The following is a 57,671-nucleotide window of genomic DNA, read 5'->3' as shown; positions in this document are numbered from 1 at the left end:
TCGCTGCGCAATTGCAGCACTTCCTGTTCCAGCTGGGCCACCCGGCTGCCCTGCTGCGGCGCGCTGACGGCACCAGCGTAACCTGCCGCCGTCTCGCTCTGCGCCAGCGCTTCCTCGCCGCCCAGCAAGTGGCCGTAACGCGGTTCCTTGGCGCCGGGCGCGACGGCCAGCTTGGCCACCAGCGGCGGATATTTGTCGATCAGAAATTGCAGGCCCGCTTCCACTTCCGCCACGGACTTGAAGTCATGCACCCTGCCGCTGCGGCTGCGGATTTCGCCCGCCGTCTGCAGGCCGCGCAGCATCAGGATCGTCAGGATGGCCAGCTTGTCCTGCTCGAGCGACCATTTGATGCGCATGCGGTGCTCGTACTTGGCGACCCGCGCGCCCGCCTGCGTGATGCCGTTGACGAACTTGCGCTGCATCAGTCGCTGCAGCACGTCGTACACGGTTTCCTCGGAGAGGGCCATGACGGGGTCGCGGCTGGAGAGCTGGTTGCAGCCGTTCGTCAGGGCGTTCAGGGAGAGCGGATAGCTGTCCGGCGTCAGCGCTTCCTTTTCGGCCAGCACGGCCAGCACGCGGATCTCGAAGGGGTCGAGCAGATTGGGATTGTCGCTGCTTTTATCAGCTGCCGTCACATCAGTATTCATGCATAAATCCTTAATCGACCAGTTTGTTCATTTGCTCGGAATCAAATTTATCACATTCAGGCACGGCCTGGCAGCAAATGCCCGCCGCCTTCAGGGTGGCGAGGATGGTTTCGATGCGCTGCTCCTGCGCCACGGCGTGCGTGATCAGGCCCTGCAGGGCCTTCGACAGGGGATCGTCGCCGTTCGGCGTGACGCCATACGCGGCGAACAGATGCGCGGTGCTGCCTTCGCGCAGGGCGTTGACATCCTTTTGCACGATGTGCGCGGGGTTGCCCACGGCCGTGCCGCCAGCCGGCACGGGTTTGAGCAGCACCGCGTTCGAGCCCACCTTGGCGTACTCGCCCACCGTGAAGTTGCCCAGCACCTGCGCGCCGGCGCCGACGATGACGCCGCGCTCCAGCGTGGGATGGCGTTTACTGCCGCTGTGCAGCGAGGTGCCGCCCAACGTGACCCCCTGGTAGATGGTGCAGTCGTCGCCGACGACGGCCGTCTCGCCGATCACCACGCCGAAGCCGTGGTCGATGAAGACGCGGCGGCCGATGGTGGCGCCCGGGTGGATCTCGATGCCCGTGATGATGCGGCCGATATATGAAATGAAGCGCCCTACCCACTTCATGCGCCGCGTCCAGCACCAGTGCGCCCAGCCGTGCATGACGATGGCGTGCAAGCCCGGATAACAGGTCAGCACCTCCCAGCCGTTGCGGGCGGCGGGGTCACGTTCGATGATGCTGTTGATGTCTTCGCGCAAGTGGTGGAACATAAGACGGATTTCTGAATAGGTAAGAGACAAGACGCAAATGGTAGCGTATTCGGTGGCATGCTGCCGGAGAGGCAGATAAACAAGCGCCGCCTCGAGGGCGGCGGCTGATCAAGGACACTCAACCCAACGGTGAAAGTGCCGGGGTCGTACCCTGAGGGTACGACCCCAGGATTTGCTTTTGGGGTAACACTAGATCAAGCAAACGGCACGCCAAGTACCTGCCCGCTTATTTTCAAAACGTTCAGGGCAAGGCGCATTGCCGAAGACAGTACGGATAGTACGGCGAGGCAATGCAACGCAGCCATGGACGTTTTTTAGGCTTCCAGCGCGATGCGCTGGCGGCGGGCTTCGTACAGGCACACGCCGGAGGCGACCGATACGTTCAGGCTCTCGACGGAGCCGAACATCGGGATGCTGACGAGCATGTCGCAGGTGTCGCGCGTCAAACGGCGCATGCCTTCGCCTTCGGAACCCATGACGAGGGCCGTCGGGCCCGTGAAATCGGCTTCGTACAAGCCTTTTTCGCCGTCGTCCGACGTGCCGATCAGCCAGATGCCGCGGTCCTTCAGTTCGCGCATGGTGCGCGCCAGGTTCGTCACGGTGATGTACGGGACGGTTTCGGCGGCGCCGCTGGCGACCTTGGCGGCCGTGGCGTTCAAGCCCACGGCGCGGTCCTTCGGCACGATGACGGCATGGGCGCCGACGCCGTCGGCCACGCGCAGGCAGGCACCCAGGTTGTGCGGGTCGGTGATGCCATCGAGAATCAACAGCAGCGGCGGGCCGTCGATGGCGTCCAGCAGCTCGTCAAGGTTGCGCGCCAGCGACAGTTGCGAGGCAAACGCGATCACGCCCTGGTGGCGGCGCGTGCCGACGATTTTATCGAGACGCGACGAATCGACGGGCATGACGCGCACGCCAGCCGACTTGGCGGCGGCGATCATGTCCTTCATGCGGCCGTCGACGCGGCTGGCATCGACGAAAATTTCTTCCACGGACGACGCTTCGTGACGCAGACGCGAGGTGACGGCGTGGAAGCCGAAAATCATTTTATTCTTCATTATTTATCGTTTCTTCTTGCTTGTTTTTGATGCAGATACAGTTTTTGCTGCTCGTGGTGCCGCCGCAGCGGGCGCCGCGGCTGGTTTCTTGCTGCGCTTCGGCGCGGCTGCCTTGGCAGCTGCCGCCTTCGGGGCTTCCTTCGGCGCTGCCTTGGCTTGCGCCTTGGCGGCAGGCTTGGCGGCAGGCTTGGCGCCGTTGGAACGGCCGCCGGAACCATTGGCGGGCTTGCCGCCGTTGTTGCCGCTGGCCTTGATTTCATGGCGCTGCTCGGTCGCGGGACCGGGCTTGACCATCGATTTCTTTTCGCCCTTGCGCTTGCCGCCGTGCGGCTTGGCCGGCGCTTCTTCGCCCGCCAGTTCCGCATCGGTCACCAGGCGCAGGTCGATCTTGCGCGTTTCCAGGTCGACTCTTGCCACTTGCACCGTCAGACGGTCCGTCAATTGATAGCGCTTGCCCGTGCGTTCGCCGCGCAATTCATGGCGCGCATCGTCGTACTGGAAGTAATCGGTGCCCAGCTCGGTGACGTGCACCAGGCCTTCGACAAACAGGGTGTCCAATTGCACGAAGACGCCGAAGGTGGTCACGCCCGTGATGGTGCCGGTGAATTCCTCGCCCAGCTTGTCCTGCATGAAGTAGCACTTCAGCCAGGCTTCGACGTCGCGCGACGCTTCGTCGGCGCGGCGCTCGTTGGCCGAGCAATGCACGCCCAGCGCATCCCAGATCGTCAGGTCCGTCTTCTTCGGCTTGCCGTCGGCCTTGTCCTTCGCCTGCTGCTTGCGCGTGGCGTTCGACACGTTCGTGTTCAGCACGACCTTGTCGGACAGCTTCGGCTCGTACTTCTTGCCTTGCAAGATGGCCTTGATGGCGCGGTGCGTGAGCAGGTCGGGATAGCGGCGGATCGGGCTGGTGAAGTGGGCATACGCCTCGTACGCCAGGCCGAAGTGGCCGATATTATCCGGGCTGTAGACGGCCTGCTGCATCGAGCGCAGCAGCATCGTTTGCAGCAGGGCCGCGTCGGGACGCTGCTTGATCTGCTGCATCAGGGTCTGGTAATCGGAGGCCGATGGCGTATCGCCGCCCGTCAGGTTCAGGCCCACCTGCTTCAGGAAGGTGCGCACTTGCGTGAGTTTTTCCTTGGTCGGGCTGGCGTGGATGCGGTAGGTGCCGGGGTGCTTGTTACGCAGCAGCAAATCGGCCGCGCAGACGTTGGCCGCCAGCATGCATTCTTCGATGATCTTGTGCGCTTCGTTGCGCGTGCGGGGGATGATCTTTTCGATCTTGCCCGCGCTATTGCAGACGATATACGTTTCCGTCGTCTCGAAGTCGATGGCGCCCCGCTCCATGCGCGCCTTCAGCAAGGCGCGGTAGACGGCTTCCAGGTTTTGCAGGTGCGGCAGGATATCGGCGCGGCGGGCCGCCTCGGGTCCCTTGGTGTTGCCCAGCACGGCGGCCACTTCGTCATACGTGAGGCGCGCGGCCGAATGGATCACGGCCGGGTAGAACTGGTAAGCCTTGAGCTCGCCCTTGTCGCTGACGACGGCGTCGCAGACGAGGGTCAGGCGGTCGACGGCCGGGTTCAGCGAACACAGGCCGTTCGACAGTTTTTCCGGCAGCATCGGGATCACGCGGCGCGGGAAGTACACGGAGGTGCTGCGTTCGAGCGCATCGGTATCGAGCGCGTCGTTCGGCTTCACATAGTGGCTGACGTCGGCAATGGCGACGATCAGGCGGAAGCAGTTGGCGCGGCCCACCTTGACGGGCTCGCAATACACGGCATCGTCGAAATCGCGCGCATCTTCGCCGTCGATGGTGACGAGCGGCACGTCGCGCAGGTCGACGCGGTCTTTCAGGTCGGCGGCGCGCACTTCAAACGGCAGTTTTTCCGCCTGTTTCAGGGCGGCGGCGGAAAAGATGTGCGGCACGTTGAATTTACGTACGGCAATCTCGATTTCCATGCCGGGGTCATCGAGGGCACCGAGCACTTCGACGATCTTGCCGACGGGCTGCTTGAAGCGCATCGGTTGCTCGGTCAGCTCGACGCTGACGATCTGGCCGGCCTTCGCCTTGCCCACCGAACCGGTGACGAGGATATCCTGGCCGATGCGCTGGTCTTCGGGCGCCACCACCCAGTTGCCGTTTTCCTGGATCAGGCGGCCGATGACGTGGGTATTGGCGCGCTGCGTGACTTCGACGATCGTGCCTTCCGGGCGGCCGCGGCGGTCCGTGCCGACGATGCGGGCCATGACCTTGTCGCCATGCAGCACTTTCTGCATTTCTTTCTCAGGCAGGAACAGGTCGGCGCTGGCGTCGTCGGGGATGACGAAGCCGAATCCATCGCGGTGGCTGGTGACGCGACCGGCGACGAGCGCGCTCTGGTCGGCCAGCGAGAATACGCCGCTGGCATCAGACTTGAGCTGGCCGTCGCGCTCCATCGCCTTCAGGCGACGGACCAGGACATCCATGGAGTCGGCATGCACTTGCAGCGTTTTCCCGAGAGACTGCGGATCGAGAGGCGCGTTGACGCTGCGGAATATGCCGAGAATGTCCTCCCGGCTGGGGATGGTGTGGGTATTTTGGCTCAAAAGTATTTCTATAGTTGTTATTGACAGTGATCAAACGGAGAACAAAGACCGATGACATCACCGTCAATATTGACGCGGTGATGTCCGGTAGTGTACCGGACGACGCCTAGGTTTGCCTAACGGACAGCGTAGCGGAAACAGTACAAGCACCCCGCCGATGAAAAAAAGGAGAAAAGCTGCGCAATGCATTTGACTTCGGCAAATATTGCTCTATAATCTCGGTCTCTTGCAGCGACAAACCTTCACGGGAATGCAGTTGCAGGAAAGCGGTACAGGGTTGATGTGCAGTATGGAGCGAAAGCTCATCTGGCGCAAAACTCTTCAAGTCGCTATAATAGCAGAATTGTTGCAGTAAGTTGTTTTGCAACAAATACTCGAGCAGTAAAATGTAGTAAGTCACAGCAGCATCAGTGCCCACGTGGCGGAATTGGTAGACGCGCATGGTTCAGGTCCATGTGCCTTCGGGTGTAGGGGTTCGAGTCCCTTCGTGGGCACCATTACCTAATTCGCAAAAGAGCCGCAAACTTTCACGAGTTTGCGGCTTTTTTCATTTCCGGCGCAAATCGATGCTGTCGGCATTCTTGACAGTTGCCAGCCGCGCAAGCGCCAAGTCCCTGATTTTAAGACCGAGCACGCTTCTTGCCTGCAGGATGGCATCGCCATTTCCGGAGCGCTGCCATGAAACGCCTCGTCGCCGTCCTCGCCTTGACCCTGCCTGTCGGCACCATCGCCTCACCCCTGTTCCATCTGCAGTACGTGCCCGGCACCTCGCTGCAGGCGCAGCAGGGATTCCAGGCGGCGGCCGCGCGCTGGTCGCGCGTACTGAAAGACAATGTCACCATCGACCTGACGGTGGGTTTCAATTCGCTGGGCGGCAACATCCTGGGGCAAACGGGTTCGTCGGAAGCGTTTTACCGCTACAGCGACTTTCGCAGCGCCCTCGTCGCCGACGCCAGCTCCGCCATCGACCAGCGGGCGCTGGCGCACCTGCCCACGGGCGACAGCTTCGGCATGCTGATCAACCGCACGGCCAACAATCCCAACGGCCCCGGCAGCGCCCTGCCCTATATCGACAACAATGGCGACGCCAACAACCAATATTTGTCGCTAAGCAATGCGCAAGCCAGGGCCGTCGGCCTGGCGCCGCCGCCGCAATCGCTGGACGGGTGCATCGGCAATTGCGATGGCTTCATCCAGTTCAACAGCGATTTCAACTTCGATTTCGATCCCGGCAATGGCATCGGCGCCGACAGCATCGACTTCATCGGTGTGGCCATGCATGAAATCGGCCACGCGCTGGGCTTTCTCAGCGGCGTAGACATCCTCGACTTCAACTCGCCGCCGCTGGGCGGGCCTTACGACGATTCGGAATTTACCTACGTCTCGGGACTGGACCTGTTCCGCTACTCCGCCGAGAGCGCCGCGGCCGGGGTGATCGACTGGACGGCCGACAAGCGCGACAAGTATTTTTCGCTCGACGGCGGCGCCACGCGCGGACCGTTGTTCGCCAACGGCGCTTACCACGGCGACGGCGACCAGGCCAGCCACTGGCGCGACAGCCTGCACCTGGGCATCATGGACCCGACGGTGGCGTATGGCGAATTGCTGCGCCTGCGCTGGAACGACCTGATCGCCCTGGACGCCATCGGCTGGGATATCACCCCGAACGCCATCCCGACGCCGGGTACCGTCCCGCTGCTATGCCTGGCGCTGATGCTGCTGGCAGTGCAACAACGACGCCAAATACGCTGAAAAAACAGGCAGTTTTACTCTTTTTTCATAGGGAAAGGCGATTTTCGGAAGAAAAACCATGTTTCTTGAAGAAAAGTGTGAAATGTTGATTGACCGAATGCGCGCCAGCCCTTATGATTTTGTCCTCGCTGCAGAACATGCAGCGACAAGCAGCAAGCAGTAACAATGCCCACGTGGCGGAATTGGTAGACGCGCATGGTTCAGGTCCATGTGCCTTCGGGTGTAGGGGTTCGAGTCCCTTCGTGGGCACCACCAGCAACAAGTTGTTGATTGTTGTGATCCGCAGTAAAGTAGCAAGCAGTCAGTAGTTGAAATGAGCAGCACAATGCCCACGTGGCGGAATTGGTAGACGCGCATGGTTCAGGTCCATGTGCCTTCGGGTGTAGGGGTTCGAGTCCCTTCGTGGGCACCATTACCTAATTCGCAAAAAAGCCGCAAACTTTCACGAGTTTGCGGCTTTTTTCATTTCCGGATGCAAACATTGAAAATGCCGCGCGGCGTCCGCCTGCGGCATCCCCTTCCCTTACTTGGCCAGCGCCGCTTTCACGGCCTCGGCCATGGTCGTCGTCGGACGGCCAATCAGCGCGCTCAATTGCTTGCCGTTGTCTTCCAGGCCGCCCTTGGCCGCGCCCACGTCGGAATCGGCCAGCAGCGCGGCAAAGCCTTCCGGCACGCCCGCACCCACCAGCGCCGCCTTGAATTCGGCCTCCGGCAAATCCTTGTAGACGATCGCCTTGCCCGACTGGCGCGCCACTTCCGCCGCGTATTGCGTCAGGGTAAAGCTTTGGTCGCCGGCCAGCTCATACACGGCTTGCGGCTGGTCGGCCGTCAGCACGGCGGCGGCGGCCGCCGCATAATCGGCGCGCGTGGCCGACGAGAAACGCCCGTCCTGCGCCGCGCCCAGCACGGCGCCATGCTCCAGCACGGGCGCCAGGTTTTCCGTATGGTTTTCCAGGTACCAGCTGTTGCGCAGGAAACTGTAGGGCAGCCCCGAGTCGCGGATGGCCGCTTCCGTGACCACGTGCTCGGCGGCCAGGCCCAGCGGCGAGGTATCGGCGCGCAAGATGCTGGTGTAGGCCAGCAGGGCCACGCCGGCACGCTTGGCCGCATCGATGACATTCTGGTGCTGCCGCGCGCGCTGGCCCACTTCGCTCGACGAGATCAGCAGGATCTTCGTCGCCCCCTTGAAGGCACTGTCGAGGCTGGCGCCATCGTTGTAATCGGCCTGGCGCACTTGCACGCCCTTGGCGGCCAGGTCGGCGGCCTTGGCGGGATTGCGCACGGCGGCGATGATGTTGGCTGCGGGAACGGATTGGAGCAGGCTGGCAATGACGTGATGCCCCAGGTTGCCTGCGGCGCCGGTGATAACGATCATGATTTCTCCTTGGAGGGTGAGTGGTAAAAACCTATAATAAGAGTATTACTTACTTATTGTAAGTACGTACCTTTTGGTAAGTATAAGATTTCTTTCGCCACGAACTAGCCGCGCCTGACGGCGTCAACCAGACGGACACCCTATCATGGACATAGATACTCCTGGCGCCACCGTGCGCAACGCCCTCGCCCGGCAAATCCAGGCGGGCCACCTGCTGACGGCCGCCTGCCCGTCGCGCGTCGTGCTCAGCCACCTGACCAGCCGCTGGGCCGTGCTCGTGCTGGTACTATTGCTGAGCGGCACGCGCCGCTTCAGTGAACTGCGCCGTGAAGTGGGCGGCGTCAGCGAAAAAATGCTGGCGCAAACCCTGGAAGCGCTGGCGGGCGACGGATTCGTGCTGCGCCAGGCCTACATGGTGATTCCGCCCAAGGTGGAATACAGCCTGACGCCGCTGGGACGCGAAGCGGCCGAACGCCTGGCCGTGCTGGTCGACTGGATCGAAGATAACTACCCGCGCATCGAACAGGCGCGCGCCGACCTGGCCACGGCGCCGGCGGCGAAAAATGCGGCCTGAACGGGGCACGGATCACTGCGCAAAGGGATTGCTTTTAGTCATCAAGAATTATCGTTTACTCCTACTTGCCTTGATGTAATACTAGTCCCATGAACCGCGTAAGGGCGCGACACCATGAATCAGCTGATTTCCTCCATCGCCGACCGGGCCAATGTGCTGCTGGTCAGCAATTCGCCAAACGATGTGCGCGAACTGCTGTATGTGCTGGACCGGCACAACCTGGGCACGGGGCTGGCGGGCGACGTTGACGAAGGCGTGGAACTGGCCGCCGGCGGCACGGATCTGATCCTGCTCGATGCGGCCCTGGCCGGCACGAATATCGGCGCCGCCTGCATGCGCCTGCGCAATGCGGGCGGGCGCCATGGCGTGCCGCTGCTGCTGATGTCGGCCACGCCCAGCGCCGAGGAACAGGGCCGCAGCGTGGGCGCCGGCGCTTCCGATTACATCAAGATGCCCTTCAATGCGCGCGACGTGGCGGAAAAAATCCTCATGGAACTGGCGCTGCACAAGGCCGATGCGCCGGCACCGCATGCCGTCGCGCCACCGCGCCCCTTGCATCCGCAAACGCTGGAAGTCAATTACCACTCGATCCTGGCCGGCTCGCCCGATGCCGTCCTGCTGTTCGACATCGACAACAAACTGCTGATCGACGCCAACCACCTGGCCGAAGACCTGTTCGGCATGCCGCTGGCCGACTTGCTGCAGGGCGGCATGGAGCGGCTGTTCCCGAAAACACAGGCCGACGGGCGCGCCTCGCCGCAGCTGCTGGAGGAAAAGATACGCGCCACCTTGCAAGGCAAGATCGTCGTCTTCCGCGCCACTTGCTGCCACCGCGACAGCCACCCGATCGCCTGCGAAATCCGGCTGATGCGCCTGTCCGTGCCGGGCCGCCAGCTGGTGCATGCGCGCATCATCGATTTGACGGAACGCAACCTGGCCGAAGCGATGCGCGCTGGCCAGAGCGCCCTGCTGGAAATGGTCGCCAAGGGCGCGCCGCTGATTCCCACGCTGAACCAGCTGCTGCTGCTGATCGAAGGCCAGTCGCGTGGCGTGTACTGCTCCATCATGCTGCTCGACGATGACGGCATCCACATGCACAGCGCGGCCGGCCCCAGCCTGCCGCCCGACTACATGGCCCTGCTCGAAGGCGTGGCCATCGGCCCCGGCGTGGGTTCCTGCGGCACGGCCATGTTCCGGCGCGAAGCCGTGATCGTCAGCGACATCATGCACGACCCGCTGTGGGCGCCCTACCGCGCACTGGCGGCACCGTTCGGCTTGCGCGCCTGCTGGTCGCGCCCCATCTTCGGCCAGGATGGCGCCGTACTGGGATCGTTTGCCATGTATTACCGCGAAGTGCGCAGCCCCGATGCGCACGACCAGGGACTGATCGACACGGCCACCGACCTGGCCGGCATCGCGATAGGCCGCATGCGCCACGAACGCGAGCTGCAGCGCCACCGCGCGCACCTGGAAGAACTGGTGGCCGAGCGCACGGCCGCCCTGACGCAGGCGAAGGAACAATCGGAACAGGCCAACCGCGAACTGGCCGCCGCGCTGGAAAACCTGTCCATCACGCAAGGCGAACTGGTGCGACGCGACAAGCTGGCCGCCCTGGGCGCCTTGGTGGCCGGCATCGCGCACGAACTCAATACGCCGATCGGCAACGGCCTGGTGGTGGCCACCACCATGGCCGAGCGCACGCGCGAAATCCATGCCTGCCTCCTCGACGGCCTGCGCCGCTCGGAACTGGAAACCTATCTGACCCAGGCCAGCGAGGCGGACGCCATCATGCTGCGCAACTTGCAGCGCGCGGCCGACCTGGTGTCCAGCTTCAAGCAGATCGCCGTCGACCGCGCCAGCTCGCAGCGGCGCCATTTCCTGCTGCGCCAGTTCATCGCCGAATTGATGCTGCCCATGTCCACGCCGCTCAAGGCGGCCAGCCTGAGCCTGACACAGGACGTGCCCGACGACCTGGCCATGGACAGTTATCCCGGCCCGCTGGGCCAGGTGCTGAGCAACCTGCTGGAAAACTGCCTGCGCCATGCGTTCGAAGGGCGCAGCGGCGGCAGCATCGCCATCACGGCGCGCGGCAGCGACGACGGCCAGACCATTACCTTGTGCATCGCCGACACGGGCGTGGGCATTCCCGCCGACGACCTCACGCATATCTACGATCCGTTCTTCACGACCAAGCTGGGCTCCGGCGGCTCGGGCCTGGGCCTGCACGTGGCGCACAATATCGTCACGGGCGTGCTCGGCGGCCATATCGACGCCAGCAGCAGCCCCGCCGGCACCACCTTCACCCTGCTGCTGCCCGTCGCGGCGCCCCAGTCGGGTGCCGCCTGACACCGAGGCGCGCTACAATGCAGCCACCGCTTTCTGATGGAGCATCGCCATGCAATACACTCTCGCCGCCACCCTGCTGGCCCTGTGCGCCAGCGCCTGGGCCGGACCAGCACCGTGGTACCAATGGCGCAGCAAGGTCGACGGCACCCTGTCGTGCGCCCAATCCACGCTGGGATTTGGCTGGGAACTGGCCTCGGGACCGTACAAAGATAGCCGTTGCGAAAAACCGGTGCTTGTTAAATAATGGGGCCATGACAACACGGGAAAACCGGCTTGATGGCAAGCGATGGCATTGCGGCGTCGAAAGAGTATGGAACGATAAGAACGTATCTATTCAAACCGAGGAGACCACATGTTTACGAATCCAGAACAATTCGCATCGGCCACCAAGGCCCTGTTTGAATTCCAGCTGATGACCTTCAACACCCTCACCACCAAGGCCGTGCAAGGCGTGGAACAGGTGCTGGCACTGAACATGGCCACCGCCAAGTCCGGCATCGAGGATGGCATCGCGGCCGGCAAGGAAATCAGCCAGGCCAAGGATCCGAAGGCCGCCATGGCCGCCGCCGCCGCCCAGCTGCAACCGGGCGTGGCGGGCGCGAAAGCGTATAAACAGCAACTCGACGAGATCATCAAGGAAATCCACACGGAATTCACCACGGCCGCCGAAGCCCACGTGGCCGAAGCAAAAAGCAACTTGAGCGCGCTGATCTACGACGTGACGAAAAACGTGCCGCCCGGCTCCGAAAACGCCGTCGCCATCGTCAAGGCCGCCATCGACAACGCCTTCCTCGGCTACGAGCAAGTCACCAAGGCCACGCAACAGGCCGTGAAAACGGTGGAAGAGCAGATCGCCAAGGCCAGCGCGCAGGTAGCGCAAGCCACGGAAAAAGCCACGGCAGCACCCGAAACAGCGGCGCCGGCGGCCAAGCCGAAAGCGGCTAAAAAGTAACAAGCCCCAGGAGCAGATACCGGGGTCGTACCCTGCAGGGTACGACCCCGGCCTTTGCCGGGTTTCGACCTAGCGCGACAGTGCCGCCACCGGCACGATCCGGTACACGCAGCGCCGCCCCCCCTCCAGCAGATATTCGCTGCGTTCCACCGTGCAATCGTCGCCCAATACCCGTTGAAAGATGGCCAGTTCCGAGCGGCAGAAATTCTGGCACGCCGTGGCCGCCGCGCAGATGGGGCAATGGTTTTCCACCAGCAGCACGCTGCCATCGTCTTGCCGCTCGGCACTGGCCATGTAGCCCTCGCCATCGCGCGCGCGCGCCAGGCTGTCCACCCTGTGCGCCAGATCATCGCCCGGGTCGACCAGCTTGGCATAAGCCAGCTCGCTGCTGCGCTCGCGCGCGCCGATCAGCTTATCCAGGCCCTCGTCGCCAAACAGGCTTTTCACTTGCGCGATCAATTCCAGCGTCAAGTCCGCATGGCGGTCGGGAAAGCGCGCATGGCCGGCCGGCGTCAGCTGCCAGCGGCGCGACGGGCGCCCCACCTTGTCGGCCACGTCCTCGAACGCCACCAGGCCCCTGCCCTGCGCCGCTTCCAGCTGGCGCCGCGCGCCCATCGAGCTGATGTCGAGCAAGGCCGCCAGCTGCTGCGCCGTCTGCGGCCCGCGCATTTTCAGCAGGAACAAGGTCTGCTCGGACGTGCTCGCGCTCATGCCACCGCTTTCGCGTCAACACTACCTGCCAGCTGCCGGCGCCAGGCCGCCATGCGCCACGCGGCCCAGGCAGCGGAGCAGGCGCCGGCGATGAGGATCAGGCGCGTGTCGATCAGCGTCAGCACGGAGCCGCTCAGGGCGACGACGATGTTGGCGATGCAAAACGTGGTGGCCAGCAAGCCCATCACGGCACCCTGCCCGTGCGCGCTGAAGCGCTCGGCGCACCAGCCCTGGATCACCGTGTTGTACAGCGCGTTCGGGATGCCGAACAGCACGATGGCGGCGATGCCCACCCAGATGTTGCCCAGCGCCAAAATTCCGACGGCCAGCGCCACGCCGCAGGCATACCAGCTGGCCCGCAGCAGCGGCGCATGGCGGCTGGGACCGCCCGCCAGCAGGGAGGTGATGGTCATCGTGCCGCACAGGCCCACATTCACCCAGGCAATCGCCTGCGCATGGTAGTTGGCCGTCTCGACCAGCCACAGCGGGTAGAACTCATAGAAACTGGCCACGCCGCAGGTGAACGCCAGTTGCACGATGAACAGGGTGCGCAGCTCGTCGTGGCGCAGCAGGTTCAGCGAATGGCGGTCGCGCGCCACTTGCCACCACGACGTCGTCAGCAGCGATGGCGTTTCGCGCGGCAAGCCCACGGCCACCAGCACGGCGACGAGCATCAGCGCGGCGGCGGCGATCCAGAACGGCACCGTCACGCCCCAGTGCAGGGTCGCGCCCGCCAGGATCGGCCCCACCAGCCAGCCCAGGTAGAACGCGCCATTCAGCCAGGACATGGCGCGCAGGCGCAGCGGCCCCGTCAACTGGTCGGCCAGCATGGCGCGCGCCACGGCGCCGTTCCCTTCCAGCAAACCGGTAATGAAACGGGCGACGATGAACAGCGGATACGACTGGATCACCAAGGCCCAGGCCGTGATGGCGTGGCCGATGGCGGCGCCCACAGCCGTGCGCATCAGCAAGGGGCGGCGGCCGTAGCGGTCGGAGAGCGGCCCCAGCAGGGCCGAGCCGATCAGCAAGCCCAGCGGATTGATGGTCAGCGCCAGGCCGAACAGCAGCTTGGAGGGCAAGCCGAGGAAATTGTTGAAAGCGTTCGGCGCCTCGGCCGCGAACAGCGGCGGCAGGATCGGATACGGCAGGGACGCGCCGATGGTCGACAGCAGCGCCAGCAGGCAGGCGGCGGAAATCAGGAGGATGTTTTTCATGCGGGCTCGGCGGATTTTGATCTGGCAAGACTACGTGGTCATGCCATATAAGTAAACTAAAATGTTTATTAATATGCCCATCATTGCTGCCGTGAAGCGTGCCGGACATCGCCTCGGCTATCATGCCCGCATGAATCACGTTGAACAGGGCACACATGACACTGTCAGAAATTGAACAGCAACACGGCTTCACCTATCCCCCGCTGTACCGGCAGCTGGAGTGCGACGGCATGCTGGCCGTGGGCGAATATGGCCCCGACTGGTACAAGCTGGTCTATCCCACATTACAGGATAAACCCACCCTGCTGCTGCATGCCGATGATTTCGAATTGCTCAATATCAAGGCCGTTGCCGACGCAGCGGAAACCTTGCTGGACCCGCACGATTACCGGCAAATCGACCCTGCCTTGCGCTTCATCCCATTCGCGCAAACGGGCGCGGGCGATCACTACTGTTTTTTCGTCTCCGGCCAGCACGATGGCGAGATGCCCATCGTGCTGCTGTGGCATGACCAGAATGAAGCCCGGTACCTGGCGAAGAACCTGCAGGACTTCCTGTTTCACATGTTGTTAATCAGCATGGCGGACCAGGATACCTACAACGCGGTCAGCGACGATGAATTCAGGGAGCAACTGGCCAACACCCTGGGCACGCACACGCGCTACCTGACGGCGCGCCAAGCCGACGTGCTGCACACCTTGCTGGCCAGGGACATCACCGATTACGAGGTGGTGCTGCCGAAAGGACGCAAGGCAGCGCACCGGGGCTTGCTGACCGATATCGAACTGGCCAGCCTGCGCAAGGAATTCATTCCTTACGAAAAGTTCGACAGCGGTTTTGCCTACAGCACGGCTGGCTGAACATAAAATCGCTGGGCAAGTGGCGGATGAAGGTTTAAACTGTATATAAACACAGTAAAACCATGTCCAAGTTGCATCTAGCCACATTATTATTCCCATGCTGAGAGTCCTGGAAAATCCCCTGTACTATCTGGACAATTTCCAGGAGGTGCTGCGCTGGATAGCCACGCGCTATGCCGACCTGCTGAGTGCGGAAGAAACACAATTCATCGGCGCATTCGCCGCCTTGCCGCTGCCGTCGCGCGCCCTGTTCGTGCGCCTCGTCATGCGCAAAGGGTGCCTGTTTCGCGCCAGCAAGCTCAATTACCCTGAAATCGGCGACACGCGCGCGGCCGCCCAGCCCTTGCTGGCCACGGGCTGGGTGCAGGCCGATCCGGCCATCGGGCTCGACGAGCTGTTCGACTTGCTGCTGAAGGCGGAAATCGCCCAGGCCTTCGATCTCGCCGCGCCCCTGAAGGCGGCGCGCAAGGCCGAGCAGCTGGAGGCCTTGCGCGAGCGGCATGCGGACGAGCAAGCGTTTTCCGCCTGGTATCCCACATCCAACGACGTGCTGTACCGCATCGGCATGCAAGCGCTGTGCGACCGCCTGCGCCTGATTTATTTTGGCAATTATCACCAGGACTGGTCGGAATTCGTGCTCTCCGACCTGGGCGTGTACCAGTATGAAAAAGTCGAATTCTCGCCCGCGTCGCGCGGTTTCCGCACGCGCCAGGATATCGAGCACTATGAAGTGCTGCACCAGTGCCGCGAACGCTACAACGACAGCGCGCCGCCCGACGAAGTGCTGCAGGAGCTGGCCGCCCTGCCTTTGCCGCCCGAGAATACCTGGCTGGCCAGCCGGCGCGACAAGCTGCGCTTCCAGATCGGCCAGCACCTGGAGAAATGCCAGGACTGGCCCGCCGCCTACCGCGCCTACGCCGATTGCCGCTATCCGGGCGCGCGCGGGCGCGCCATCCGCGTGCTGGAAAAGGATGAACAGCCGCAAGCGGCCTACGAGCGCCTGACGATCGCCCTGGCGGCGCCGGAAAGCGAAGCGGAACAGCAACTGCTGCTGCGCATGGCCCCCCGCCTGCGGCGCAAGCTGGGCCATGCCAAGCAGGCGGCCAACGCCCCCGCCAGCGTCGAGCGTATCGACCTGCGGCTGCCCTATCCAAGCGAAGCCTGCTACGTGGAAGGCGTGGTGCAACAGCACCTGATGCAGGACGACGCCCCCGTGTATTACGTGGAAAACACCCTGATCAATTCGCTGTTCGGCCTGCTGTGCTGGCCGGCCATCTTCAAGGCCATCCCCGGCGCCTTTTTCCACCCTTTCCACCGTGGCCCGGCCGACCTGCACAGCGCCGATTTCTACCTGCGCCGCAGCGCCGACTTCGCCGCCTGCCTGGCGCAGCTGGACGACGGCAGCTACCAGGCGGCGATCCGCGCCACCGTGGCCGCCAAGCATGGCATCGTCTCGCCCTTCGTCAGCTGGGAAGTGCTGGGCGACGGCTTGCTGGACCTGGCACTCGCCTGCATGCCTGCCAGCCACCTGAAAAAAGCCTTCGAGCGCATCTTGCTCGACATCAAAAGCAACCGCAGCGGCTTGCCTGACCTGATCCAGTTCTGGCCGGCGGAACGGCGCTACCGCATGATCGAGGTCAAAGGCCCCGGCGACCGCCTGCAAGACAACCAGCTGCGCTGGATCGCGTATTGCGCCCAACACGCCATGCCCGTCAGCGTGTGCTACCTGCAATGGCAGGCGGCCGCGTGAGCCGCCATACCTACACCATCGCCGTGCGCGCCCTGTGCGAATTCACGGCCAAGGTGGGCGACCTGGACTTGCGCTTCACGCCCTCGCCCACGGCGCAGGAAGGCATGGCGGGCCATGCCACCGTCACGGGCCGGCGCGACGATGATTACCAGCGTGAAATCAGCCTGTGCGGCGACTTCGGGCCGTTGCGCGTGCGGGGCCGCGCCGATGGCTACGACCCGGCGCGGCGCCAGCTGGAAGAAATCAAGACCTACCGGGGCGAACTGGACGCCATGCCCGCCAACCACCGCCAGCTGCACTGGGCGCAGGCGCGCATCTATGGCCACTTGCTGTGCCAGCAGCTGAACTTGCCCATGCTGCGCGTGGCGCTCGTGTATTTCGATATCGCCAGCCAGAAGGAAACCATCCTGCACGAAGAATGCACGGCCGAGGCGCTGCGCCTGTTCTTCGAGCAGCATTGCGCGCTGTTCCTCGACTGGGCCGAACAGGAGCTGGCGCACCGCGCCAGCCGCGATGCGCAGCTGACGGCCATGGCCTTTCCCCACGCGGACTTCCGCCCGGGGCAGCGCCAGCTGGCCGAAGCCATGTACAAGGCCAGCAGCCGCGGCTGCGGCTTGCTGGCGCAGGCGCCCACCGGCATCGGCAAGACGGTGGGCAGCCTGTTTCCCATGCTGAAAGCCACGGCCGCGCATGGCCTGGATAAATTATTCTTCCTCGCCGCCAAGGTGCCGGGCCGGCAAATGGCGCTCGACGCCTGTGCCATCCTGAAGGACAGCGCCCCGCTGCTGCCCTTGCGCGTGCTGGAACTGAGCGCAAAAAACAGCGCCTGCGAGCATCCCGACAAGGCCTGCCACGGCGAATCGTGCCCGCTGGCAAAAGGTTTTTACGATCGCCTGCCGCTGGCGCGCGAGGTGGCGCTGGCCAGCGGTTTGATCCTCGACAAGGAAGCCGTGCGCGCCATCGCCTTGCAGCAAGGTATCTGCCCCTACTACCTGGGCATGGAACTGGCGCGCTGGAGCGACGTCGTCATCGGCGACTACAATTATTATTTCGACCTCAGCGCCATGCTGTACGGCATGACCCTGGCGCACGACTGGAAAGTCAACGTGCTGGTCGACGAGGCGCACAATATGGTGTCGCGCGCGCGCAGCATGTACACGGCCGAACTGGCGCAGATCGACCTGAAAATGCTGCGCAAGTTCGCGCCCGAAGCGTTAAAGAAACCGCTGGACCGCCTCTCGCGCCAATGGACGGCCCTGCTCAAGGAGCAGGATGGCGACTATCACGTGCATGCGGCTTTGCCGGAGAAATTCTTTGGCGCCCTGCAAGGCGTGGCCACGGCCATCGGCGACTACATGGCCGAACACGCAGCGGCGCTGGACGAGGACTTGCAGCGTTTTTATTTCGACGTGCTGCTGATCAACCGCCTGGCGGAAAGCTTCGGCGCACATTCGCTGTTCGACGTCAGCAAGACGAATACGGGAGTCAATGCCGGCTCCACCGTCTGCATCCGCAACATCGTCCCGGCGCCGTTCTTGAAAGAGCGCTTCGCGGCCAGCCACAGCACGGCCCTGTTTTCCGCCACCCTGAGCCCGTGGAATTACTACAGCGATACCCTGGGCATGCCGGCCGACACGGCCTGGGTCGACGTGGAATCGCCGTTCCAGGCGGAACAATTGTCCGTACGCGTGGCCGACACGATTTCCACGCGCTACCAGCACCGCGCCGCCTCGCTGCTGCCCATCGCCCAATTGATGGCGAAGCAATACGCGGAAACGCCGGGCAACTACCTGGCGTTCTTCAGCAGCTTCGACTACATGGAAAAGACGGCGCAACTGTTTGCCCAGCATTACCCGGACGTGCCCATCTGGCAGCAGCCGCGCCGCATGGACGACGCGGCGCGCGCGCACTTCCTGGGCCGTTTCGGCCTGGAGACGCGCGGCATCGGCTTTGCCGTTTTGGGCGGCGCCTTCGGCGAAGGCATCGACTTGCCCGGCGCGCGCCTGATCGGCGCCTTCATCGCCACCCTCGGCTTGCCGCAGATCAATCCCGTCAACGAGCAGATCCGCCAGCGCATGGGCGACATCTTCGGCGCCGGCTACGACTACACGTATCTGTATCCGGGCATGCAGAAGGTGGTGCAGGCGGCCGGCAGGGTCATCCGCACCACCTCGGACCGGGGCGTCGTGTACCTGATCGACGACCGTTTTTCGCGCCCGGAAATCCGCCAGCTCCTGCCCGCGTGGTGGAATGTGCAGCTAGCCAACCAGTAACTTCAGCTTCTGGTAGCCCGCCTTGCTCACAGGTATCCTCGTATCGTCGCGCAAAATGGCCACGTGGCTGTCCTTGGTGGCCGCCTCGATGCGGCGGATGCTGTCGATATTCAGCAGGTAGGACCGGTGCACGCGCAGGAACCTGGCCGGGTCCAGCTGGGTCTCCAGTTCGCTCAGGCGCTGGCTTTTCAGGTAGGACTTGCCTTCCGAACGGATGCTGATGTAATCGTCCTGTGCTTCGATGTAATCGATGCGCGCGCTGGCGATGACGTGGACTTTCGCGCCGTCGCGTATCAGCACGCGGTCCAGGGGCGCGACGCGCGTGGCCGCCTCGCGCGCCAGCGTTTGCACGGCGTTCAAGGCGGCGGGCGTGCCGCGGTGGGCGCGCGCATGGGCCAGCGCCTGCTCGAAACGCTGTTCGCTGAACGGCTTGAGCAGATAGTCCAAGGCGTGGCATTCGAACGCCTTCAAGGCATACTGGTCATAGGCCGTGACAAAGATCAGCCGGGACTTTGCGCCGATCAGTTCGGCCACTTCGAAGCCGTCCAGGCGCGGCATCTGGATGTCGAGGAAGACCAGTTCCGGTTCCAGCTCCGCGATGGCCTTGACGGCGTCGAAACCGTTAGCGCATTCGGCCACGATCTCGATATCGTCATGGCGCGCCAGGTATTCGCGCAGCACGCCGCGCGCCAGCGCTTCATCGTCGACGATGGCCACCCGCATTCTTGCCTGCATCATGTTTCCTCCGTCTCGCCGGTCTGCGCCGGCATCGATAGCGTCACTTCAAATAGGGCGCCGCGCCGCGCCCAGTGCACGCTGGCCTCGTGGCCATACGCGCCAGCCAGGCGCTGGCGCACGTTTTCCAGGCCTAGGCCATTGCCGCGCGCCGACGCCTGGTCCGCCGCCACCGGGTTGCGCAGGTCGATATACAGCAGGCTGCCCGCGCGCCGCACGTGGAGCGTGATGACGCCACCCTCCGTCAAGCCGCAGATGCCATGCTTGACGGCATTTTCCACCAGCGGCTGGATCAGCATGGGCGGCAGCAAACAAGCCAGCGCGGCATCGTCGATGTCTTCCCCGACCTGCAGGCGTTCGCCGAAACGCACCTGTTCGATGGCGAGAAAGTGGCGGATCAGCAGCAATTCCTGCGCCACGGTGATTTTCCTGTGCGCTTCCATGCTCAAGCTCTGGCGAAAGAAGCTGGCCAGCTCCAGCGTCATCCGGCGCGCGCCGGCCGCATTGATGGACGTCAAGGCACTGATGGAATTGAGGCTGTTGAAGAGGAAATGCGGGTCGATCTGCGTGCGCAGCATGCGCAGCTGCGCTTCCTGCGCCATCAGCTGCGCTTCCAGCCCGCGCTGCTCGGCCATCCTGGCGCGCACGAATTCGAGCAGCAGATAATGCACGGCGACGGCCAGGCAATACAGCAGCACGCCCAGGCCAAAGAACAGGGCCAGCAGCGATTGCGTCAGGTTCACGCCCAGCCAGCGCACGTCCGGCAGCAGGCTGACGCTGTTCAGGAATTGCAGCAGGGTGGCCCACAGCAGCCCCGCGAACAGGGCCGCCACGCCCATCACGCCGGCGATGGCGGCCGGATGGCGGGTGCTCAAAGGATAGGCGCGGCACAGGTAAAACGCGGAAAAAGCCGTGCCGATCGCATACACGAGCGTGGCAGGCACCACCAGCAAGGCCGCGTTGAGCCATGGCGCGTGGGCCACCCTGGCCAGCGCCGACGCCAGGGCCAGGCCCAGCATCATGCACACCAGCACACCCGCCACGGCGCCGCGCCGCTTCGACAAGGCCCCGGACATGCGCGCCTAGTTGCGGATTTCCAGGCCGCCCATGATGGCGTAGCCCGTCACGTACAAACGCTTGTCCTTGTTCGGCGGCACGATGGTCTTCTCTTCGAAGCCGCCGAGGATGGGCGTGCCCTGCAGCACGACGCTCCAGTCAGGCGGAATCTTGATGGTGATGCCGCCGCACAGGGCAAACACGTTCAGCACGGCTTCGCCTTCGATCGAGGCCTGGCGCAAGTCGATTTCACAGCCGGCCATGATGACATTGATGTCGCCGCCCTTGAAACGCTGCGACGACACGCGCCGCACATAACCGCCGAGGATGGCCGTCACCTCGATGATGCTGTCGTCGTCGGCTTGCGCGCCAGCGCCAGCGCCTGGCGCTGCCGAGGCGGCTTGCTTGTCGAGCGAGACGGCGCCATTCCTGGCCTGGCCAAACGCATCGGCCGGCGCCGTGCTGTCTTGCTGCGCAGAAAAGCGCCGGCGGCGCAGCCGTTGCTGCGAACCGGGCAGGGACTTCGAGACGACGGCCACGCCGACGCCGATGATCAGCAGCGGCCACAGCACGTCCCAGTTCATGTAGAAGATCCCCATGTGCTTGAGGGTCCAGACTACGCCCAGGAAGACCAGCATGCCGCCAAGCAAGTAGCCGTTCGCGCTGCGGCTTTGCGACAGTTTCAGCAGGCCAAAGACGATCAGGACCGTGGGCCAGAAGCGGAAGGTATAGCGCACATTGATGAAGCCCAGGTTGTCGAGCAGGAACAACAAGCCCAGGCCGATGACGATCACGCCCAGCACGATCTGCGATGGCGAATGCGGCGGCGGTTTATTTTTCATGCTCGGACTCCCGGTAGGCAATAAAGTGTTTTTTCAGCAACGGTTCGAGCACCAGCCCCACGCCCCAGGCGATCAGCAGGGCTGGCCAGCTGTTGTAGAAACTCAGGTTCCACAGTTCTTCATACGAGACATACCACCAGGCGGCAAAGAAGATCAGCCACAGGCCGCTCAATACCTGTTTGGCGGACACGGGCGCGACCAGCTTGTTGAGGCCGAAGGCAACCATGATCAATGGCCAATAATGCCATAGTGAATAGTAATCGTGGAGGATGATCACATCGAGCCGGTCCAGCAGGATGACGGCGCCGATGGCGATCAGCAGCACGCCCCACAGCAGCTGGGTACGCCGGCAATACGCTTGTTCTGGTTTCACGAGACCCCCTTGTTGTTGGTTCATCGCCAAGATACGCGCGATGGGCGTGCGGCGACAGCCTTCTTCGGCGAATGGCGGATATGCTGCGGTGGATGGCGACAGCGGGAGGAAAAGGCGAAAAAAAAGACCGGCTAGCGCCGGCCTTGAAGGGGTTAATGCAGTACACGACTTACGGATCCCATGCGCGGCGTCACGATGCGCATGCAAAGAAATATGGTGCCGATCCTTGAGGCGACCGGCTGACCTGCTGGAAGATCGAACATGCCGCCAACTTCACGGCAGTGCGTCTCAACCAAGCAAAGTCATCATACTCCCGATTGCGAAATTTCACCGTTCGCTAGCGCACACAGAAACACCCTTGCTGAGTTACATCAACCCATGCGGCCGGTTAATGCGGCGCGTTGAGCATGTCGCGCTCGATCCACGCCAGCACGGACGGTCCCTGCGGCTGCCAGCCCAGCAGCTTGCGCGCCCGCTCGCCACGCACGCGGCTGTTGGAACCGAGGCCATAGGAGGCCATTTCGTAGCCCCATTCGGCGATCGCCTCGGGCAGCGGCCAGTCCTGCGCCGGGCCCAATTGCAAGGCCTCGGCGATGGCGGCCGTCGTGTCGCGGAAGGCCGCTTCGCCCGATTCGACAAAGTAGAAGGTGCCGGCGGGCGATTTTTCCAGCGCCAGCAGATACAGGCTGACGACATCGTCGATGTGCACGTTGGACCAGATATTGCGGCCCGGCCCCACGTGGCGCACGATGCCGCTCTTGCGCGCCTGTTTCAATAGGCGGGGCAATTGCACGCTGTCGCGCGGCAAGGCGCCGTGGCCGTAGATCAGGGTGTTGCACAGCACGCTCGCGCGCACGCCTTGCGCCGCGCTGGCCAGGATCAGGTCGTCGATGGCGACCCTGGCCGCCTTGTCGGCCGTGGGGGCCGGCAGCTGGTCTTCAAAGTAAATTTGCTCCGTGCCCTCGCCGCCCGAGGCGTCGCCCACGATGGACGAGCCGCTGGTGTGGAGGAAAGGCTTGTTGCTGCCGGCCAGCGCCTCGATGATGGCTTCCACGGCGCCCCGGTGGTCGCTGCTGGCCGCGTTGATGACGGCGTCCGCCGCCCTCGCCTGCTCGATGATGAGGTCGCGGTCGTTCAAGGTGCCGACGATGCCCTGCACGCCGATGGTGGCCAGCTCGGCCACCTGTTCCGGCTTGCGCACGAGGCCCGTCACCTGGTGGCCGGCGCGCACGAGGCCCGCCGCGATGGAACTGCCGATGAAACCTGCCGCGCCTGTCAAAAATACCTGCATATTTACTCCCTGTCTGGTTAGATTGCTGTCAATCACACCAGCCCAGTATGCCCGCTTTCGTCTTTCGCAAAAAGCGGCCGCACGGCAAAAGATCTATGACTTGGACGCAACAATCTTGAGCTGCAGGGCGGCGATGTAGCGGCTCCGGTAGGCAGGGTCTTCCGGCGTCAGCAAGGTCAGCCTGTCGCGCGCGCGCGTGGCCGCCACATAGAAGCGGTTTTCCTCTTCCAGCGGGTCGCTCTTGCTGCGCGGGAATTCATCGACGGCCAGGTAAGGCAGGATCACGTGGTGGTATTCCAGGCCCTTGATCTGGTCGATGCAGGCGATGACCAGTTTGGCCTTGCCGGTCGACACCGTCACGGCCTCTTCCATCTCGCCCAGCCAACCGGCAAAGCCCGCCAGCGCCACGCCCGCCTCGCGGCACACGTCGATGAAACCGTGCAGGGAACGGGCGACGACGCGGGCCTGGGCCGGATCAACGTAGATGCGGCGCGCCGTCTGTTCCAGTTGCATCAGTGCAAAGATGTGCTGCAGGGCGTCGCCCGCCAGGGCATCGGGGGGCAGCGCGCGCAGGTAGTCGACGGCCGCCTGGGTCAGGGCCGCCTTGGCCTGGTTGACCGACTTGGCCAGCTGGTTCGTCAAGAAGCCTTCCAGCAAGTCGGGATAATTGGCCACGTCGGCCTTGGCTTGCTGCAACTCCGTACGCGTAAACGGGATTTCCGCGAAAGCCACCAGGGCTTCGAGGATCTCGCCGCGGCGCGGGCCGCTCTTGATCGCGTGCAAATCCTTGCGGGCGATGGCGACCATGCCGCGCAGCATCAGCACTTCCTGGCTCAGCAGATAGCTGTGCATGTCCACCAGCCCGTAGGCGATGCCGCTCTGGAACAGCGCCGTTTCCACGCGGATCGCCTGGTCGCGGTCGCGCAGCAGGATGGCCGTCGTGCCCGCATGCGCATGTTCGAGCGCGGCGATCAGCTGCGCGCTGCACGCCTGCGGCTGCGCATGCTCATACTGCAGCACTTCGATGACAGTCGCGCGCGACAGGGCCGACACGCTGGCCTTGTTTTTCAGCATGCCCACGGCCTGCGCCAGCTGCGGGCCGTAGCGGTAGGACGCCGTCAGCGGCAATCGCTGCAAGGCGGGGAATTCCTGCTCGAAGCGCTGGCGCAGGAAGCGGTGGTCGGCACCCGACCACGTGTAAATCACTTGATCCTTGTCGCCGGCGCCGCAGAAAAACGCATTGCCACGGCGTATCAGCATGGTCAGCAGGCGGAACGACGCTTCATTCAAGTCGTGCAATTCATCGGCCACGATGATCTGGAAGGCGGGCAATTGCTGGCGCAGCGGCTCGTCGCCGTCGAGCATGCGCACCAGGTCGTAGGTGGCGTCGAACGGCGCGCGGAACTGGATGTCGCCCGTGTCGGCCCCGCGCAAGCCCTCGTATTCGCGCAGCCACAGATAATGCGTGCGCGACATGCCCAGCAGTTCCAGGTTGTCATCGAGGGAATTGCTCTCGAAGTCGGGATGCTGGAAATCCATGCGCGCCTTGGTGCGCAATTGCAGTTTCAGGAATTCGGCGATGGCGCCATTCGTCGTATTGATTTCCAGCGCATAGCGGTGAGCGTATTTCTCGGAGACCACTTCCAGCGCTTCCCACGCCACGGGGCGCAGCTCTTCATCGCTGCGCATGATTGCTACCTGCATGTTTTCCATCTGTAACAGCACCTTGGCGGCAAAGGCGTCGAAGGTATCGACCGTCAGGCGCTTGACGACGCCCAGCGGCACGCCCACGTCCAGCAGGCGCTGGCGCAGGGCCACGCGCGCCGCTTCCGTAAACACCAGGGCCAGCATGCGTTCGGGCGCGCGGCCCCGGTGCAAGGCTTCAGCCAGGCGCAGGGCCAGGGTCGTCGTCTTGGCGGCGCCGGCGTTGGCGTCGATCAGGACGACTTTCTTTTGCGCCGTCTGGATGGCGACCTGTTCCGGCGTGGGCGTGATGCGTTTGGGAATGAACTGCGGGGCGTTATCTGTACTCAAAAGGAATCCTGAAAATTGTTACGGCTGCCAACCTTTACCAGGCGCAAGTGCGCAGGCCGGCAAAGATGTCGCCCCGCTCGGGCGCGTGGAAGGCGCGCATGTGCGGCGAACGCAGGCGCGGAGGCGTGGCGAAGGCGGCGCCGCGCAGCACCTGGTGCTGCATGAAATACGGCGTCGAATATTCACGCCAGGCGTCGGGCACGAAGCCCGGATACGGTTCGAACGGCGTCGCAGTCCACTCCCACACCTGGCCCCAGTGGAACCGCGGATGGCCGGACAGCGCAGCATACTCCCATTCCGCCTCGCTCGCCAGGCGGCGCCCGGCCCAGGCGCAATACGCTTGCGCCTCATACAAATTGATGTGGCGCACGGCTTCGTTCGGCGGCAAGGTGGTGCGCCGCCCGAAACGCATGGTGCGCCACTGCGTCGCCTCGCGCAGCCAGTACAGGGGCGACGAACGCTCCTGCCGCATCAGCCAGGCGCTGCCGGCCGCGCTCCAGAACTGGCGGTTCTGGTAGCCGCCGTCCGAGACGAAATCGGCATACTGGGCATTCGACACGGGCACGGCGTCGATGGAAAATGGCGCCACGTAGCTGGCGTACGGCGGACATTCATTGTCGAAGGTAAAGCCCGCATCGCGGCGCGAACCCAGTTCGATGCTGCCGCCCGGAAAGGCAATCTGGCCGGCCGGCAGCGGCAGGGCCGGACTGGCGGCCAGGGTCTCGGGCGCTTCCACGCCCAGCCATTGCAAGCCGGCCAGCATTTCTTCGCCGCACATATCCTCATGCGCCAGCGCCAGCCGGTAAGGATACAGGGCGCCGTCGACATTGGCTTCGCGCGAGAGCTTGTCCAGCACGCGGTCGAGCACTTCGTGGCAATACGTTTTCACGGCGCCGGGACTGGGCAGGCCGAGTTTCCAGCGCGCCCGCTGTTCCAGCATATTCGCATCGAACAAGTCGTCGCCGCGCGTCAGCAGGGAGTTATACACGGCATCGGCCGGATGGCTCGATGGCGCTTCGCGCAGGATGTACCATTCGGCAAACCAGGCGATGTGCGCAAGCTGCCACAGCGGTGGATTGAGCTGCGCGTGGCGCGGCATGCGCTCCACCACGTCGAGCCCGGCGGACACGTAACAATCGAACAGGGACAAGGTGGCCTGGCGCGCGGCGAGCAGCGATTGCGCCAGTTGCTGCGCGCCGGCATGGCGAAAGGAAGCGTTGATTAAAGTCATGGCCCGATTGTAACGACTTTTGCCAACATTGCACCAGTCACCGGGGAAACAGGGAGTGCCCTTCCCGCTTACTTGACCAGCAATTCGCCCTGCAGCGGCGTGACGACGGACTTGGGCATGCTGACGATAAAGCTGCTGCCCTTGTCGGCCACGGACTGGATGGCCAGCGTTCCGCCATGGCGCAGCAGCACGTGCTTGACGATGGCCAGGCCCAGTCCCGTGCCCTGCGTTTCGCGCGAACGGCTCTTGTCGACGCGGTAGAAACGTTCCGTCAGGCGCGAGATATGCTCGGGGCTGATGCCGATGCCCGTGTCTTGCGCGATGAACTGCGGTCCGGCCGGGCCATCCTGCCAGCGCAGGGTGATGCTGCCGCCGGCCGGCGTGTAGCGCACGGCGTTCGAGGCCAGGTTGCCGAACGCGCTGTACAGCTCGTCGTAGCTGCCCAGCACGTCAGGGCCATTGCATTCCATCCTGACGTCATGCTTGCCGGCCGAGAGCGCCTTGGCGTCGCGCAAGACTTGCTGCATCAGCTTCTTGATATCCACCGGCTCGGGGCGCAGCGGGTAGTCGACCGATTCCAGGCGCGACAGGGTCAGCATGTCCTCGATCAAATGCTGCATGCGGTGGCCCTGCTCCGTCATCAGCTTGAGGTGGGCGGCGCGCGTGGCGGCGTCCAGGTCCAGCTCGGCGGAAGCGATTTCCAGGAAGCCGACGATGACCGTCAGCGGCGTGCGCAATTCGTGCGAGGCATTGGCGATGAAGTCGCGGCGCATCATCTCGATGCGTTCCGTTTCCGTCACGTCGTGCGTGACGAGAATCTGGCGGCGGTTCTCGAACGGGATGATCTGCACGATCAGCTTGCGGTTGCGGAAGGTGATCGTCAGCGGCTGGTCGTAGCGGCCCAGTATGATGTAATCCATGAACTCGGGGCTGCGGATCAGGTTGGTGACGCGCATGCCCTTGTCGCGCTCGTGCGTGAGGCCCAGGTGTTTCTCGGCGGCGGGATTGCACCATTCGAGGAACAGCACATCGTCCATGATGACGACGCCGTCGGGCAGCAGGTGCATGGCCTGGCGGAAACGCGCCAGCCATTCCGTCAGCTCGGCCTGGTTTTTCTCGTCGTCGCGGCGCATGCGGTACAGGCGCGCGAAGATGCTGGTCCAGGCGCCCCAGCCGTCGGGCAGCTTGGCGCTTTGCGGGTTGTCCAGCCAGTTACTCAGCTGGAACAGGTAGGACAGCTGCACGAACACCATCATGGCCATCAGCACGAAGGCGATGCCCAGCGCATACGTGGCGCCAAACAGATACCAGACGACGGCCACGCCCAGCAGCGCCAGCACCATGCGCAAGGCGGCCGGTACCCAGAACAGCAATTTCGGATTCATAGAGACCAGCTTTACTTTTCAGACAACATGTAGCCGACGCTGCGCACGGTCTTGATCAGGCTTTCCGCCTCCTTCAAGGCTTTGCGCAAGCGCAATACGTGGACATCGACCGTGCGTTCCTCGATCACCACATGGTCGCCCCACACCTTGTCGAGCAGCTGGCTGCGCGAAAACACGCGCTCAGGATGGGCCAGCAGGAATTTCAGCAGCTTGTATTCGGCATGGCCGATGTCGATCTTCTGTTCATCCATCATCACGGTGCAGCTGACGGGGTCCAGTGCCACGTTGCCGGCACGCATGGGCGCCTGCGCGTGTTCCGGGCTCTTGCGTCGCAACAGGGCCTTGGCACGGGCCAGCAGCTCGCGCGGCGAGAACGGCTTGGTGACGTAATCGTCGGCCCCGCTGTTCAGGCCGGCCAGCTTGTCTTCTTCCATGCTCTTGGCGGTGAGCATGATGACGGGGATGGCGGCGAAATTGCGGTCGGCGCGGATGCGCGACAGCAGGCGCAGGCCCGTCTGGTCCGGCAGCATCCAGTCCAGCAGGATCAGGTGCGGCGTGCGGTGCTGGATGAATTCCCAGGCATCGGCGACGTTCTGTACGGAACAGCAATTCCAGCCGGATTCGCGCAGCGAATAGGTCACCAGTTCAACGATGGCCGGCTCATCTTCAACAATCAATACCGTGGTTTTATCAGATGCCATAAAGCTTACTCAGGGAGCTCCTCGGAAATGGCGGGAGCAGCCACCTTGGTGTGGCGGATGTCCTTGCCCTCAACCACGTAAATCACGTATTCGGCGATGTTTTTCGCATGGTCGCCGATCCGTTCGATGGCCTTGGCCACCCACAGGGTATCGAGCGCCGCCGAAATGGTGCGCGGGTCTTCCATCATAAAAGTAATCAAGTTGCGCATGATAGACCGAAACTCATGATCGATGATGGCATCTTGTGCAATTAATTGTAATGCCTGCTTGCCATCATTGCGCGCGAAAGCGTCCAGGGCGTCGTGCAGCATGTCGGTGGCCGTGTTGGCGATGCCGCGCACCATCTCGTAGTGGTTGACGACGGCGTTGCCGCGCTTGTGCAGGTTCTTCGCCACGCGGGCGATTTTGGTCGCCTCGTCGCCGACGCGCTCAAGATCCGTGATCACCTTGATGGTGGCCATGATGGTGCGCAGATCGTTGGCGGCCGGCTGGCGGCGCACGATCAGATGGCTGCAGGCATCATCCAACGATACTTCCAGCTGGTTGACGACGTCGTCTTCGCGCATCACGCGGTCGGCGCGCTCCGGGTTGCCGATGCGAAAGCAGGTCATCGCGTCGAGGAACTGGGTTTCAACGATGCCGCCCATGAGCAGCACCTTCGAGCGGATGGCTTCGAGTTCGTTGTCGTATTGCTTGGATGAATGTTCGCCTATCATGCTGTCTCTCCGTATTCAGTTGTCTTGTATATATAGCTATGCGGGATGGATCAGCCGAAGCGGCCCGTGATGTAATCCTGCGTTTCCTTGCGGGCCGGATTCATGAAGATCTGGTCCGTTTCGCCGAATTCCACCAGTTCGCCTAGGTACATATACGCCGTGTAGTCGGAGCAGCGCGCCGCCTGCTGCATATTGTGCGTCACGATGGCGATCGTGTAATCCTGTTTCAGTTCGCTGATCAGCTCTTCCACCTTCGAGGTGGAGATCGGGTCCAGCGCCGAGGTCGGTTCATCGAGCAGCAAGACGTCCGGTTTCACGGCCACGCCGCGCGCGATGCACAGGCGCTGCTGCTGGCCGCCCGACAGCGACAGGCCACTCTTCGTCAGCTTGTCCTTGACCTCGCCCCACAGCGCGGCCTTTTTCAGGGCCCACTCGACGCGCTCGTCCATCTCGCCCTTCGACAGGTCTTCATACAGGCGCACGCCGAAGGCGATGTTGTCGTACACGGACATGGGGAATGGCGTCGGCTTCTGGAACACCATGCCGACCTTGGCGCGCAGCATGTTGACGTCCTGGTCGGCGTCGAGCACGTTGCGGCCGCGGTACAGGATGGAGCCTTCCGCGCGCTGGCCCGGATACAGGTCGTACATGCGGTTCAGGGTGCGCAGCAGGGTCGACTTGCCGCAACCGGACGGGCCGATGAAGGCCGTGACCTTTTTCTCGTGGATGTCCAGGTTGACGTTATGCAAGCTTTGCGTTTTGCCGTAAAAAAAGTTCAGGCCCGAAATCTCGATGGTTTTTTTCTTTGGTGCCAAGTCTTGGGCTGGATTCATTTGCGTATTCATAGGGGTTCGCTTCGCTCGGTATCTGTTTAATGTGGGACTTTTTGGCTGAACACGGTGCGCGACAGGATATTTAAGGCCAGCACGCTGAAGGTGATCAGCAGTGCGCCGCCCCAGGCCAGCGAGCGCCAGTTGTCGTACGGGCTCATTGCAAACGAGGCGATGACGGACGGCAAGTTGGCCATCGGCGCATTCATGTTGAAGCTTTGGAACTGGTTATTCAGGGCCGTGAACAGCAGCGGTGCCGTTTCGCCGGCGATGCGGGCCAGGGCCAGCAGCACACCGGTGATGACGCCAGCCTTGACGGCGCGCAGGCGCACCAGGGTGGCGACCTTCCAGCGCGGCGCGCCCAGGGCAAACGCGGCTTCCAGCAGGCTGTTCGGCACCAGGCGCAGCATATTGTCCGTCGTGCGCACCACCACCGGCACGGCGATCAGCGACAGCGCGATGGCACCGGCATAACCGGAGAAGTGTTTGACGTGCGCCACGTACAGCGCGTAGACGAACAGGCCGATGACGATCGATGGGGCCGACAGCATGATGTCGGTGACAAAGCGCGTCACTTGCGCCAGCTTGTTTTCTTCGCCGTATTCGGCCAGGTAGATGCCGGCCAGGATGCCGATCGGGGTGCTGACCAGGGTGGCCAGGCCGACCATCAGGGCGCTGCCGACGATCGCATTGATCAGGCCGCCGCCTTCGCTGCCCGGGGCCGGCGTCGTTTGCGTGAACAGGTCGACCGACAGGGCGCCGAAACCCTTGATGACCAGGGTGAACAGAATCCACACGAGCACGGCCAGGCCCAGGGCCATGGCCGCCACCGACAGGGCGATGCCGACGCGGTGCATCAGCAACCGCTTGCGGTAGACGGGGTTCATGGCCGGCTTGGCCGGAACGTCGAGAGTGCTAACTTGGCTCATTTCGTGCCTTCCTTGCGGGACATGCCAGCCAACATCAGCTTGGCGGCGGATAAGACGATAAAGGTGATGACAAACAGGATCAGGGCCAGCGAGAACAGCGAGGACACGTGCAGCGCCGATTGCGCTTCGCCGAATTCATTGGCCAGCAGCGAGGTGATGCTGTTACCGGCAGCAAACAGCGACCACGACAGTTTATTCGCGTTGCCGATGACAAAGGTCACGGCCATGGTTTCGCCCAGCGCGCGGCCCAGGCCCAGCATGACGCCGCCGACGACGCCGGTCTTGGTGTATGGCAAGACGATCTTGCGCACCACTTCCCAGCGCGTGCAGCCCAGGCCGTATGCGGATTCCTTCAGCACGGCAGGGACGATCTCGAACACGTCGCGCATCACGGAAGCGATGAAGGGGATGATCATGATGGCCAGCACCAGGCCGGCCGTCAGCAAGCCGATGCCCATCATGGGGCCGCTGAACAGCGAGCCGATGACAGGCAGGTTGCCCAGGGTGGCCTTCAGCAGGGGCTGGACGTGGTCGGCGAACAGGGGGGCGAACACGAACAGGCCCCAGATGCCGTAGATGATCGACGGCACGCCAGCCAGCAGCTCAACCGCCGTGCCCAGCGGGCGGCGCAGCCAGGCCGGGCAAATTTCCGTGAGGAACAGGGCGATGCCGAAGCTGACGGGAAAGGCGATCAACAGGGCGATCACGGACGTCACCAGGGTGCCGATGATGGGGATCAGGGCGCCGTACTGGTCATTGACGGGGTCCCATTCGGCCGACACGATGAAATGCAGGCCGAAGGTCTTGAAGGCCGGGATCGATTCCATGATCAGCGAAATGATGATGCCGACCAGGACGACCAGCACCGACAGGGCGAACAGCATCGTCACCTTGTGGAACATGAAATCCTGGAAGCGCTGCTTGCGCATGGTGGAAAGCATTTGCGCGTGACTGATGGAATCGGTCATGGTGCCGCCTGGCAGGGGGATCGTGGAGGAGGTAGATTGTGCGCTCATATTGTGCCAGATGTGGGTGGTACTGCCGGTACTACCGTTTGCAGGTACTGCTGTTGTTAACTCTTGTTTTATTGTTGCTTCTTAGCCAGGACCGTCTGCAAGGGCTTGCGGGCGGTCCTGGCTAACTCCCTGCCCCGCCGTGCTGCTGGCGGGGACAAGGATGGGTACTTAGATGGTCAGGCTATCGAATTAATAGATCGACTTGCCCGATGCGTCTTTCAAATTGGCTTTCCACGATTCCTGCACCAGCTTCACGACCGATGCCGGCATCGGCACGTAGTCCAGTTCAGCCGCGGCGGCGCCACCGTTCTTGTAGGCCCAGTCGAAGAATTTCAGCACTTCCTTGGCCTTGGCGGCGTCAGCCTGCACTTTGTGCATCAGGATGAACGACACGCCCGTGATCGGCCAGCTGTTCTTGCCAGCCTGGTCGGTCAGTACCACGCCGAAGCCTGGGGTTTGCGTCCATGGTGCCGAAGCGGCAGCGGCTTTGAAGTTTTCGTCGTCCGGTTGCAGGAAGTTGCCGTCCTTGTTTTGCAGCTGGGTGTGCGACATCTTGTTTTTCTTGGCGTAAGCCCACTCGACGTAGCCGATCGAACCCTTGATGCGCTGTACGTTGGCAGCAACGCCTTCGTTACCCTTGCCGCCCACGCCCACGGCCCATTTCACAGCCGAGCCGGCGCCGATTTTCGACTTGAATTCCGGGTTGGTTTTCGACAGGAAGTCGGTGAACAGGAACGACGTGCCCGAACCGTCGGCGCGGTGCACCACGGTGATTTCCGTGTCCGGCAGCTTGACGCCCTGGTTCACGGCGGCGATTTCAGGAGCGCTCCACTTGGTGATCTTGCCCAGGTAGATGTCGCCAACGATCTTGCCCGTCATTTTCAGCTGGCCTGGGGTCACGCCGTCGAGGTTGACGATGGTGACCACGCCGCCCATGATGGCCGGGAATTGCATCAGGCCCGCTTCTTCCAGCTCTTCCGCCTTCAAAGGCATGTCGGATGCGCCGAATTCAACAGTCTTGGCCTTGATTTGCTTGATGCCTGCACCCGAACCGACGGACTGGTAGTTCAGGCCGTTGCCCGTGTTGGCTTTGTACGTCTCAGCCCATTTGGCGTAGATCGGGTACGGGAAGGTAGCACCAGCACCTGTCATATCTGCCGCCATGACGGAAGCGGAAGAAAATGCCATCGCTGCCGAAGCACCCACGACGATAAATTTGAACATTTGCTTCATTTGCATATCAAGTCCTCAGGGTTGTTAGGGCACAAAGTCCCGGTTGAATGCTGCGCAGTCTAGCAAGCGAATATGACAGCTTTATGACATGCGCCGGATTTCATGAAATATTTGCCTACGCCCGGGGAAATCGCCTTTTCGGGGCGAAAAATGACAGGGCGGGCGACGCTTTATGACAGCTTATGTCACGCTTACGTCATATTTCATGATTACACTCACAACGCGTCATATGCGATGAAATATGGATGAAATACGGCTAGAATTAACTATCTGCAAAGACAAAAGAATATGAAACCTGAACTGCACATGGAAGTGACGAAATCGGGCATCTTGCTTGACCGCGAACTGTCGCAACTGACTTTCAACCGGCGCGTGATGGCCCAGGCGGAAGATCCGAGCATTCCCCTGCTCGAGCGCCTGCGCTACCTGTGCATCGTCAGCAGTAACATGGATGAGTTTTTCGAGGTGCGCGTGGCCAGCCTGCTGGCGGCCGGCAGCATCGGCGGTTCGCTGGCGGGCCACCCTGCCCTGGCGGCCAACCTGGAGCGTATCGGCAAGGAATGCCATGCGCTGGTGGAACGCCAGTACGAGATATTGAATAACGACGTCTTGCCGGCCCTGCGCGAAGCGGGCGTGCACTTGCTGCGCGACAGCGACCGCAACGAGGCGCAGCGCGCGTGGGTGAAGGAATATTTCGACCGCGAAGTGCGTCCCCTGCTGACGCCGATCGGCCTGGACCCGGCCCACCCGTTCCCGCAGGTGGTAAACAAAAGTCTCAATTTCATCGTCTCGCTGAGCGGCAAGGACGCGTTCGGGCGCGGCACGGCGATCGCCATCGTCAAGGCGCCCCGCGTCTTGCCGCGCGTCATCAAGCTGCCCGATGACATTTCCGGCGATGGCGTCTCCTTCTGTTTATTATCTTCCGTCATCCACGCGCATATCTCCGACCTGTTCGCCGGACGCGAAGTGATCGCCTATTCGCAATTCCGCGTCACGCGCGACAGCGACCTGTGGGTGGATGAAGACGAAGTCAAGAATCTGCGCCAGGCCCTGAAAGGCGAGCTCGTGGGCCGCCAGTTCGGCACCTCCGTGCGCCTGGAAGTGGCGCGCAACTGTCCGCCGGAACTGTCGCAGTTCCTGCTCGACCAGTTCAGCCTCGATCAAAGCCGCCTGTACAGGGTCAACGGCCCCGTGAACCTGGTGCGCCTGTCGGAAATGATCGACCACGTGAAGCAGCCCGAGCTGCGCTTCCCGCCCTTCTTCCCGGGTCTGGCCCATAAAGCCATCGGCAACGACATCTTTGCCGCGCTGAACAAGCACGACATCCTGCTGCACCACCCCTACCAGTCGTTCCAGACCGTGATCGACTTCGTGCGCAGCGCCGCCTACGACCCGTCCGTCGTGGCCATCAAGCAAACCATTTACCGCACCGGCATGAATTCGGACCTGATGGAATCCTTGATCACGGCCGCGAAGATGGGCAAGGAAGTGACGGTCATCGTGGAACTGATGGCACGCTTCGACGAAGAGGCCAATATCAACTGGGCCGACAAGCTGGAACAGGCCGGCGCGCAAGTCGTCTACGGCGTGGTGGGCTTGAAGACGCACGCCAAGGTGGCGCTCGTCATCCGCCGCGAGGAAGGCGCGCTGCGCTTCTATGCCCACCTGGGCACGGGCAACTACCACCCGACCACGACCAAGCTGTACACCGACTTCGGCTTGCTGACGGCCAACCAGGACCTGGCCGTGGAAGTGAACGAAGTGTTCATCCACCTGACCAGCCTGACCAAGCCGCATAACCTGAACCACCTGTGGCTGGCGCCGTTCGGCCTGCAAAGCGAGATCATCAAGGCCATCCGCAACGAGGCGAAGATCGCCCGCGCGGGCCGGCGCGGGCGCATCATCGTCAAGATCAATGCGCTGGTGGATGAATCGGTGATCCGCGCCCTGTATGCGGCCTCGACCGATGGCGTGAAGATCGACCTGATCGTGCGCGGCGCGTGCACCCTGAAGCCAGGCGTGCCGGGCCTGTCGGAAAATATCAAGGTGCGTTCCGTGATCGGCCGTTTCCTGGAGCACAGCCGCATTTACTACTTCCGCAATGACCTGGCGCACGATGTCTACCTGGCCAGCGCGGACTGGATGAGCCGCAACCTGTTCCGCCGCGTGGAAGTGGCCTTCCCCGTCCTTGACCGGGCGCTGAAGCGGCGCGTGATCGCCGAGGGCCTGAATCCGTATTTGAAGGATAATACGAATGCATGGGAACTGGAGCCGACGGGCCATTACGCGCGCCGCAAGCCGCGCGGCAAGCAAAGCCCGTTCAGCGCCCAGCAATACCTGATGCACACACTGGGCACGCCGGGCGCGGAGGTCGGCGAATAAGCGTATTTCGACTTTCAACACCGAGGAGCACAGCATGGATCTCATCTTGTGGCGACACGCAGAAGCCGAGCCGGGCGTGCCCGACCTGGAACGCGCACTGACGGTCAAGGGACAGAAACAGGCGCGCCGCATGGGCGAATGGCTGGCCTCGCAACTGTCCGAGAATTGCCGCATTCTCGTCAGCCCCGCCTTGCGCACCCTGCAGACGGCCGAGGCGCTGGGACGCAAGTTCAAGCTGATGCCGGAACTGGCGCCCGGCGCCGAAGCGGAAGACATCCTGAAGGCGGCCAACTGGCCGGCCGGCAAGGAAACCGTGCTCATCGTCGGCCACCAGCCCACCCTGGGCCAGGCGGCCGCCCTGCTGCTGACGGGCGAGGAGCAGGACTGGGAAATGCGCAAGGCCAGCGCGTGGTGGTTCTCCCAGCGCGAACCAGGCGACCCGATCAGCGTCTACCTGAAAGCCGTGATGGCGCATGATCTGGTGGTGAAATAGGGAAATGCGCAAGGCCAGCGCAGGATGGACAGGTTCTCCCGGCACGAACCAGGCAACCCCGTCAGCGTCTACCTGAAAGCCGTGATGGCGCATGATCTGGTGGTGAGGTAATACTGAAACAGGGAAAAGCGCAAGGCCAGCGCAGGATGGACGGGTTCTCGCAGCGCGAACCGGGTGCCCCGATCAGCGTCTACCTGAAAGCCGTGATGGCGCATGATCTGGTGGTGAAGTAATACTGAAACATGGAAATGCGCAAGGCCGGCGCAGGATGGACAGGTTCTCCCAGCACGAACCAGGCAACCCCGTCAGCGTCTAGCTGAAAGCCGTGATGGCGCATGATCTGGTGGTGAAGTAATACTGAAACAGGGAAAAGCGCAAGGCCAGCGCAGGATGGACGGGTTCTCGCAGCGCGAACCGGGTGCCCCCGTCAGCGTTCATCTAAAGGCCGTGATGGCGCATGATCTGCTGGTGAAATAAGGAAAATGCGCAAAAAGTGCGCTGGGACAAATACTGGTGGAAATTACAACTCGGCGGCCTTGCAAAGCGCTGCCGATCTGCTAGAGTTTAATTGCATCAACTACGTGTTGGAGCGCTGCTCTGGCACATTGAGCAACCCAGCGGACAGCCGTCCAACGGCGGCTGAAAGACCATGTTAACCTTCCTCGTTTTTCTCTTCATCGCCATCTTCGCCGCCATCATCGGCTTTGTCGCCTTTGAACTGATCGAAGAAATGCGCGGCAGTCATCACAAGCTGTTGGACCGCTACCACGAGTAGTGTTCACCACGGCAATATCGCATGGCGCCAGCGACGGCATATCCCCGTCCCTCGCGCCATCCTTGTATTTACGCTCCCGCCTTACACTCCCGTCTTGAACTTCGTATAGATGCGCGTCATCAGACGGCGGATGTCGGCCGTCGTCGCTTCCGGCGCGGCCATGCGCTGCTTGTCGGCGTCCGACAGGAAAATCGCCTTGTTCTCGCCAATGTCCTTGCGCACATATTTGATGCTGGCCGGATTCGGATTCGCGTAGAACACCTTGTTGCTCAGGCTGGCATGCACTTGCGGGCGCAAAATGTAGTTGATGAACAGGTGGGCGTTGTTCGGATGCGGCGCGTCGGCGGGAATGGCCATGGTATCGAACATCAGCGCCGCCGTCTTCGGCACCAGCACCTGGATCACATTGCCGTTCTTCGCGTCGAGGGCGCGCTGGCGCGCGATATTGATGTCGCCCGACCAGCCCAGCGCTACGCAGACGGAACCGTTGGCCATGTCATTGATGTAGCCGGACGAACTGAACAGGGTCACGTAGGGACGGATGGCTTGCAGCACCTTGCCCGCTTCCTGGTAGTCGCCCGCCGCTTTGGAGTACGCGGGCTTGCCCAGGTATTGCAGGGCGGCCGGCAGCACTTCCGATGGCGAATCGAGGAAGGACACGCCGCACGATTTCAGCTTGGCCGCGTATTTCGGGTCGAAGACCAGGTCCCAGGCGTTCTCGGGCATGGGCATGCCGCCCAGCGCGGCCTTGACCTTGTTGACGTTGATGCCCACCGTCGTGTAGCCCCACAGCCAGTCGACCAGGTAATCGTTGTTCGGGTCGATCTTCGACAGCTTCGCCTGCAGGTTCGGGTCGAGGTTGCCCAGGTTCGTCAGCTTGCTCTTGTCGAGCTTGCGCAGCAGGCCCGCATCGATCTGCAGGCGCGCCCACTGGGCCGTCGGCACGACGATGTCGTAGCCGGACTTGCCCGCCACCAGTTTCGCGTTGAGGATTTCGTTATTGTCGAAAACGTCGTAGCGTACCTTGATGCCCGTTTCCTTTTCAAAATTCTTGATCGTATCGTCGCCGATATAGTCCGACCAGTTGTAGATGTTCAGGACTTTTTCTTCCTGGGCCTGCGCTTGGCCAGACAAGGCCACCATGGCCGCCGCCAAGGCCAGTCCCAGTCCAATGCGCCGTCCTGCTCGCCATGTGTTTGCCATCGTACCGCCTCCGAAAATTAGTCAGAAAATAGTGACGATGATAGCAAGAAGGGCGCGATCAGGTCTAGCCTGATCGCGCCCTTGCTTGTTACTGCTAAATCCGCTGGGGTCAGACCCCCAATACCGCCAACGCAAAGTTCAGCGCTGACAATAACGAGGGTCTGACCCCGGCCTTTGCCAGCATTACACCTTGTCCAGCCCCACCTGCGCCCCCGTAAACACCAGGTTGCCGTTCTGGGCGTCGATGCGGATCTCGTCTTTCGGGCCGAAGCGGCCTTCCAGGATCAGCTTCGACAGCGGATTTTCGATCTGCTGCTGGATCGCCCGTTTCAACGGACGGGCGCCATACACCGGATCGTAGCCCGCTTCGGCGATTTGCTGCAGTGCCGCGTCGGTCAGGCTCAGCGCCATGTCCATGCGCGCCAGGCGTTCTTCGAGGATCTTCAGCTGGATCTTCGCGATCGCGCCGATGTTCTTCTCGTCGAGGCCGTGGAACACGACGATTTCGTCGATACGGTTGACGAACTCGGGACGGAAGTGCGAGCGTACCTCGGCCATCACGGCCAGCTTCACGACACCGGGATCATCGCTTTCCATCGCCTGGATCTTGTGCGAACCCAGGTTCGAGGTCATGATGATGACGGTATTCTTGAAGTCCACCGTGCGGCCCTGGCCGTCCGTCATGCGTCCATCGTCGAGCACTTGCAGCAGCACGTTGAAGACGTCCGGGTGGGCCTTCTCGACTTCGTCGAGCAGGATCACGCTGTACGGCTTGCGGCGCACGGCTTCCGTCAGGTAGCCGCCCTCGTCGTAGCCGACATAGCCTGGCGGCGCGCCGATCAGGCGGGCCACGGAATGCTTCTCCATGAACTCGCTCATGTCGATGCGGATCATCGATTCCTCCGTATCGAACAGGAAGGTCGCCAGCGCCTTGCTCAGCTCGGTCTTGCCGACACCCGTCGGTCCCAGGAACATGAAGGAACCATACGGACGGTTCGGGTCCGACAAGCCGGCGCGCGAACGGCGGATGGCATCGGCCACGGCCGTGATCGCTTCATCCTGGCCCACGACGCGCTCATGCAGCTTCTCTTCGATGTGCAGCAGCTTGTCGCGTTCGCCCTGCATCATGCGCGACACGGGAATACCCGTCGCGCGCGACACCACTTCGGCGATTTCCTCGGCGCCCACTTCCGTGCGCAGCAGCTTCGGATGGTCGGGATCGACCTTCGGCATGCCGCTGTCGGCCTGCTTGAGCTGGGCTTCCAGCTGAGGCAGCTTGCCATACTGCAATTCCGACACTTTTTGCCAGTTGCTTTCGCGCGTGGCCTGTTCCATCTGCAGCTTGACTTGCTCGATCTCTTCCTTGATGTGCGTGCTGCCTTGCACCACGGCTTTTTCCGCCTTCAGGATTTCCTCGAAGTCATTGTATTCGCGCTGCAGCTTGACGATTTCCTCGTCGATCAGGGCCAGGCGGCGCAACGATGCCTCGTCCTTTTCCTTCTTGACGGCTTCCTTCTCGATCTTCAGCTGGATCAGACGGCGCTCCAGCTTGTCCATCACTTCCGGCTTGGAATCGATCTCGATCTTGATCTTCGCCGCCGCTTCATCGATCAGGTCGATCGCCTTGTCCGGTAAAAACCGGTCCGTGATGTAGCGGTGCGACAGCTCGGCCGCGGCGATGATGGCCGCGTCCGTGATCTCCACCTTGTGGTGCAGCGCATATTTATCCTGCAAGCCGCGCAGGATGGCGATGGTCGCCTCCACGGTCGGCTCGTCGACCAGCACCTTCTGGAAGCGCCGCTCCAGGGCCGCATCCTTCTCGATGTACTTGCGGTACTCGTCGAGCGTGGTGGCGCCCACGCAATGCAGTTCGCCGCGCGCCAGCGCAGGTTTGAGCATATTGCCCGCGTCCATCGCGCCTTCGGCCTTGCCCGCGCCCACCATGGTGTGCATCTCGTCGATGAAGACGATGGTCTGCCCCTCGTCCATGGCCAGTTCCTTGAGCACGGATTTCAGGCGCTCCTCGAACTCGCCGCGGAATTTCGCGCCCGCCAGCAAGGCGGCCATGTCCAGCGACAGCACGCGCTTGCCCTTCAGGGACTCGGGCACTTCGCCATTGACGATGCGCTGCGCCAGGCCTTCGACGATGGCGGTCTTGCCCACGCCAGGTTCGCCGATCAGCACGGGGTTGTTCTTGCTGCGGCGCTGCAGGATCTGGATGGTGCGGCGAATTTCATCGTCGCGGCCGATCACAGGGTCGAGCTTGCCCTGGCGTGCGCGTTCCGTCACGTCCAAGGTGTATTTTTTCAAGGCTTCGCGCTGGCCTTCGGCCTCTTGCGAATCGACCTTGTTGCCGCCGCGCACAGCCTCGATGGCCGCTTCCAGTGCCTTGCGGGTCAGGCCGTTTTCACGCGCCAGCTTGCCGCAGTCGGACTTGTCTTCCGTCATCGCCAGCAGCACCATTTCGCTGGACACGAACTGGTCGCCCGCCTTTTGCGCTTCCTTGTCGGCCAGGTTCAAGAGGGCCACGAATTCGCGGCTGACCTGCACGTCGCCGCCCGTGCCGGAGACTTTCGGCAAGCGGTCGATCGACGAAGTCAGGGCCTTCGACAGGCCGCCCACGTTGACGCCGGCGCGCTGCAACAGCGAGCGGGCGCCGCCATCGTCCTGGTTCAACAGGGCCGTCAGCAAATGGACTGGTTCAATGTAAGGATTGTCATTTCCCACGGCCAAGCTTTGCGCATCGGCCAGGGCTTCTTGTAGCTTGGTAGTCAGTTTATCTTGTCGCATGAAAAGCGCTCCCGGTTAATTAGTTGTTAACCAAATTGGGGTGAGGCAGTACTTTTCAAGCATACACAAAGCAGAAAACTGATGCATTTTGGCAAATGCTACGGTGCGGGACGCGTACGATTCAAATGGCGCTTGCTTTTGCGCTCCACTTGTTTAACGCCGCGTCGTCGCTGTCGCGCGCATCGACCCAGCGCGCCCCTTCGGGCGTGTCTTCCTTCTTCCAGAACGGCGCTTCCGTCTTCAGGTAGTCGATGATGAACTCGCAGGCGGCGAACGCCTCGCCCCGGTGCGCGGACGAGACGGCCACCAGCACGATCTGCTCCTGCGGCAGCAGGGGCCCCACGCGGTGGATCACCAGCGCGCCAGCCAGGGGCCAGCGCCCGCGCGCCTGCTCGATGATCGCCTCGATGGATTTCTCCGTCATGCCCGGATAGTGTTCAAGTTCCATCGCCGCCACGTCCAGCCCCTCGTTCATGTCGCGCACCGTGCCGACGAAGCCGACGACGGCGCCCACCTTGGGGTTGCCTGCACGCAATTGTGCGATTTCTTGACTCAAGTCAAAATCGGCATGCTGGACGCGGACGGAGGTGCTCATTTGGCCTGGCCTCCGATGCGGCGCAGCAGGGTTTCGATGCGGCTGGCCGTGCGCGCGTCGGTCGTGGCAGGAATTGCGCACAGCTGCATCAGCTGCGATACTTGCGTGAGCGGCTTCTGGCCCGATTTCAGCGACGATTGCAGCACTTCCACCTGCATTTTCAGGCGGTCGCGGGCAAATTCGGCACCGCTGTCGACGCCGGCGACGATTTCCAGGCGCAAGACTTCATCGAGCAATCTGGCCTCGTTGGCCTGCAATTGCCGCGCGTAGGCGGCAGCGCCCTCGCCCAATGCGGCCTGGGCGGCGGCAAAGCGCTGCTGCAGGCTGCGTTCGTATTGCGCATCCAGCGCCGGCAAGGCGCTCCAGCGCTCGGACCAGGCGGCCGCGTCGGCACTGTCGCCGCCGTCCGCCAGCGCCGCTTCCAGCGATTGCACCAGGCGCAGCTTGTCGCGCAAGGCGTTGGCCTGCGCCGCGCCGGCGCGCTCGGCGATGGCGTCCGCCTGCGCCTGCACGCCGGCCACGGCCGCCTGGTAGCGCTGCTCGATCTTCGCTTCGCTGGCGCGCGGCACGGGTCCGGTGGCGTTCCAGGCGGCGCGCGTGTCGCGCAGCAATTGCTGGATGGCGGAGGTGCGCGCCTTGTCGTCGCCGTCGGCAATGACGGCCGTTTCCAGCGCGGCGCACAGCGCCTCGCGTGCATGCAGGTGTTCGCGTCGCTCATGGTCGGCCGCATGCGCCGTTTCCTTGCGCTTGGCAAAGATATCGTCGCAGGCGGCGCGGAAACGCTGCCACAGCGCCTGTTCGGCGCGGCGTTCCAGCGGCAGGGCCTTGGCCAGCTCCTGCCATTTGTCCTGCAAGGCTTTCAGCATGTCGACCGTGTTGCGCTCGGACGGTTTCAACAGGCCAACTTCGACGATCAGCTGCTCGCGGCGCGCCGTCTCGATCTGGCGCTGCGTTTCCAGCGGCTTCGACAGGGCATCCAGGGCGGCGCCGAATTCCGTATCCAGGCGTTTCTTTTCCTTGCGGTCGATGGTGCCCAGGCGCGTCCACGCCTGGCGCAAGCGCTGCGAGGCGGAGGCGACATGTTTCCAGTCGGTGCTTTCCTCGGCGGCCAGGGCCGCCGTTTCCGCGATCAGCTCCTGCGCCTTGGCCGCATTGCCGTGGCGCTCGTCCGCCAGTTGCTTGAAATGCTGGGCCGCCGGCGCATAGGCCAGGCTGCAGGCGGCGTCGAAGCGCTCCCACAGGGACTTGGGCGCCGGGCCGGACAAGGTGTCGAGCGACTTCCAGCGCTCGCGCAGGCTGCCCACTTTCTTGGCCAGCTCGGCCATCGGCAGTTGCTGTGCCGGCAATTCCTCGCCTGCCTTGACGAGTTCCTCGCGAGACACGTTGCCGCCCCAGCGGGCCCAGTCGGCCAGTTGCTTGAACTGCGCGCGCACATGGGCCAGGCGGTCGGACTGGGCCGGCGTCAAGCGGCCATGTTTGGTATCGCGCAAGGTCTTGTCATGTTCGGATGCCACGTGCAGCAAGCCTTCCTGCAGGGCCGCTTCCATGGCGTCGAGCGTCTTGAGGAACTGTTCCGTCGCTTCCTTCGACACGGGCGCGTGCTCCTGGCGCGGCTTGCGCGGCGCGGGCTCGGCATGCGCCGGCGCGGCCTGCGCGGCAGCCGCCTGCACGGGCGCGGGCGCGCTGGCCAGCACGGCGGCAAATTGCTGCTGCAAGCTGTCGGACAACGGCGATTCCGGCAAGCGCGGCAAGGCTTGCCAGGCGCGTTTCAAGGTGTCGGCGTCCAGCGTGGCGGCGTCCAGCGCCTGCCATTCTGCCAGCGCGGCCTGGCGCGCGTCGAACACGGCCTGGTGCTGCTGCAGCGCCTGCAGGGCGGACTGGGCCTGCTCGCGCGCCTGCGTGAAATCCGTTTCCAGGTGTTTTGGCAGGGAGGCGCGCTCGGGCGATTGCGCATGCTGCGCATGTTCCGCCTCCAGGCGGGCCAGCGTTTGCGCCAGCTCGGCGGCGGACTGGCCGCCGGCAGCCAGCGCGCGCATGGCGCCCACGGCATCGATCACGGCGCGCTGCAGCAGCACTTGCGCTTCCAGGCGGGCGGCCAGCGCGGCGCGCGCGGCGGCGAAGGCCGTGGCCAGCTCGGGCGTGGAGGTGATGACTTGCCACTGGCGGTCCAGCTCGGCCACCTGGTTCGGGCTGAGCTTTTCATCGTTCAACAGGCGCTGCGCCGTGTCAATGCTGGCCTGGGCGCGCTGGGTCTCGGCCGCCTGATGGCGGATCAGGTCGATGCGGCCCTGCATCAGCTTGGCGACGCGGCGATCCGTGTTGCGCATGGCCTGGTGGACTTTTTCCAGCAGGGGCAGGGAACGGACGTGTTCGGCCGCGATCAGGCGGGCATCGGCAAATTCGCTGGACACAATGAATTCAAAGGCGGCGGCTTCGTCGCCCGCCACGGCATGGGCACGCGCCACCTGTTCGGCGCGGCGCGATGCGCTCTGCGCCGACGCGGCGGCCTGTTCTGCCACGACAGGATCGGGGGCGGCAGTCTTGCTGGCAGAACGTTTGAAAAGAAATTCGAACATGACGGGTTTCGCGTGGATCAAAACCACCATCATAACAAAGCCCGGGGTATTGCATCGGACAGGACTGAACAAGTTATCAAATCAATCAAGTGGCTGTTTTCCCTATGACGGCACACCGGCCATCATCACAAAAGCGGCCCCGGCAAACACGGCCCGGCGGGGTGGGCGCTCGCTACCCGCTCAAGCCTGCGCGCGCAGCGGCTGTGCCGGCACGGGCAACGCGGGTGCGGCGCCATCCGCCGGCGCTGCCACGCTACCGCCGGCCGCCGGCAAGGGCGCCGGCAGGACGAAGGGCAGCACTTGCGCCTTGTCGCGTCGCGCTTCCTGCGCCCGCGCATCGTGGGCCAGGAATTGATAGGCGATGGCGAACCACGCTTCGCCCACGATGACCTTGCGCGCCAGGGCGAACAGTTCGCGCTCCTCTTTTTCCAGGCGCTGCAGCAGCGCCGCGCAAAAGCCGTCGATGGCCGCGCACAGCTGCCCGGCCTGCAATTCGGAATGGTCGATGCTGGCGCCGGCGCGCCGCTGCACGGCATTGATGCTTTCCAGCGCCGCGTGGTTCAAGCCATTGAGTTCATTGAGCAAACCGTCCAGCAAGCCATCCGCATGCGGCGTGGCCTGGCGGATGGCGGGAATCAGGTACATCTCCACCTTGCGCCAGTAGCTGCCCTGGTACAGCCGGTTCAGCCAGTCGCCCGCGTACTGCAGCTGCGCCAGGCTCAGGCTGCTCTGGTGGCGCAGCTGCACATGCATGTACTTCTGAAAAGCCAGCAAACTCATGCGGATGCTGGCCTGTTCCACTGACAAGGATACCAATATATATGTTGCAGTAAGCATGCACTCACTCCCAAAGCGTGCCGGATGTATCATCCTGGAAGTGAAAGTGTAAAGACTACCGACACGGGCGCATTTGATCCTGCACAAACCCGCGGCAGGCCGGCAGTGCTTTCTTCATGGCGTGCGCAGGCCGATATGCAGGTTGACCACGCCCGGCTCCTCCGACGGCGTGACCTCGCCGCCAAAGCTTTTCACCAGCCGCTGCATGCCCTTGTTGCGCGCCATGGCCTCGCCCACCAGCGCTTCCGTGCCGCGGCTGCGGAAGTAATCGACCAGCTTTTCGAACAGGATGTGGCCCAGGCCCTTGCCCTTCAGGGCCGAGCGCACGGCGATGGCGAAATCGGCGTGGATATTGTCCGGGTCGGCCACGGCGCGCACCACGCCCAGGGTTTCCGGCTGGCCGTCCGGCCCCGTGCGCGTGGCGATGAAGGCCATGGCGCGGTCGTAGTCGATCTGCGTCAGGCGCGCCAGCTGCGACACGGGCAGCTCGCGCATGGAGGTGAAGAAACGCAGGCGCACGTCGTCCGGGTCCAGCGCGTGGAACAGATCCATGTGCTGCGGCGCGTCCTCGGGGCGGATGGGACGCAGCAGGATCGGCTGGTCCATCCACGTCACCTGCTCTTCCAGTTCCTGCGGATACGGGCGGATGGCCAGGCGGTCGCTCTTCTGCCCCGGCTGCAGGCGGATGCGCGCGTCGAGCGCGATCACGCCGTGCGCGTCGACCAGCAGCGGGTTGATATCGAGTTCGGCCAGCTCGCCGATATCGGCCACCAGTTCGGCCACCTGGATCAAGGTGTAGCAGATGGCGTCGATGTCGGCCGGCGGCTGGCTGCGGTAGCCGGCCAGCAGCTTGGACACGCGCGTGCGCGCCAGCATGTCGCGCGCCAGCACCATGTTCAGCGGCGGCAGGCCGATGGCGTGATCGGCCGTCACTTCCACGGCGATGCCGCCCTGCCCCACCAGGATGACGGGACCGAAGGCGGCGTCCGTCGTCACGCCGACGATCAGTTCATGCGACTGCGGCCGGCGCGCCATCTGCTGCACCGTAAAACCGTCGATCAGCGCGTCGGGACGCATGCGGCGCACGCGCTTCTCCATGGCGGCGGCGGCCGTGCGCAGGATGTCCGGCGTTTCCAGGTCCAGCGCCACGCCGCCCACGTCGGACTTGTGCGCGATGTCGGGCGAATGGATTTTCAGCGCCACCGGGTAGCCGATGTCCGCCGCCACGGCCAGCGCCTCTTCCACGTCGGCCGCCATGCGCGTGGTGGCGACGGGAATGCCGTAGGCGGCCAGGATCTCCTTCGAGCGGCATTCGCCCAGCACCGTCTGGCCGGCCGCCAGCGCGGCGGCGACGATTTCGCGCACGCGCGCGCGGCGCGGCGTGGCCGACATGGGCAGTTGCGCCGGCACCTGCATCAGCGTTTCCTGGTTGCGCCGGTACTGCACGATCTGCATGAAGCCATGCACGGCCTTTTCCGGCGTGTCGTAGGTGGGAATGCCGGCGCGATTGAAGACCTGGCGCGCGGGCGCCACCGTGGTGCCGCCCAGGAGGCACGACAGCACCGTGCGCGAGGTGGCCTTGATCAGCGGCGTGACGGCTTCGGCGATGTCGATCGAGGAGACCATGGCCGTGGGTGCGTGCAGCAGCAGCAAGGCGTCCGCCTGCGGCTCGTCGAGCAGCGGCTTGATGGCGTCGACATAGCGCTGCACGGCCGAATCGCCGGGCAAGCCGACGGGATTGTCGTGCGACCAGCCGCGCGGCAGCGCCTTTTCCAGCGCGATGACGGTATCGGGCGACAGTTCGGCCAGCTTGCCGCCGCTGCCCACCAGCGCATCGGTGGCCATCACGCCCAGGCCGCCGCCGTTGCACAAAATGGCCAGGCGCTCGCCGCGCTGCGCGCGGATATGCGTGAGCGTTTCCACGGCGTCGAACAGCTCCTCGGCCGAATACACGCGCAGCATGCCGGCGCGGCGGATGGCCGCGTCGTAGACGGCGTCGGAGCCGGCCAGCGCGCCCGTGTGCCAGGCCGCCACGGCCGCGCCTTCCGCCTCGCGCCCCGCCTTCAGCACGATGACGGGCTTGCTGCGCGCGGCCGCCCGCGCCGCCGACATGAATTTGCGCGCCGCGTGGATGTCTTCCATGTACAGCAGGATGGCGGCCGTGTCGATGTCGCCGGCCAGGTAATCGAGCAGGTCGCCGAAATCGATGTCGTAGCTGCCGCCCAGCGAAATGAACTTGGAAAAGCCCACGCCGTGCGCGTTGGCCCAGTCGAGCACGCCCGATACCAGCGCGCCCGATTGCGAGACAAAGGCGATCTTGCCGCTCGTCGCGCCCACGTGCGCGAAGCTGGCGTTCAAGCCCAGTTTGGGCACCAGCAGCCCCATGCTGTTGGGCCCCAGGATGCGCAGCAGGTGCGGCTTGGCCGCCTTCAGCATGGCCAGGCGCAGCGACTGTTCGCGCGTGGGGTCGAGTCCCGAGGTCATGACGATGGCCGCGCGCGTGCCCAGCGCGCCCAGTTCGCGGATCAGGGCCGTGATGGTGGCGGGCGGCGTGCAGATGATGGCCAGGTCCGGCGCTTTCGGCAGCTGCGACAGCTTGCGGTAGCATTTCAGGCCCATCAGCTCGTCGTACTTGGGGTTGACGGGCCAAATATCGCCCTGATATCCCCCGCCCAGCAGGTTGTACAGGGCGATGGCGCCCAGCTTGCGGTCGCGCGCCGTGGCGCCGATCAGGGCCACCGAGGCCGGCTTGAACAGCTTGTCGAGATTACGGATACTCATGTTCTGGCCTCATGGTTTGCCGGAGTGGCGAAAGGTATCCCCCAGTGTATCGGATGCCTTGCCAAAAAAATTTGACTTTGCAAAGCGTTTCACGAAAAAACCGCGCGCGCCTACCAGCGCGAGCGGTGGCTTTCCGTCACGCCCGCCAGCTGCGCCACGATGCGCTTGGGCGACTCCGCGCTGGCGCGCACCCAGCCGCTGAAGGTGCCGATGGGCTGGATGTAGCGGCTGGCGGCGATCCACAGGTTTTTATCCTCGCGCCGCGCCCCTTCCGGCTTGAAGTGCAGGTCCAGCAGATCGTCGTCCGTCCATACGTGCCACGGCGCCAGCGGGTTGTCGGGATTGAAGTCGAAATGCGCGCGGCCCAGCGCATGCAGCTGGCCGTCGAGCCACAGCGCATTTTCGTGCGCGCCGAAATAGCCGGCCTGCAGGTTGAAACCGAGGTCCAGGCTGTGCGCCGAAGCCCAGCGCCATTCCGTCTCGCGCGCCAGCAAGCCGTTCGAATAATCGAAGCTGGCCACGCCGTCGTCCAGGCTGTAGCCCATGGCGCCGCAGCGCAGCGTGCCCCATAGCGGCAAGCCGCCCGACTTTTGCGTCGCATGCACGGCGCCGCCTTCGCCCACGGGGCCGACGGCCAGCAGGGTGGGCGCCACGGGCGGGCCGAATTCCGCGTCGATGCCGAAATGGCCGCAATCGAGCAGCAGGCGGTAGCGCTGCTGGGGCTGGGCCTCGATGGAGATCACGTGCGACAGGAAGCGGAAGCGGCTGGAAGCACCCGCATGCGGCGCCACCGATGCGCTCAAGCCCGGCACGCCATCCTGCGAAAAGCTCGCCACGATCTTGCCCTTGTGGCGGTCGAAGGCATACGCGAACGCCGTGCTGGTCCAGCCCAGGTCGACGATGGCCACGCCGCAAAAGACGCTGGGCGTGGACAGCGCCACGTAGTGCCAGCGTTTGTGGTGGAACAAACGCCAGACGGCGCCGCGCGCGTGCGGCGGCGCCAGCGCGGCCCAATCGAAGGCGCCGGCCAGGCCCGCATAGCGGCCAAAACGGGGCACGCCATCCGCGTCCAGCACGTCGGCAGGGGCCGGTGGCAGCATCATGCGGCCTGCCTTGCGGCAGCGCCGCCGTCGTGCAGGGCGGCCGCCAGCTGCGCGCCGAAGGCTGCCGGCTGCGCCTGGACTATCTCGACCTGCGGGCAGGCATGCCAGAGCGCCAGGCGCCGCACGGCGCCGGCCACGTCCTGCACCAGGCGGGGACTGACGCGCACGCCCTCTTCCAGCGCCAGCGACTTGATCTCGAAGCGCCCCTGCGCGCGGTGCGCCTTGGCGTCCAGGCGGCCCACCAGCGCGCCACGGCGCAGGATCGGCAAGGTGAAGTAGCCATAGCGGCGCTTCTCGGCGGGCGTATAGCATTCGAGCCGGTAGTCGAAGCCGAACAGTTCGAGCGCGCGGCGCCGGTCCCACACGACAGGATCAAAAGGCGACAGGATCGTCGTCAGGGTGGGCGCCAGCTTGCCGGCGGCGGCCGCGCGCGCCAGGTCCGCGTGATCGGCATGCACGTAGACGGCGTCGCTCCAGCCGTCCACCGTGCAGCGCAGCAGCGCGCCCTCGTCCACCAGCGCCTGCAGATCGTGCGCCAGGCTGGCGCGTGACTGTTTGGTGCGGAAGTAGTCGCTGATCCAGCTGGCGCGCGCCAGGCCCAGCGCCTTCACGCTGGCCAGCAGCAGGCGCCGCCGCACCTGCTCTTCCGACGGCAGCAGGCCGTCGTGCCAGTCCGGCAGCACCCGCTCGGCCAGGTCGTAATAGCGCTGGAACTGATGGCGTCTGGCGATCATCAGCACGCCCGACGTGAACAGCACTTCGAGCGAGCGCTTTTCCGGCTTCCAGCTCCACCAGCCGCCCGCCTGCCCATCCGTGCGCTCGAAGTCGGCCGAACGCGCGGCGCCGTTGGCGCGGATGTGCTCGAGCACCGACGCCACAGCCTCGCCCTGCTCGGCCATCCATTTCACCGAATACTTCCAGCCCATGGCGGCAGGATCGAGCATGCGGTGGCGGTACAGTCCATAGTCTTCGATGGGCACGAAGCAGGCTTCATGCGCCCAGTATTCGAACAGCGCGCCCTCGGCCAGCAGCTGCTCCAGCCACGGCTGCGGATAGTCGCCCAGCCGGCTCCACAGCACCAGGTACGGGCTGCGCGCCACCACGTGGATGGTGTCGATCTGCAGCACGCCCATCTGGCGGATGGCGGCCAGCACGTCGGCCTTGACGGCTTTTTTGCGCCGCGCCTGCAGCAAGCCTTGCGCGGCCAGGTGCAGGGCGCGGGCGGCGGCCAGGGACAGCGGTGCGCAAGAAGGTGGCGGCAGGATCGGCAAGGTGGGCAAGGTCGGATCTTCCTCGGCAAAAAAGGTGGCGCGCGCCGTCGGCGGGCATTTCAGGAAGATACCGCATTCCCACCGCGCACCCGGACTTTTTTGCTGAATTTTTTTCATGCTGTCGCGTATTTTTTTTCATGTTCCGCACCGCGATAGTGCGAAAAATCAGGCCGGCATGACGATTTGATGATCAGCACGGCAAGCCGCTTGACAGGCTTCCTGCGCTTCTATAACTTATGGAAAATATTGCCATGCGGCAATTAAATCACCTCTCCCAGTCCAGACGCCATAGTTCCGTCTTGCCGCCTTCCGGCCGCCAGGCGACGCAGTGACGCCGGCGCGCATGCGGTCGCGCGGCGGCAGTGGCAGGGAGGTGGGAACAACCAGTCTGGCCAATCTCATTATTCATCTCGCTTAATCAATAACAACAAGGAAGAGAACATGCACCTATCCCTGCTTCGGCACCGGCCGCAACGGCCTGGCCTTCAGCGTTTTTCCAGACGGGGCCTGCCGCTGGCCCTGGCCATGCTGCTGGCGGCATGCGGCGGTGGCGGCGACAGCGCCAGCGCGCCGCCCATGGCGCAGCGCCTGCTGGCGCAAACCGGCGCGGAAACGGCGCTGACGCCCGTCGCCGCCACGGCCAGTTCGGCCGAACGGGGCGACTTGTCGGCCAGCGCCGCCATCGACCGCAACGACAGCACGCGCTGGGGCAGCGGCTTTTCCGACAATGAATACCTGACGCTCGATTTCGGCATCACGCACACCATCACGCGCGTGCGCATCGCCTGGGAAAACGCGCACGCCAGCGCCTACCTGCTGCAGGTCTCGGACGACAACACGCACTGGACCACCGTGCAGCGCGTCGACGACAGCCAGGGCGGCATCGAGGACCTCTCGGGCTTTGCCGCCCAAGGACGCTACCTGCGCATGCAGGGCGTGAAGCGCTCGGGCCAGTACGGCTATTCCATCTTTGAAATCCAGGCGTTCTCGGGCACGCCTGCCCTGCCGCCGGTGACGCCGCCCGTCACCGAACCGCCGCCCGTGAGCAGCGACCCAAGCCAGCCCGGCGCGGATATCCGCCCCGTGGCCGCCACGTCGTCGCCCGTGGAAAACAACGGTATGTCGGCCGCCATGGCCATCGATGGCAAGACCGGCACGCGCTGGGCCAGCAAGTTCGAGGATGGCGCCTGGATCCAGTTCGACTTCGGCGCCAGGACGCCCGTCGGCTACATGAAACTGCTGTGGGAAAACGCGTATGGCAAGCAGTACGCGCTGCAGGTGTCCGACGACGGCCAGCAATGGTCGCAGATCCGCTACGTGAGCAATGGCCGCGGCGGCACCGAGGAATTCTTCAACCTGGGCGTGCATGCGCGCTACATCCGCCTGCAGGGCGTGGCGCGCGCCACGCAGTACGGCTATTCGCTGCTGGAAGTGAACTTCAAGGCGCCGGGCAGCGACAACAGCCTGCCTTCCACCGCCACCTCGGCGCTGAAATTTCCCCAGGACGGCACCGGCATGACGCCGCTGCCGGCCGCCGCGCAGCCGCTGGAAAGCCTGCAATTCACGCTCGCCGACGGCACCCTGGTGACGCGCTTCGGCGCGCGCGGCCTGGCGCGCCACGGCCGCGAACGGGGCGAAGAGTGGAATGAAATCGGCTACGGCCCGAATGAAACGGTCGATCCCGTCACGGGCCTGCCGCAGGACAAGGGACCCGGCAACTACCTCACCTTCGTGCCGCAATACTTCAAGAACCGCACCTGGGGCGTGGAGATCATCGACAACAGCAAGGTACGCGGCGTCACCCGGCCCACCCTGATCGTCAACCAGTACACCACCGTCGACTTCCTCTCCGGCGGCGTGGCCTTCTTCCGCGGCTTCGACCGTCCCGGCGTGACGGGCTACGGCTGGATGTCGCCCGGCGAACTGGTGGACCGCAATGTCCCCGTCTGCAAGCCGATGGCCTACCCCGCCAATGATCGCCTGACGAACGCCAACGGCATCAACGGCGCCTGCACCCTCTTGATCAAGGAGTATCCCGGCCATGGCGGCCTCGATGCCGGCGGCATGCCGAACGGTACGGACGTCAAGGCGCGCGCGCTGACGGCGGGCGACATCATCGAAGTCTCGCCATCGATGTTTTCCACCACCGCCTCGATGGCCTCGAAGGGCGACGACGGCGGCATCCGCTACTACTCGTACGAATGGACCTACGTGGTGGGCGCGGGCCTGCGGCCCTGGTACGGCGTGCAGCCGCGCCTCAATTCCGTGCCGCTGCCGGAAGAAACGCTGTCCGGCGGCCTCGGTTCCGTGTCGTATAACTACTCGGACAATGCCCTCTTCATGTTCCAGCAGCCGCACAACCATATCGGCATGCAGAACATGCAGCGCTTCGTCGAGGGTCGGCGCCTGGTGCACACGAATTTCACCACCGGCGAGCACAACGAGGGCGGCAACGACCGCTATGCGCCGGCCGTCAAGCTGCAGGGGCAGCGCTACGCCCAGTCGGCATGCATCGCCTGCCACGTCAACAATGGCCGCAGCCCGGCGCCCGTGACCCTGAACCAGCGACTCGACACGATGGCCGTGCGCGTCGCCAGCCTGAATGCGGCCGGCCAGCAGGTGCCCCACCCGCAATATGGCACGGCGATCCAGATGAATGCCGTCTCGCCTTCCGGCGTGCCGCAAAACTGGGGCAACAGTGTCAGCGTGGGCGGTTTCACGACGAGCAAGACCACCCTGGCCGATGGCACGCAGGTGGAACTGCGCCAGCCGACCCTGGCCTTCGAAGGCCCCGTGCCCGCCATCGTCTCGCTGCGCGCGGCGCCGCCGATGATCGGCACGGGCCTGCTCGAAGCCGTGCCGGAAGCCGACATCCTGGCGCGCGCCCGCGCCACGCCGGACGCCGACGGCGTCAAGGGACAGCCCAACTATGTGTTTGATCCGGAAACGGGCGCCGTGCGCCTGGGCCGCTTCGGCTGGAAAGCCTCCAAGGCCACCTTGCGCCACCAGGCGGCCGACGCGCTGCTGCTGGACATGGCCGTCACCTCGCCCGTGTACCGCAACCGCGCCTGCATGGCCGGACCGGCGGCCTGCGCGGCGGGCGGCGCGCAGCCCGGCATCTCGGAGGCGGACCTGCAGTCGATCACGCAATACCTGGCCCTGGTGGCCGTGCCGGCCCAGCGCAGCATCGCCAGCGGCTTCCCGAAAGGCGTGGCGCCGATCGAGGAACTCAAGGTCGACCCGCAGCAGGTGGCCGCCGGTTCCAGGCTGTTCCAGGGCATGCGCTGCGCCGCCTGCCACACGGTGGAAATGAAGACGGGCGCCGGACACCTGTTTGCGGAACTGCGCAACCAGACCATCCGCCCGTACACCGACCTGCTGCTGCACGACATGGGCCCCGGGCTGGCCGACAAGTTCAGCGAAGGCCAGGCGCAGGGCAGCATGTGGCGCACGGCGCCCCTGTGGGGCATCGGCTACACGGAAAAAGTCATGGGCAACGGCGGCAAGGCCGGCTACCTGCATGACGGCCGCGCGCGCAGCCTGACGGAGGCGATCCTGTGGCACGGCGGCGAAGGCGGCAAGGCGCGCCAGCGTTTCGAGAACCTGTCGAAAACAGAGCGCGACGCGCTGCTGGCGTTCCTGAAGTCGCTGTAGGCGCGTGAAGCACCGCTGGCGGTGCCGTCATGGAAAGATGACGGTCACCGCCAGTCCCCGGCCCTGCAGGCCGGCCCCCAGCACAATCTGCGCGCCATGCCGTTCGGCGATGCGGCGCACGATGGACAATCCCAGCCCGCTGCCAGGCAGCTGTGCGCCGCCAAGACGCACGAAGCGCTCGAACACGCGCGCGTGCATTTCCTCGGCGATGCCCGGCCCCGTATCGGCCACGCGCAGGACACTGCGCCCCTCCTCCACCCCGCAACTGACGACGACGGCACCCGGCGCCGGCGTGTAGCGCAGCGCATTGTCGACCAGGTTGCGCAGCAGGATCTGCAGGCTGTCCGCGTCCAGCGCGCACGGCGCCGTCGCCGCGGCCACCGTCAGCGACAATTGATACGGCGCGGCCAGCGCCTGCCACTGCGCATGCTGCCCTGCCAGCAGCGGCGCCAGGTCGCCCGCCGCCAGTGCCGCCCCGGCCGGCGCCTGCGGGTCCAGCCGCGCCAGCGCCAGCAGCTGGTTGACCAGGCGCGTGGCGCGTTCCACGCTGGCGCCCAGCGCGCCGATGAATTCCTCGCGCTCGTCCGCGCTGCGGGCCCGCTGCAGCACTTGCAGATTGGTCTTGATGGCGGCCAGCGGCGTGCGCAATTCGTGCGCCGCATCGGCCGTGAAGCGCTGCTCGTTGTCGCGGCTGTGCCGCACCCGGCCAAACAGGCGGTTAATTTCCAGCAGCAACGGATGCAGCTCGGCCGGCGCGCCGTGCAGCCTGACGTCGACCAGGTCATGCGGCGTGCGCGCCGAGACCTCATCGGCCGATGCCTGCAGCACACGAAACACGCGGTGGATGCTCCACCAGATGGCGGCGGTGGCCAGCGCCACCAGCAGCAAGCCGAAGAGCGCGATGCGGTAAAAGAAGCCGCGGCTGATGTCGTCGCGGTGGCTGGTCGGCTCGGCCACCAGCAATTGCAGGCTGCGCGGCTGGTCCCACAGCGAATACAGGCGCCAGCGCTGGCCCGCGATCGTGGTCCACGACAGGCCATCGGGCGCGCTGCGCGACAGGCTGATATCGGACGCCGCATCGTTGCGGTACAGCACGCGCTGCTGCGCGTCGCGCACCTTGAACAGCAAATAATGGTGGGGGTTCGGGTGGCCGCGCAGGGGCAGGTCGATCGGGCCCGTCAAGCCATGCTCGCGCACGTCCTTTTCCACCAGCGACAGCAGCAGGTGCCCCGTCTCGATCAGCGACTGGTCGAACAGTTCCTGGCTTTCGCGGCGCGCTTCCACGTAGACGATGGCGGCGCTGCCCACCCACAGGGCCAGGGTCAGGCCCAGCAGCACGGCCAGCAAGTTGCGCCGCAGCGACCAGTGGCGCCAGGCAGGGCCGCTCATGCGGCCACCGCCATTGCGCGGGCGCGCGGTTTCCATCGGTGTGCGCTGGCGACTAGGTGCATGGGCTGGGCCTGGAAAAGAGTGTGCATGATGGCGTGCGCTTGTTAAGAATCTCTTAAGAACTTCTGCGCAAGATCCAGAGCGAAATATTTTTGGGGAAAGAATGCCTGCAATTGTAAATGATTCTTATTGCTTTCATGATTCCCATTACCTCAGCAAATCAGACCAATCACTAATCCACCGTTCAGGAGTTTGCATGTCCCACCGCACCCGCCGCGCGCCACTGCCGCGTCCCACCACTCTAGCCCTGGCCCTGGCCGCCCTGTCCTGGCTGCCGGCCAGCGCCCAGACGGGCACGCCTGCCAGCATGCCGGAAGTGGTCGTCTCCGCCTCCGGTTTCGAGCAGGATATCAAACAGGCGCCCGCCTCGATCACCGTGCTGACACGCGAAGAATTGTCGAAGGAACGCTTCGGCAACCTGACGCAGGCGCTGGAAAGCGTGGAAGGCATCGACGTGGGCGCGGCGGCCGACAAGACGGGCGGCATGAACATCAGCATCCGCGGCATGCCCAGCGACTACACCCTGATCCTGATCGATGGCCGCCGCCAGAACGCGGCAGGCAACGTCACGCCGAACGGCTTCGGCGGCACGCAGACGAGCTTCATGCCGCCGCTGGCGGCCATCGAGCGCATCGAGATCATCCGCGGCCCCATGTCGACCCTGTACGGCTCGGACGCCATGGGCGGCGTGATCAACATCATCACGCGCAAGGTGGGCAAGCAGTGGATGGGCTCCGTCTCGGCCGACTACACCGTGCAGGAAGAAGCGGACTTCGGCGACGTGAAAAGCGGCCGCTTCTACCTGAGCGGCCCCATCGCCACCGACGTGCTGGGCCTGTCCCTGCGCGGCAGCAAGCAGCGCCGCGACGCGGCCGACATCCGCTACAACGGCGCGGCCGGTGCGCAAGTCACCCCGAACATGGGCGCCAATCCCGTGCGCGCGGACATCGACAACTTCGGCGCGCGCCTGTCCTTCACGCCGAACCGCGTCCACACCGTCATGCTCGACGTGGACGCGGGCCGCCAGACCTACGACAATTCGAAGCAGCAGCTGGGCACCGTGGGCTTGCAGGGCGGCTACGGCCCCGAGCAGAAATACCAGCGCGACCAGTGGACCCTGTCGCACACGGGCCGCTTCGGCTTCGGCACCCTGGACAGCAGCTACATGGTGAACAAGACGGAAACCCTGGGCCGCACGATTCCGCCAGGCACGCCGGGCGCCGTGGCCGGCAGCGCGCGCACGCTGGAAGTGGAAAGCCAGGTGGTCGACACCAAGTTGGTCTTGCCTTTGGGCAAGCACATGGCCACCATCGGCGCGCAATGGTGGAAAGCGGAGATGACGGACGGTGTGGCGCCCAAGAAATTCGAGTTCACGCAAAAGGCCCTGTTCGTGGAAGACGAATGGCAGGTGCTGGAGCATCTCGCCCTGACCATCGGCGCCCGCTACGACGATCACAGCATCTTCGGCGGCCAGACCAGCCCCCGTGCGTATGCCGTGTGGAACGCCAACCCGGGCTGGACCGTCAAGGGCGGCGTCAGCAAGGGCTACAAGACGCCGCGCGTGGAACAATTGTCGCCAGGCATCAACGGTTTCGGCGGCCAGGGCACGATTCCCCTCGTCGGCAGCCCGAACCTGAAGCCGGAAACGAGCACGACCACGGAAATCGGCGCCTACTTCGACAACCTGGCCGGCTGGACGGCCAGCGGCTCCCTGTTCAACAACGCCTTCAAGGACAAGATCACGACGGGCACGGGCTTGCTCAACTGCGACTACCGCCCGTCGCCGAACCGTCCCGGCTGCGTCAGCTTCGGCAACTGGCCCAACGTCGACGCCTTCGGCCAGTCGGTCAACGTGGATGAGGCCGTCACGCGCGGCGTCGAGCTGAACACCCGCTTCCCGCTGGGCAAGACCTTGTCGGCCAGCGCCAACTATACCTACACGGAAAGCGAACAGAAGAGCGGCAGCAACGCGGGCAAGCCCCTGAGCGACACGCCCAGGCACGCCGCCAACGCGCGCCTGTCGTGGGATATCTCGCCGCAGTGGAACGGCTGGCTGCGCGGCGAATACCGCAGCGAGCGCTTCCGCGATCCGGGCACCTCGGCCGCCACGCGCGCCGCCAAGGCCGCGCTGGGCGACTACAAGGGCTACACCCTGCTGCACCTGGGCACCAGCTACCAGCTGAGCAAGCGCGTCACCCTGAACGCGGCCGTGTACAACCTGCTCAACAAGGACTTCATCGACTACCAGCCGTACCGCGCCGGGTCGGGTCCGGCCTTGACCTATGCCAACCGCTATGTCAACAGCATGGATGGCCGCCGCCTGTGGCTGTCGGCCACCATGGATTTCTGATGCGGTAATGTATCCGCATCGCCGATGCGAACGGGCTGCCGCAGGGCGGCCCGTTTTTCATTCACGCCGCTTTCGGCTTGTCGATGCAATAGCCGATCGCATGCACGGTGCGGATCACGTCGCGCCCCAGCTTCTTGCGCAGGTGGTGGATATGCACCTGCACGGCATTGCTTTCCACTTCGCCG

Annotated in this window: 45 protein-coding genes and 3 tRNA genes (2 of these 48 running past the window's edge); 16 read left to right on the top strand and 32 right to left on the bottom strand. The window is 64.0% G+C overall.

Annotation, left to right across the window (positions count from 1 at the left end; genetic code table 11):
- From BM193_RS19240 to BM193_RS28465, 5 genes are all read right to left on the bottom strand, one after another.
- Positions 1-647 carry the 5' portion of a YceH family protein gene (locus BM193_RS19240; protein WP_092799619.1) on the bottom strand. 52 nt of this gene lie to the left of the window's left edge, so only the first 647 of its 699 coding nucleotides appear in the window; it begins with the start codon at positions 645-647; the stop codon falls past the left edge of the window.
- A 10-nt stretch (positions 648-657) separates the two neighbouring features.
- On the bottom strand, positions 658-1,407 hold the full coding sequence (gene cysE, locus BM193_RS19235) for a serine O-acetyltransferase (RefSeq protein ID WP_092799621.1): 750 nt from the start codon (positions 1,405-1,407) through the stop codon (positions 658-660).
- Between the two features lie 314 nt (positions 1,408-1,721).
- Positions 1,722-2,465: a 23S rRNA (guanosine(2251)-2'-O)-methyltransferase RlmB gene (gene rlmB / locus BM193_RS19230; protein ID WP_092799623.1), complete on the bottom strand. Its 744-nt coding sequence runs from the start codon at positions 2,463-2,465 to the stop codon at positions 1,722-1,724.
- A 3-nt stretch (positions 2,466-2,468) separates the two neighbouring features.
- A complete protein-coding gene (gene rnr, locus BM193_RS19225; protein WP_092799625.1) occupies positions 2,469-5,048 on the bottom strand; it encodes a ribonuclease R in 2,580 nt (859 codons plus the stop codon).
- Positions 5,049-5,154: 106 nt separating this feature from the next.
- Positions 5,155-5,490 carry a hypothetical protein gene (locus BM193_RS28465; protein ID WP_139176217.1) on the bottom strand — a complete coding sequence of 112 codons (336 nt, stop codon included), beginning with the start codon at positions 5,488-5,490 and terminating at the stop codon, positions 5,155-5,157.
- On the opposite strand from BM193_RS28465, the gene BM193_RS19220 reads away from it, so the two are divergent.
- From BM193_RS19220 to BM193_RS19205, 4 genes are all read left to right on the top strand, one after another.
- A tRNA-Leu gene (locus BM193_RS19220) sits at positions 5,461-5,545 on the top strand. The genes BM193_RS28465 and BM193_RS19220 overlap by 30 nt on opposite strands.
- Before the next feature lie 181 nt (positions 5,546-5,726).
- Complete coding sequence (locus tag BM193_RS19215; RefSeq protein WP_092799627.1) at positions 5,727-6,800, top strand: NF038122 family metalloprotease; 1,074 nt, start codon at positions 5,727-5,729, stop codon at positions 6,798-6,800.
- A 167-nt stretch (positions 6,801-6,967) separates the two neighbouring features.
- Positions 6,968-7,052: transfer RNA gene (locus BM193_RS19210), tRNA-Leu, on the top strand.
- 75 nt (positions 7,053-7,127) lie between these two features.
- Positions 7,128-7,212, top strand: a tRNA-Leu gene (locus BM193_RS19205).
- Positions 7,213-7,323: 111 nt separating this feature from the next.
- Here BM193_RS19205 and BM193_RS19200 read toward each other — a convergent pair.
- Positions 7,324-8,175 carry an SDR family oxidoreductase gene (locus tag BM193_RS19200; RefSeq protein ID WP_092799629.1) on the bottom strand — a complete coding sequence of 284 codons (852 nt, stop codon included), beginning with the start codon at positions 8,173-8,175 and terminating at the stop codon, positions 7,324-7,326.
- A gap of 145 nt (positions 8,176-8,320) precedes the next feature.
- Here BM193_RS19200 and BM193_RS19195 point away from each other — a divergent pair, with 145 nt between their 5' ends.
- From BM193_RS19195 to phaP, 4 genes are all read left to right on the top strand, one after another.
- The gene (locus BM193_RS19195) at positions 8,321-8,749 is read left to right on the top strand and encodes a winged helix-turn-helix transcriptional regulator (protein WP_092799631.1); all 429 of its coding nucleotides are present in this window, start codon (positions 8,321-8,323) and stop codon (positions 8,747-8,749) included.
- Between the two features lie 114 nt (positions 8,750-8,863).
- A complete protein-coding gene (locus tag BM193_RS19190; RefSeq protein WP_092799633.1) occupies positions 8,864-11,095 on the top strand; it encodes an ATP-binding protein in 2,232 nt (743 codons plus the stop codon).
- Between the two features lie 49 nt (positions 11,096-11,144).
- The gene (locus BM193_RS19185; protein WP_092799635.1) at positions 11,145-11,339 is read left to right on the top strand and encodes a hypothetical protein; all 195 of its coding nucleotides are present in this window, start codon (positions 11,145-11,147) and stop codon (positions 11,337-11,339) included.
- A gap of 108 nt (positions 11,340-11,447) precedes the next feature.
- The gene (gene phaP, locus BM193_RS19180; RefSeq protein ID WP_092799637.1) at positions 11,448-12,047 is read left to right on the top strand and encodes a TIGR01841 family phasin; all 600 of its coding nucleotides are present in this window, start codon (positions 11,448-11,450) and stop codon (positions 12,045-12,047) included.
- Between the two features lie 69 nt (positions 12,048-12,116).
- Here phaP and BM193_RS19175 read toward each other — a convergent pair whose 3' ends face one another.
- Both BM193_RS19175 and BM193_RS19170 read right to left on the bottom strand, forming a co-directional pair.
- Positions 12,117-12,758 carry a helix-turn-helix transcriptional regulator gene (locus BM193_RS19175; RefSeq protein ID WP_092799639.1) on the bottom strand — a complete coding sequence of 214 codons (642 nt, stop codon included), beginning with the start codon at positions 12,756-12,758 and terminating at the stop codon, positions 12,117-12,119.
- Positions 12,755-13,972, bottom strand: a complete 1,218-nt coding sequence (locus BM193_RS19170; protein ID WP_092799641.1) for an MFS transporter — start codon at positions 13,970-13,972, stop codon at positions 12,755-12,757. Before BM193_RS19170 ends, BM193_RS19175 begins: the two co-directional genes overlap by 4 nt.
- Positions 13,973-14,127: 155 nt before the next feature.
- Between BM193_RS19170 and BM193_RS19165 the strand changes: the two genes are divergently transcribed.
- The 3 genes from BM193_RS19165 to BM193_RS19155 all read left to right on the top strand — a co-directional run bounded on the left by BM193_RS19165 (position 14,128) and on the right by BM193_RS19155 (position 18,855).
- Entirely contained in the window at positions 14,128-14,832 is a 705-nt protein-coding gene (locus BM193_RS19165) for an SMI1/KNR4 family protein (RefSeq protein ID WP_092799643.1), read from the top strand.
- 97 nt (positions 14,833-14,929) lie between these two features.
- On the top strand, positions 14,930-16,582 hold the full coding sequence (locus BM193_RS19160; protein ID WP_092799645.1) for a VRR-NUC domain-containing protein: 1,653 nt from the start codon (positions 14,930-14,932) through the stop codon (positions 16,580-16,582).
- The gene (locus BM193_RS19155; RefSeq protein ID WP_092799647.1) at positions 16,564-18,855 is read left to right on the top strand and encodes an ATP-dependent DNA helicase; all 2,292 of its coding nucleotides are present in this window, start codon (positions 16,564-16,566) and stop codon (positions 18,853-18,855) included. Before BM193_RS19160 ends, BM193_RS19155 begins: the two co-directional genes overlap by 19 nt.
- Here BM193_RS19155 and BM193_RS19150 read toward each other — a convergent pair.
- The 14 genes from BM193_RS19150 to pstS form a co-directional block, all read right to left on the bottom strand.
- Positions 18,841-19,578 carry a LytR/AlgR family response regulator transcription factor gene (locus BM193_RS19150; protein ID WP_092799649.1) on the bottom strand — a complete coding sequence of 246 codons (738 nt, stop codon included), beginning with the start codon at positions 19,576-19,578 and terminating at the stop codon, positions 18,841-18,843. The genes BM193_RS19155 and BM193_RS19150 overlap by 15 nt on opposite strands.
- 11 nt (positions 19,579-19,589) lie before the next feature.
- Entirely contained in the window at positions 19,590-20,666 is a 1,077-nt protein-coding gene (locus tag BM193_RS19145) for a sensor histidine kinase (protein ID WP_092799651.1), read from the bottom strand.
- A gap of 6 nt (positions 20,667-20,672) precedes the next feature.
- Complete coding sequence (locus tag BM193_RS19140; protein ID WP_092799653.1) at positions 20,673-21,488, bottom strand: LiaI-LiaF-like domain-containing protein; 816 nt, start codon at positions 21,486-21,488, stop codon at positions 20,673-20,675.
- A complete protein-coding gene (locus BM193_RS19135) occupies positions 21,478-21,861 on the bottom strand; it encodes a LiaF transmembrane domain-containing protein (RefSeq protein ID WP_254786320.1) in 384 nt (127 codons plus the stop codon). The genes BM193_RS19140 and BM193_RS19135 overlap by 11 nt, the downstream gene beginning before the upstream one ends.
- 388 nt (positions 21,862-22,249) lie before the next feature.
- Entirely contained in the window at positions 22,250-23,152 is a 903-nt protein-coding gene (locus BM193_RS19130; protein WP_092799655.1) for an NAD-dependent epimerase/dehydratase family protein, read from the bottom strand.
- A gap of 93 nt (positions 23,153-23,245) precedes the next feature.
- Positions 23,246-25,186 carry a UvrD-helicase domain-containing protein gene (locus tag BM193_RS19125; protein WP_092799657.1) on the bottom strand — a complete coding sequence of 647 codons (1,941 nt, stop codon included), beginning with the start codon at positions 25,184-25,186 and terminating at the stop codon, positions 23,246-23,248.
- A 34-nt stretch (positions 25,187-25,220) separates the two neighbouring features.
- A complete protein-coding gene (senA, locus tag BM193_RS19120) occupies positions 25,221-26,417 on the bottom strand; it encodes a selenoneine synthase SenA (RefSeq protein WP_254786319.1) in 1,197 nt (398 codons plus the stop codon).
- Positions 26,418-26,485: 68 nt separating this feature from the next.
- Positions 26,486-27,802, bottom strand: coding sequence for a phosphate regulon sensor histidine kinase PhoR (gene phoR / locus BM193_RS19115; RefSeq protein ID WP_092799659.1), 1,317 nt, complete (start codon positions 27,800-27,802; stop codon positions 26,486-26,488).
- A gap of 11 nt (positions 27,803-27,813) precedes the next feature.
- Entirely contained in the window at positions 27,814-28,503 is a 690-nt protein-coding gene (locus tag BM193_RS19110) for a response regulator (protein WP_034755074.1), read from the bottom strand.
- Positions 28,504-28,508: 5 nt separating this feature from the next.
- Complete coding sequence (gene phoU, locus BM193_RS19105; RefSeq protein ID WP_070218051.1) at positions 28,509-29,219, bottom strand: phosphate signaling complex protein PhoU; 711 nt, start codon at positions 29,217-29,219, stop codon at positions 28,509-28,511.
- Positions 29,220-29,269: 50 nt separating this feature from the next.
- Positions 29,270-30,064, bottom strand: a complete 795-nt coding sequence (gene pstB / locus BM193_RS19100) for a phosphate ABC transporter ATP-binding protein PstB (protein WP_034755069.1) — start codon at positions 30,062-30,064, stop codon at positions 29,270-29,272.
- Positions 30,065-30,090: 26 nt separating this feature from the next.
- Positions 30,091-30,978: a phosphate ABC transporter permease PstA gene (gene pstA / locus BM193_RS19095; protein WP_092799661.1), complete on the bottom strand. Its 888-nt coding sequence runs from the start codon at positions 30,976-30,978 to the stop codon at positions 30,091-30,093.
- Positions 30,975-31,946: a phosphate ABC transporter permease subunit PstC gene (gene pstC, locus BM193_RS19090; RefSeq protein WP_254786318.1), complete on the bottom strand. Its 972-nt coding sequence runs from the start codon at positions 31,944-31,946 to the stop codon at positions 30,975-30,977. The genes pstA and pstC overlap by 4 nt, the downstream gene beginning before the upstream one ends.
- A 237-nt stretch (positions 31,947-32,183) precedes the next feature.
- Positions 32,184-33,233: a phosphate ABC transporter substrate-binding protein PstS gene (gene pstS, locus BM193_RS19085; protein WP_092799665.1), complete on the bottom strand. Its 1,050-nt coding sequence runs from the start codon at positions 33,231-33,233 to the stop codon at positions 32,184-32,186.
- 282 nt (positions 33,234-33,515) lie between these two features.
- Between pstS and ppk1 the strand changes: the two genes are divergently transcribed.
- The 3 genes from ppk1 (at position 33,516) to BM193_RS29290 (ending at position 36,877) form a co-directional block, all read left to right on the top strand.
- Entirely contained in the window at positions 33,516-35,609 is a 2,094-nt protein-coding gene (gene ppk1 / locus BM193_RS19080) for a polyphosphate kinase 1 (protein ID WP_092799667.1), read from the top strand.
- A 34-nt stretch (positions 35,610-35,643) separates the two neighbouring features.
- The gene (sixA, locus tag BM193_RS19075; protein ID WP_092799669.1) at positions 35,644-36,102 is read left to right on the top strand and encodes a phosphohistidine phosphatase SixA; all 459 of its coding nucleotides are present in this window, start codon (positions 35,644-35,646) and stop codon (positions 36,100-36,102) included.
- Positions 36,103-36,751: 649 nt separating this feature from the next.
- On the top strand, positions 36,752-36,877 hold the full coding sequence (locus tag BM193_RS29290; RefSeq protein WP_264372559.1) for a hypothetical protein: 126 nt from the start codon (positions 36,752-36,754) through the stop codon (positions 36,875-36,877).
- Positions 36,878-36,958: 81 nt separating this feature from the next.
- On the opposite strand, the gene BM193_RS19070 is transcribed toward BM193_RS29290, so the two are convergent.
- The 8 genes from BM193_RS19070 to BM193_RS19035 form a co-directional block, all read right to left on the bottom strand.
- On the bottom strand, positions 36,959-38,020 hold the full coding sequence (locus BM193_RS19070; protein ID WP_254786334.1) for a polyamine ABC transporter substrate-binding protein: 1,062 nt from the start codon (positions 38,018-38,020) through the stop codon (positions 36,959-36,961).
- 243 nt (positions 38,021-38,263) lie between these two features.
- Complete coding sequence (clpB, locus tag BM193_RS19065; protein ID WP_092799673.1) at positions 38,264-40,870, bottom strand: ATP-dependent chaperone ClpB; 2,607 nt, start codon at positions 40,868-40,870, stop codon at positions 38,264-38,266.
- 121 nt (positions 40,871-40,991) lie between these two features.
- A complete protein-coding gene (gene moaE / locus BM193_RS19060) occupies positions 40,992-41,465 on the bottom strand; it encodes a molybdopterin synthase catalytic subunit MoaE (RefSeq protein WP_092799675.1) in 474 nt (157 codons plus the stop codon).
- Positions 41,462-44,041, bottom strand: coding sequence for a DUF349 domain-containing protein (locus BM193_RS19055; protein WP_092799889.1), 2,580 nt, complete (start codon positions 44,039-44,041; stop codon positions 41,462-41,464). Before BM193_RS19055 ends, moaE begins: the two co-directional genes overlap by 4 nt.
- A 180-nt stretch (positions 44,042-44,221) precedes the next feature.
- Positions 44,222-44,878 carry a hemerythrin domain-containing protein gene (locus tag BM193_RS19050; protein WP_139176219.1) on the bottom strand — a complete coding sequence of 219 codons (657 nt, stop codon included), beginning with the start codon at positions 44,876-44,878 and terminating at the stop codon, positions 44,222-44,224.
- A gap of 114 nt (positions 44,879-44,992) precedes the next feature.
- Positions 44,993-47,659, bottom strand: coding sequence for a bifunctional acetate--CoA ligase family protein/GNAT family N-acetyltransferase (locus BM193_RS19045; RefSeq protein ID WP_175533350.1), 2,667 nt, complete (start codon positions 47,657-47,659; stop codon positions 44,993-44,995).
- Between the two features lie 110 nt (positions 47,660-47,769).
- Positions 47,770-48,762 (bottom strand): DUF2804 domain-containing protein, encoded by a 993-nt coding sequence (locus BM193_RS19040; protein WP_092799679.1) that lies wholly within the window; start codon positions 48,760-48,762, stop codon positions 47,770-47,772.
- Positions 48,759-50,150: a winged helix-turn-helix domain-containing protein gene (locus tag BM193_RS19035; protein ID WP_092799681.1), complete on the bottom strand. Its 1,392-nt coding sequence runs from the start codon at positions 50,148-50,150 to the stop codon at positions 48,759-48,761. Before BM193_RS19035 ends, BM193_RS19040 begins: the two co-directional genes overlap by 4 nt.
- A gap of 324 nt (positions 50,151-50,474) precedes the next feature.
- On the opposite strand from BM193_RS19035, the gene BM193_RS19030 reads away from it, so the two are divergent.
- On the top strand, positions 50,475-53,687 hold the full coding sequence (locus BM193_RS19030) for a di-heme oxidoredictase family protein (protein ID WP_217638498.1): 3,213 nt from the start codon (positions 50,475-50,477) through the stop codon (positions 53,685-53,687).
- Positions 53,688-53,714: 27 nt separating this feature from the next.
- Here BM193_RS19030 and BM193_RS19025 read toward each other — a convergent pair whose 3' ends face one another.
- Positions 53,715-55,112, bottom strand: a complete 1,398-nt coding sequence (locus BM193_RS19025; RefSeq protein WP_254786317.1) for a sensor histidine kinase — start codon at positions 55,110-55,112, stop codon at positions 53,715-53,717.
- Between the two features lie 220 nt (positions 55,113-55,332).
- Between BM193_RS19025 and BM193_RS19020 the strand changes: the two genes are divergently transcribed.
- Positions 55,333-57,486 (top strand): TonB-dependent receptor domain-containing protein, encoded by a 2,154-nt coding sequence (locus BM193_RS19020; RefSeq protein ID WP_092799683.1) that lies wholly within the window; start codon positions 55,333-55,335, stop codon positions 57,484-57,486.
- Between the two features lie 61 nt (positions 57,487-57,547).
- On the opposite strand, the gene BM193_RS19015 is transcribed toward BM193_RS19020, so the two are convergent.
- Positions 57,548-57,671, bottom strand: partial view of a response regulator gene (locus tag BM193_RS19015; RefSeq protein WP_092799685.1) — the end only. Its footprint extends 545 nt past the window's final position; 124 of the gene's 669 nt are visible here — the last part of the coding sequence; its start codon lies off the right edge, out of view — the gene reads right to left on this strand; its stop codon occupies positions 57,548-57,550.

Source organism: Janthinobacterium sp. 344, from assembly GCF_900112025.1.
In the GTDB taxonomy this organism is placed as follows: Bacteria; Pseudomonadota; Gammaproteobacteria; order Burkholderiales; family Burkholderiaceae_D; genus Janthinobacterium.
This window is presented reverse-complemented; position numbering and strand designations above follow the sequence as displayed.

What these genes read in the sequence shown, in the direction of transcription:
- cysE (WP_092799621.1), bottom strand. Translation starts at nt 1,407, where the DNA reads ATGTTCCACCACTTGCGCGAAGACATCAACAGCATCATCGAACGTGAC.
- rlmB (WP_092799623.1), bottom strand. Translation starts at nt 2,465, where the DNA reads ATGAAGAATAAAATGATTTTCGGCTTCCACGCCGTCACCTCGCGTCTG.
- BM193_RS28465 (WP_139176217.1), bottom strand. Translation starts at nt 5,490, where the DNA reads ATGCGCGTCTACCAATTCCGCCACGTGGGCACTGATGCTGCTGTGACT.
- BM193_RS19215 (WP_092799627.1), top strand. Translation starts at nt 5,727, where the DNA reads ATGAAACGCCTCGTCGCCGTCCTCGCCTTGACCCTGCCTGTCGGCACC.
- BM193_RS19200 (WP_092799629.1), bottom strand. Translation starts at nt 8,175, where the DNA reads ATGATCGTTATCACCGGCGCCGCAGGCAACCTGGGGCATCACGTCATT.
- BM193_RS19195 (WP_092799631.1), top strand. Translation starts at nt 8,321, where the DNA reads ATGGACATAGATACTCCTGGCGCCACCGTGCGCAACGCCCTCGCCCGG.
- BM193_RS19190 (WP_092799633.1), top strand. Translation starts at nt 8,864, where the DNA reads ATGAATCAGCTGATTTCCTCCATCGCCGACCGGGCCAATGTGCTGCTG.
- BM193_RS19185 (WP_092799635.1), top strand. Translation starts at nt 11,145, where the DNA reads ATGCAATACACTCTCGCCGCCACCCTGCTGGCCCTGTGCGCCAGCGCC.
- phaP (WP_092799637.1), top strand. Translation starts at nt 11,448, where the DNA reads ATGTTTACGAATCCAGAACAATTCGCATCGGCCACCAAGGCCCTGTTT.
- BM193_RS19175 (WP_092799639.1), bottom strand. Translation starts at nt 12,758, where the DNA reads ATGAGCGCGAGCACGTCCGAGCAGACCTTGTTCCTGCTGAAAATGCGC.
- BM193_RS19170 (WP_092799641.1), bottom strand. Translation starts at nt 13,972, where the DNA reads ATGAAAAACATCCTCCTGATTTCCGCCGCCTGCCTGCTGGCGCTGCTG.
- BM193_RS19165 (WP_092799643.1), top strand. Translation starts at nt 14,128, where the DNA reads ATGACACTGTCAGAAATTGAACAGCAACACGGCTTCACCTATCCCCCG.
- BM193_RS19160 (WP_092799645.1), top strand. Translation starts at nt 14,930, where the DNA reads ATGCTGAGAGTCCTGGAAAATCCCCTGTACTATCTGGACAATTTCCAG.
- BM193_RS19155 (WP_092799647.1), top strand. Translation starts at nt 16,564, where the DNA reads ATGGCAGGCGGCCGCGTGAGCCGCCATACCTACACCATCGCCGTGCGC.
- BM193_RS19150 (WP_092799649.1), bottom strand. Translation starts at nt 19,578, where the DNA reads ATGCGGGTGGCCATCGTCGACGATGAAGCGCTGGCGCGCGGCGTGCTG.
- BM193_RS19145 (WP_092799651.1), bottom strand. Translation starts at nt 20,666, where the DNA reads ATGTCCGGGGCCTTGTCGAAGCGGCGCGGCGCCGTGGCGGGTGTGCTG.
- BM193_RS19140 (WP_092799653.1), bottom strand. Translation starts at nt 21,488, where the DNA reads ATGAAAAATAAACCGCCGCCGCATTCGCCATCGCAGATCGTGCTGGGC.
- BM193_RS19130 (WP_092799655.1), bottom strand. Translation starts at nt 23,152, where the DNA reads ATGCAGGTATTTTTGACAGGCGCGGCAGGTTTCATCGGCAGTTCCATC.
- senA (WP_254786319.1), bottom strand. Translation starts at nt 26,417, where the DNA reads ATGACTTTAATCAACGCTTCCTTTCGCCATGCCGGCGCGCAGCAACTG.
- phoR (WP_092799659.1), bottom strand. Translation starts at nt 27,802, where the DNA reads ATGAATCCGAAATTGCTGTTCTGGGTACCGGCCGCCTTGCGCATGGTG.
- BM193_RS19110 (WP_034755074.1), bottom strand. Translation starts at nt 28,503, where the DNA reads ATGGCATCTGATAAAACCACGGTATTGATTGTTGAAGATGAGCCGGCC.
- phoU (WP_070218051.1), bottom strand. Translation starts at nt 29,219, where the DNA reads ATGATAGGCGAACATTCATCCAAGCAATACGACAACGAACTCGAAGCC.
- pstB (WP_034755069.1), bottom strand. Translation starts at nt 30,064, where the DNA reads ATGAATACGCAAATGAATCCAGCCCAAGACTTGGCACCAAAGAAAAAA.
- pstA (WP_092799661.1), bottom strand. Translation starts at nt 30,978, where the DNA reads ATGAGCCAAGTTAGCACTCTCGACGTTCCGGCCAAGCCGGCCATGAAC.
- pstC (WP_254786318.1), bottom strand. Translation starts at nt 31,946, where the DNA reads ATGACCGATTCCATCAGTCACGCGCAAATGCTTTCCACCATGCGCAAG.
- pstS (WP_092799665.1), bottom strand. Translation starts at nt 33,233, where the DNA reads ATGCAAATGAAGCAAATGTTCAAATTTATCGTCGTGGGTGCTTCGGCA.
- ppk1 (WP_092799667.1), top strand. Translation starts at nt 33,516, where the DNA reads ATGAAACCTGAACTGCACATGGAAGTGACGAAATCGGGCATCTTGCTT.
- sixA (WP_092799669.1), top strand. Translation starts at nt 35,644, where the DNA reads ATGGATCTCATCTTGTGGCGACACGCAGAAGCCGAGCCGGGCGTGCCC.
- BM193_RS29290 (WP_264372559.1), top strand. Translation starts at nt 36,752, where the DNA reads ATGTTAACCTTCCTCGTTTTTCTCTTCATCGCCATCTTCGCCGCCATC.
- BM193_RS19070 (WP_254786334.1), bottom strand. Translation starts at nt 38,020, where the DNA reads ATGGTGGCCTTGTCTGGCCAAGCGCAGGCCCAGGAAGAAAAAGTCCTG.
- clpB (WP_092799673.1), bottom strand. Translation starts at nt 40,870, where the DNA reads ATGCGACAAGATAAACTGACTACCAAGCTACAAGAAGCCCTGGCCGAT.
- moaE (WP_092799675.1), bottom strand. Translation starts at nt 41,465, where the DNA reads ATGAGCACCTCCGTCCGCGTCCAGCATGCCGATTTTGACTTGAGTCAA.
- BM193_RS19055 (WP_092799889.1), bottom strand. Translation starts at nt 44,041, where the DNA reads ATGTTCGAATTTCTTTTCAAACGTTCTGCCAGCAAGACTGCCGCCCCC.
- BM193_RS19050 (WP_139176219.1), bottom strand. Translation starts at nt 44,878, where the DNA reads ATGCTTACTGCAACATATATATTGGTATCCTTGTCAGTGGAACAGGCC.
- BM193_RS19045 (WP_175533350.1), bottom strand. Translation starts at nt 47,659, where the DNA reads ATGAGTATCCGTAATCTCGACAAGCTGTTCAAGCCGGCCTCGGTGGCC.
- BM193_RS19040 (WP_092799679.1), bottom strand. Translation starts at nt 48,762, where the DNA reads ATGATGCTGCCACCGGCCCCTGCCGACGTGCTGGACGCGGATGGCGTG.
- BM193_RS19035 (WP_092799681.1), bottom strand. Translation starts at nt 50,150, where the DNA reads ATGAAAAAAATTCAGCAAAAAAGTCCGGGTGCGCGGTGGGAATGCGGT.
- BM193_RS19030 (WP_217638498.1), top strand. Translation starts at nt 50,475, where the DNA reads ATGCACCTATCCCTGCTTCGGCACCGGCCGCAACGGCCTGGCCTTCAG.
- BM193_RS19025 (WP_254786317.1), bottom strand. Translation starts at nt 55,112, where the DNA reads ATGGAAACCGCGCGCCCGCGCAATGGCGGTGGCCGCATGAGCGGCCCT.
- BM193_RS19020 (WP_092799683.1), top strand. Translation starts at nt 55,333, where the DNA reads ATGTCCCACCGCACCCGCCGCGCGCCACTGCCGCGTCCCACCACTCTA.